The sequence below is a fragment of the Paenibacillus sp. S28 genome (assembly GCF_016624415.1).
GTDB lineage: Bacteria > Bacillota > Bacilli > Paenibacillales > Paenibacillaceae > Paenibacillus_AQ > Paenibacillus_AQ favisporus.
This window is the reverse complement of record NZ_JACVTM010000025.1, coordinates 1-55,485: the sequence shown is the minus strand read 5'-3', so window position 1 is coordinate 55,485 and position 55,485 is coordinate 1. Positions and strand designations below refer to the sequence as shown.

At 42.6% G+C, this 55,485-nt stretch carries 75 protein-coding genes and 3 pseudogenes (1 of these 78 only partly in view); 8 read left to right on the top strand and 70 right to left on the bottom strand.

Going from position 1 to position 55,485, the window contains the following annotated elements:
- The 46 genes and pseudogenes from IAE55_RS31685 to IAE55_RS31465 form a co-directional block, all read right to left on the bottom strand.
- On the bottom strand, positions 1–139 hold the start of the coding sequence (locus IAE55_RS31685) for an HAD family hydrolase (RefSeq protein WP_200634832.1). Its footprint begins 506 nt before the window's first position; only the first 139 of its 645 coding nucleotides appear in the window; the start codon lies at positions 137–139; its stop codon lies beyond the left edge, outside the window.
- Between the two features lie 44 nt (positions 140–183).
- Positions 184–675, bottom strand: a complete 492-nt coding sequence (locus tag IAE55_RS31680; RefSeq protein WP_105445946.1) for an NUDIX domain-containing protein — start codon at positions 673–675, stop codon at positions 184–186.
- Positions 676–762: 87 nt separating this feature from the next.
- A complete protein-coding gene (locus IAE55_RS31675; protein WP_200634831.1) occupies positions 763–1,332 on the bottom strand; it encodes an HAD-IA family hydrolase in 570 nt (189 codons plus the stop codon).
- A gap of 339 nt (positions 1,333–1,671) precedes the next feature.
- A complete protein-coding gene (gene comI / locus IAE55_RS34045) occupies positions 1,672–1,767 on the bottom strand; it encodes a competence inhibitor ComI (RefSeq protein ID WP_019419116.1) in 96 nt (31 codons plus the stop codon).
- A 128-nt stretch (positions 1,768–1,895) separates the two neighbouring features.
- Positions 1,896–2,384: a hypothetical protein gene (locus IAE55_RS31670; protein ID WP_200634830.1), complete on the bottom strand. Its 489-nt coding sequence runs from the start codon at positions 2,382–2,384 to the stop codon at positions 1,896–1,898.
- A gap of 39 nt (positions 2,385–2,423) precedes the next feature.
- Positions 2,424–2,813 carry a hypothetical protein gene (locus tag IAE55_RS31665; RefSeq protein WP_234490014.1) on the bottom strand — a complete coding sequence of 130 codons (390 nt, stop codon included), beginning with the start codon at positions 2,811–2,813 and terminating at the stop codon, positions 2,424–2,426.
- A 99-nt stretch (positions 2,814–2,912) separates the two neighbouring features.
- Positions 2,913–3,431, bottom strand: coding sequence for a GNAT family N-acetyltransferase (locus IAE55_RS31660; RefSeq protein WP_200634847.1), 519 nt, complete (start codon positions 3,429–3,431; stop codon positions 2,913–2,915).
- Between the two features lie 60 nt (positions 3,432–3,491).
- Positions 3,492–4,136 carry an HAD family hydrolase gene (locus IAE55_RS31655; protein WP_200634829.1) on the bottom strand — a complete coding sequence of 215 codons (645 nt, stop codon included), beginning with the start codon at positions 4,134–4,136 and terminating at the stop codon, positions 3,492–3,494.
- A 21-nt stretch (positions 4,137–4,157) separates the two neighbouring features.
- Positions 4,158–4,685 (bottom strand): GNAT family N-acetyltransferase, encoded by a 528-nt coding sequence (locus IAE55_RS31650; RefSeq protein WP_234490013.1) that lies wholly within the window; start codon positions 4,683–4,685, stop codon positions 4,158–4,160.
- A 78-nt stretch (positions 4,686–4,763) separates the two neighbouring features.
- Positions 4,764–5,194: pseudogene (locus IAE55_RS31645) on the bottom strand (GNAT family N-acetyltransferase).
- 44 nt (positions 5,195–5,238) lie between these two features.
- On the bottom strand, positions 5,239–5,673 hold the full coding sequence (locus tag IAE55_RS31640) for a VOC family protein (RefSeq protein WP_200634828.1): 435 nt from the start codon (positions 5,671–5,673) through the stop codon (positions 5,239–5,241).
- A gap of 97 nt (positions 5,674–5,770) precedes the next feature.
- Positions 5,771–6,811: an NAD(P)-dependent alcohol dehydrogenase gene (locus tag IAE55_RS31635; protein WP_234490012.1), complete on the bottom strand. Its 1,041-nt coding sequence runs from the start codon at positions 6,809–6,811 to the stop codon at positions 5,771–5,773.
- Between the two features lie 75 nt (positions 6,812–6,886).
- Positions 6,887–7,411, bottom strand: coding sequence for a DinB family protein (locus IAE55_RS31630; RefSeq protein ID WP_200634827.1), 525 nt, complete (start codon positions 7,409–7,411; stop codon positions 6,887–6,889).
- 35 nt (positions 7,412–7,446) lie between these two features.
- Positions 7,447–8,136, bottom strand: a complete 690-nt coding sequence (locus tag IAE55_RS31625; protein ID WP_200634826.1) for a class I SAM-dependent methyltransferase — start codon at positions 8,134–8,136, stop codon at positions 7,447–7,449.
- Positions 8,137–8,352: 216 nt separating this feature from the next.
- Entirely contained in the window at positions 8,353–8,760 is a 408-nt protein-coding gene (locus IAE55_RS31620) for a DUF2185 domain-containing protein (protein WP_200634825.1), read from the bottom strand.
- A 396-nt stretch (positions 8,761–9,156) separates the two neighbouring features.
- Positions 9,157–9,525, bottom strand: coding sequence for a VOC family protein (locus tag IAE55_RS31615; protein WP_181153220.1), 369 nt, complete (start codon positions 9,523–9,525; stop codon positions 9,157–9,159).
- A gap of 29 nt (positions 9,526–9,554) precedes the next feature.
- Positions 9,555–9,998 carry a VOC family protein gene (locus IAE55_RS31610; RefSeq protein ID WP_192716353.1) on the bottom strand — a complete coding sequence of 148 codons (444 nt, stop codon included), beginning with the start codon at positions 9,996–9,998 and terminating at the stop codon, positions 9,555–9,557.
- Between the two features lie 34 nt (positions 9,999–10,032).
- A complete protein-coding gene (locus IAE55_RS31605; protein WP_200634824.1) occupies positions 10,033–10,347 on the bottom strand; it encodes a hypothetical protein in 315 nt (104 codons plus the stop codon).
- A 53-nt stretch (positions 10,348–10,400) separates the two neighbouring features.
- On the bottom strand, positions 10,401–10,919 hold the full coding sequence (locus IAE55_RS31600; protein WP_200634823.1) for a DinB family protein: 519 nt from the start codon (positions 10,917–10,919) through the stop codon (positions 10,401–10,403).
- Between the two features lie 182 nt (positions 10,920–11,101).
- Positions 11,102–11,608, bottom strand: a complete 507-nt coding sequence (locus IAE55_RS31595; protein ID WP_200634822.1) for a DUF6886 family protein — start codon at positions 11,606–11,608, stop codon at positions 11,102–11,104.
- Between the two features lie 13 nt (positions 11,609–11,621).
- Complete coding sequence (locus IAE55_RS31590; RefSeq protein WP_200634821.1) at positions 11,622–12,467, bottom strand: hypothetical protein; 846 nt, start codon at positions 12,465–12,467, stop codon at positions 11,622–11,624.
- Between the two features lie 64 nt (positions 12,468–12,531).
- Positions 12,532–13,110 carry a 5' nucleotidase, NT5C type gene (locus tag IAE55_RS31585; RefSeq protein ID WP_200634820.1) on the bottom strand — a complete coding sequence of 193 codons (579 nt, stop codon included), beginning with the start codon at positions 13,108–13,110 and terminating at the stop codon, positions 12,532–12,534.
- 23 nt (positions 13,111–13,133) lie between these two features.
- A complete protein-coding gene (locus tag IAE55_RS31580; RefSeq protein ID WP_200634819.1) occupies positions 13,134–13,802 on the bottom strand; it encodes a tetratricopeptide repeat protein in 669 nt (222 codons plus the stop codon).
- Positions 13,803–13,909: 107 nt separating this feature from the next.
- Positions 13,910–14,350: a GNAT family N-acetyltransferase gene (locus IAE55_RS31575; RefSeq protein WP_200634818.1), complete on the bottom strand. Its 441-nt coding sequence runs from the start codon at positions 14,348–14,350 to the stop codon at positions 13,910–13,912.
- A 41-nt stretch (positions 14,351–14,391) separates the two neighbouring features.
- Entirely contained in the window at positions 14,392–14,880 is a 489-nt protein-coding gene (locus IAE55_RS31570; RefSeq protein WP_234490011.1) for a DUF4830 domain-containing protein, read from the bottom strand.
- A gap of 74 nt (positions 14,881–14,954) precedes the next feature.
- Positions 14,955–15,479: a DNA topology modulation protein gene (locus tag IAE55_RS31565; protein WP_200634817.1), complete on the bottom strand. Its 525-nt coding sequence runs from the start codon at positions 15,477–15,479 to the stop codon at positions 14,955–14,957.
- Between the two features lie 47 nt (positions 15,480–15,526).
- Positions 15,527–16,261 (bottom strand): N-formylglutamate amidohydrolase, encoded by a 735-nt coding sequence (locus IAE55_RS31560; RefSeq protein ID WP_325168708.1) that lies wholly within the window; start codon positions 16,259–16,261, stop codon positions 15,527–15,529.
- Between the two features lie 193 nt (positions 16,262–16,454).
- Complete coding sequence (locus tag IAE55_RS31555; RefSeq protein WP_145161020.1) at positions 16,455–16,817, bottom strand: hypothetical protein; 363 nt, start codon at positions 16,815–16,817, stop codon at positions 16,455–16,457.
- 121 nt (positions 16,818–16,938) lie between these two features.
- Positions 16,939–17,193: a hypothetical protein gene (locus IAE55_RS31550; protein WP_145160545.1), complete on the bottom strand. Its 255-nt coding sequence runs from the start codon at positions 17,191–17,193 to the stop codon at positions 16,939–16,941.
- A 232-nt stretch (positions 17,194–17,425) separates the two neighbouring features.
- A complete protein-coding gene (locus IAE55_RS31545) occupies positions 17,426–18,604 on the bottom strand; it encodes an alanyl-tRNA editing protein (RefSeq protein ID WP_200634816.1) in 1,179 nt (392 codons plus the stop codon).
- Between the two features lie 264 nt (positions 18,605–18,868).
- Complete coding sequence (locus IAE55_RS31540) at positions 18,869–19,408, bottom strand: GNAT family N-acetyltransferase (protein WP_200634815.1); 540 nt, start codon at positions 19,406–19,408, stop codon at positions 18,869–18,871.
- A gap of 145 nt (positions 19,409–19,553) precedes the next feature.
- Positions 19,554–20,147 (bottom strand): YdeI/OmpD-associated family protein, encoded by a 594-nt coding sequence (locus IAE55_RS31535; RefSeq protein WP_200634814.1) that lies wholly within the window; start codon positions 20,145–20,147, stop codon positions 19,554–19,556.
- Positions 20,148–20,252: 105 nt separating this feature from the next.
- Positions 20,253–20,741, bottom strand: a complete 489-nt coding sequence (locus IAE55_RS31530) for an NUDIX domain-containing protein (RefSeq protein ID WP_200634813.1) — start codon at positions 20,739–20,741, stop codon at positions 20,253–20,255.
- 407 nt (positions 20,742–21,148) lie between these two features.
- Positions 21,149–22,069, bottom strand: a complete 921-nt coding sequence (locus IAE55_RS31525; RefSeq protein ID WP_200634812.1) for a hypothetical protein — start codon at positions 22,067–22,069, stop codon at positions 21,149–21,151.
- Positions 22,070–22,075: 6 nt separating this feature from the next.
- Positions 22,076–22,690: a hypothetical protein gene (locus IAE55_RS31520; protein WP_200634811.1), complete on the bottom strand. Its 615-nt coding sequence runs from the start codon at positions 22,688–22,690 to the stop codon at positions 22,076–22,078.
- Positions 22,691–22,773: 83 nt separating this feature from the next.
- A complete protein-coding gene (locus IAE55_RS31515) occupies positions 22,774–23,358 on the bottom strand; it encodes an NUDIX hydrolase (RefSeq protein ID WP_200634810.1) in 585 nt (194 codons plus the stop codon).
- Between the two features lie 393 nt (positions 23,359–23,751).
- Positions 23,752–24,300 carry a GNAT family N-acetyltransferase gene (locus IAE55_RS31510; protein ID WP_200634809.1) on the bottom strand — a complete coding sequence of 183 codons (549 nt, stop codon included), beginning with the start codon at positions 24,298–24,300 and terminating at the stop codon, positions 23,752–23,754.
- A gap of 33 nt (positions 24,301–24,333) precedes the next feature.
- Positions 24,334–24,708 carry a VOC family protein gene (locus tag IAE55_RS31505; RefSeq protein WP_076173377.1) on the bottom strand — a complete coding sequence of 125 codons (375 nt, stop codon included), beginning with the start codon at positions 24,706–24,708 and terminating at the stop codon, positions 24,334–24,336.
- A gap of 22 nt (positions 24,709–24,730) precedes the next feature.
- Positions 24,731–25,225 carry a DinB family protein gene (locus IAE55_RS31500; RefSeq protein ID WP_145160561.1) on the bottom strand — a complete coding sequence of 165 codons (495 nt, stop codon included), beginning with the start codon at positions 25,223–25,225 and terminating at the stop codon, positions 24,731–24,733.
- A 49-nt stretch (positions 25,226–25,274) separates the two neighbouring features.
- Positions 25,275–26,036, bottom strand: coding sequence for a hypothetical protein (locus IAE55_RS31495; RefSeq protein WP_145160563.1), 762 nt, complete (start codon positions 26,034–26,036; stop codon positions 25,275–25,277).
- Positions 26,037–26,062: 26 nt separating this feature from the next.
- Positions 26,063–26,758: a DinB family protein gene (locus IAE55_RS31490; protein WP_145160565.1), complete on the bottom strand. Its 696-nt coding sequence runs from the start codon at positions 26,756–26,758 to the stop codon at positions 26,063–26,065.
- Between the two features lie 78 nt (positions 26,759–26,836).
- A complete protein-coding gene (locus tag IAE55_RS31485; RefSeq protein ID WP_200634808.1) occupies positions 26,837–27,037 on the bottom strand; it encodes a hypothetical protein in 201 nt (66 codons plus the stop codon).
- Between the two features lie 239 nt (positions 27,038–27,276).
- On the bottom strand, positions 27,277–27,732 hold the full coding sequence (locus tag IAE55_RS31480; protein ID WP_145160567.1) for a GNAT family N-acetyltransferase: 456 nt from the start codon (positions 27,730–27,732) through the stop codon (positions 27,277–27,279).
- 21 nt (positions 27,733–27,753) lie between these two features.
- Positions 27,754–28,053 (bottom strand): hypothetical protein, encoded by a 300-nt coding sequence (locus IAE55_RS34040; RefSeq protein WP_234490009.1) that lies wholly within the window; start codon positions 28,051–28,053, stop codon positions 27,754–27,756.
- A 358-nt stretch (positions 28,054–28,411) separates the two neighbouring features.
- Entirely contained in the window at positions 28,412–28,702 is a 291-nt protein-coding gene (locus IAE55_RS31470) for an aspartyl-phosphate phosphatase Spo0E family protein (protein ID WP_145160570.1), read from the bottom strand.
- A 459-nt stretch (positions 28,703–29,161) separates the two neighbouring features.
- Positions 29,162–29,401: a hypothetical protein gene (locus IAE55_RS31465; protein WP_145160572.1), complete on the bottom strand. Its 240-nt coding sequence runs from the start codon at positions 29,399–29,401 to the stop codon at positions 29,162–29,164.
- A gap of 836 nt (positions 29,402–30,237) precedes the next feature.
- Between IAE55_RS31465 and IAE55_RS34430 the strand changes: the two are divergent.
- From IAE55_RS34430 to IAE55_RS31450, 4 genes and pseudogenes are all read left to right on the top strand, one after another.
- Positions 30,238–30,400, top strand: a pseudogene (locus tag IAE55_RS34430) (IS256 family transposase); the annotation flags it as partial.
- A gap of 348 nt (positions 30,401–30,748) precedes the next feature.
- Positions 30,749–31,303 (top strand): C39 family peptidase, encoded by a 555-nt coding sequence (locus IAE55_RS31460; RefSeq protein WP_145160574.1) that lies wholly within the window; start codon positions 30,749–30,751, stop codon positions 31,301–31,303.
- Positions 31,304–31,321: 18 nt separating this feature from the next.
- Positions 31,322–32,089, top strand: coding sequence for a hypothetical protein (locus IAE55_RS31455; RefSeq protein ID WP_200634807.1), 768 nt, complete (start codon positions 31,322–31,324; stop codon positions 32,087–32,089).
- Between the two features lie 484 nt (positions 32,090–32,573).
- Positions 32,574–33,041: a hypothetical protein gene (locus tag IAE55_RS31450; RefSeq protein WP_145160578.1), complete on the top strand. Its 468-nt coding sequence runs from the start codon at positions 32,574–32,576 to the stop codon at positions 33,039–33,041.
- Here the strand turns inward: IAE55_RS31450 and IAE55_RS34325 are convergent.
- Entirely contained in the window at positions 33,010–33,537 is a 528-nt protein-coding gene (locus tag IAE55_RS34325) for an AbrB/MazE/SpoVT family DNA-binding domain-containing protein (protein ID WP_145160580.1), read from the bottom strand. The two genes, IAE55_RS31450 and IAE55_RS34325, sit on opposite strands and share 32 nt — an antisense overlap.
- A 467-nt stretch (positions 33,538–34,004) precedes the next feature.
- Here IAE55_RS34325 and IAE55_RS31440 point away from each other — a divergent pair, with 467 nt between their 5' ends.
- From IAE55_RS31440 to IAE55_RS31430, 3 genes are all read left to right on the top strand, one after another.
- Positions 34,005–35,174: a hypothetical protein gene (locus IAE55_RS31440; RefSeq protein WP_200634806.1), complete on the top strand. Its 1,170-nt coding sequence runs from the start codon at positions 34,005–34,007 to the stop codon at positions 35,172–35,174.
- Between the two features lie 98 nt (positions 35,175–35,272).
- A complete protein-coding gene (locus tag IAE55_RS31435) occupies positions 35,273–36,106 on the top strand; it encodes a copper amine oxidase N-terminal domain-containing protein (RefSeq protein WP_145160586.1) in 834 nt (277 codons plus the stop codon).
- A gap of 309 nt (positions 36,107–36,415) precedes the next feature.
- On the top strand, positions 36,416–36,709 hold the full coding sequence (locus tag IAE55_RS31430; protein ID WP_145160588.1) for a stalk domain-containing protein: 294 nt from the start codon (positions 36,416–36,418) through the stop codon (positions 36,707–36,709).
- A gap of 80 nt (positions 36,710–36,789) precedes the next feature.
- Here IAE55_RS31430 and IAE55_RS31425 read toward each other — a convergent pair whose 3' ends face one another.
- From IAE55_RS31425 to IAE55_RS31335, 20 genes and pseudogenes are all read right to left on the bottom strand, one after another.
- Positions 36,790–37,629 carry a stalk domain-containing protein gene (locus tag IAE55_RS31425; RefSeq protein WP_200634805.1) on the bottom strand — a complete coding sequence of 280 codons (840 nt, stop codon included), beginning with the start codon at positions 37,627–37,629 and terminating at the stop codon, positions 36,790–36,792.
- 177 nt (positions 37,630–37,806) lie between these two features.
- Positions 37,807–37,983 carry a hypothetical protein gene (locus IAE55_RS31420; RefSeq protein ID WP_186381985.1) on the bottom strand — a complete coding sequence of 59 codons (177 nt, stop codon included), beginning with the start codon at positions 37,981–37,983 and terminating at the stop codon, positions 37,807–37,809.
- A 109-nt stretch (positions 37,984–38,092) separates the two neighbouring features.
- The gene (locus IAE55_RS31415; RefSeq protein ID WP_145160592.1) at positions 38,093–38,611 is read right to left on the bottom strand and encodes a histidine phosphatase family protein; all 519 of its coding nucleotides are present in this window, start codon (positions 38,609–38,611) and stop codon (positions 38,093–38,095) included.
- A gap of 83 nt (positions 38,612–38,694) precedes the next feature.
- Positions 38,695–39,252, bottom strand: a complete 558-nt coding sequence (locus tag IAE55_RS31410) for a GNAT family N-acetyltransferase (protein WP_200634804.1) — start codon at positions 39,250–39,252, stop codon at positions 38,695–38,697.
- A 55-nt stretch (positions 39,253–39,307) separates the two neighbouring features.
- A complete protein-coding gene (locus IAE55_RS31405; protein ID WP_200634803.1) occupies positions 39,308–39,757 on the bottom strand; it encodes a WapI family immunity protein in 450 nt (149 codons plus the stop codon).
- 20 nt (positions 39,758–39,777) lie between these two features.
- Entirely contained in the window at positions 39,778–40,281 is a 504-nt protein-coding gene (locus tag IAE55_RS31400) for a 2,4'-dihydroxyacetophenone dioxygenase family protein (RefSeq protein ID WP_200634802.1), read from the bottom strand.
- Positions 40,282–40,675: 394 nt separating this feature from the next.
- Positions 40,676–41,095 (bottom strand): GNAT family N-acetyltransferase, encoded by a 420-nt coding sequence (locus tag IAE55_RS31395; RefSeq protein WP_200634842.1) that lies wholly within the window; start codon positions 41,093–41,095, stop codon positions 40,676–40,678.
- 286 nt (positions 41,096–41,381) lie between these two features.
- Positions 41,382–42,059, bottom strand: a complete 678-nt coding sequence (locus IAE55_RS31390; protein ID WP_200634801.1) for a methyltransferase family protein — start codon at positions 42,057–42,059, stop codon at positions 41,382–41,384.
- Positions 42,060–42,096: 37 nt separating this feature from the next.
- Positions 42,097–42,268 (bottom strand): annotated as a pseudogene (locus tag IAE55_RS34030) (IS1595 family transposase); the annotation flags it as partial.
- Between the two features lie 28 nt (positions 42,269–42,296).
- On the bottom strand, positions 42,297–42,860 hold the full coding sequence (locus tag IAE55_RS31385; RefSeq protein WP_200634800.1) for a GNAT family N-acetyltransferase: 564 nt from the start codon (positions 42,858–42,860) through the stop codon (positions 42,297–42,299).
- Between the two features lie 63 nt (positions 42,861–42,923).
- A complete protein-coding gene (locus IAE55_RS31380) occupies positions 42,924–43,985 on the bottom strand; it encodes a CHAP domain-containing protein (protein WP_200634799.1) in 1,062 nt (353 codons plus the stop codon).
- 143 nt (positions 43,986–44,128) lie between these two features.
- Positions 44,129–44,290 carry a hypothetical protein gene (locus tag IAE55_RS31375; protein WP_200634798.1) on the bottom strand — a complete coding sequence of 54 codons (162 nt, stop codon included), beginning with the start codon at positions 44,288–44,290 and terminating at the stop codon, positions 44,129–44,131.
- A 124-nt stretch (positions 44,291–44,414) separates the two neighbouring features.
- Complete coding sequence (locus tag IAE55_RS31370) at positions 44,415–44,777, bottom strand: VOC family protein (protein WP_116231992.1); 363 nt, start codon at positions 44,775–44,777, stop codon at positions 44,415–44,417.
- 64 nt (positions 44,778–44,841) lie between these two features.
- On the bottom strand, positions 44,842–45,225 hold the full coding sequence (locus tag IAE55_RS31365) for a VOC family protein (RefSeq protein WP_145946752.1): 384 nt from the start codon (positions 45,223–45,225) through the stop codon (positions 44,842–44,844).
- A 19-nt stretch (positions 45,226–45,244) separates the two neighbouring features.
- Positions 45,245–45,991, bottom strand: coding sequence for a class I SAM-dependent methyltransferase (locus IAE55_RS31360; RefSeq protein ID WP_200634797.1), 747 nt, complete (start codon positions 45,989–45,991; stop codon positions 45,245–45,247).
- 146 nt (positions 45,992–46,137) lie between these two features.
- Positions 46,138–46,602 (bottom strand): VOC family protein, encoded by a 465-nt coding sequence (locus IAE55_RS31355; RefSeq protein ID WP_200634796.1) that lies wholly within the window; start codon positions 46,600–46,602, stop codon positions 46,138–46,140.
- A 481-nt stretch (positions 46,603–47,083) separates the two neighbouring features.
- Entirely contained in the window at positions 47,084–48,634 is a 1,551-nt protein-coding gene (locus IAE55_RS31350) for a hydantoinase/oxoprolinase family protein (RefSeq protein WP_200634795.1), read from the bottom strand.
- Positions 48,627–49,730 carry a DUF917 domain-containing protein gene (locus IAE55_RS31345; RefSeq protein ID WP_200634794.1) on the bottom strand — a complete coding sequence of 368 codons (1,104 nt, stop codon included), beginning with the start codon at positions 49,728–49,730 and terminating at the stop codon, positions 48,627–48,629. The genes IAE55_RS31350 and IAE55_RS31345 overlap by 8 nt, the downstream gene beginning before the upstream one ends.
- Positions 49,731–50,996, bottom strand: a complete 1,266-nt coding sequence (locus tag IAE55_RS31340) for a cytosine permease (protein ID WP_200634793.1) — start codon at positions 50,994–50,996, stop codon at positions 49,731–49,733.
- Positions 50,997–51,131: 135 nt separating this feature from the next.
- Complete coding sequence (locus IAE55_RS31335; RefSeq protein WP_442793364.1) at positions 51,132–52,661, bottom strand: PucR family transcriptional regulator; 1,530 nt, start codon at positions 52,659–52,661, stop codon at positions 51,132–51,134.
- Between the two features lie 331 nt (positions 52,662–52,992).
- Here IAE55_RS31335 and IAE55_RS31330 point away from each other — a divergent pair, with 331 nt between their 5' ends.
- Entirely contained in the window at positions 52,993–53,253 is a 261-nt protein-coding gene (locus tag IAE55_RS31330; protein WP_105445995.1) for a hypothetical protein, read from the top strand.
- Positions 53,254–53,661: 408 nt separating this feature from the next.
- Here the strand turns inward: IAE55_RS31330 and IAE55_RS31325 are convergent, their stop codons facing one another.
- The 3 genes from IAE55_RS31325 to IAE55_RS31315 form a co-directional block, all read right to left on the bottom strand.
- Complete coding sequence (locus tag IAE55_RS31325) at positions 53,662–54,144, bottom strand: DinB family protein (RefSeq protein WP_105445996.1); 483 nt, start codon at positions 54,142–54,144, stop codon at positions 53,662–53,664.
- A 285-nt stretch (positions 54,145–54,429) separates the two neighbouring features.
- Complete coding sequence (locus IAE55_RS31320; RefSeq protein ID WP_105445997.1) at positions 54,430–55,083, bottom strand: lysozyme inhibitor LprI family protein; 654 nt, start codon at positions 55,081–55,083, stop codon at positions 54,430–54,432.
- Positions 55,084–55,235: 152 nt separating this feature from the next.
- The coding region (locus tag IAE55_RS31315) for a tyrosine-type recombinase/integrase (RefSeq protein ID WP_234490007.1) at positions 55,236–55,485 on the bottom strand (250 nt) is incomplete at its 5' end.

Below are 55,485 nucleotides of genomic sequence, written 5' to 3'. Positions count from 1 at the left end.
TCATCCCGACAAACCGCTCCAGCTCCTGTTCTGTCGTTTTCACACCAAAGTAATCCAATGTCTTAATATCCACGTCAAAATGAATCGGTTCGCTGTCAATAATGACGCCATCCATATCGAAAATAAATGCGCTGTTCATGAAGTTCCTCCCTTTCGCCCAACCTGCAGTTATATTGCTTTACTTTACTGTAACAACCCAAACTTATGCTTCAAATAATACATGATCCCAGCCCGGTCCACATCGGAAAACTGTCTTGGTTCCTCTTTCATCATCCTCTGGATTTCATCGACCGGTCTCCAACCGGCATCTGCCGTTTCGTCGCCATTTCGAAGCAAAGTCCCTTCCGCTCTGCATAAAAAGTACATGCCAATGGAATCAACCGGACCTTTGATGGTCTGGTATACACAATAGGGTTCGACGCACTCCACCTCAAACCCTGGGTTGATCCCGCGCGTATCGATCCTTTTCTCGCTGCCCTCTACTTCGACGATGGTTAATCCTGTCTCTTCTCGCACTTCGCGCCTTAATCCATCCAGGATCGGTTCAAAGAGCTCCAGTCTCCCTCCCGGCAATTCCAACGATTTTTCGCCCGGCTTGTTACGGGTCTGAAGAATGATCTCCGGTTGGTTGCGATGAACACGCTCAATGATGGCCCTCGCGTTAACAAAAAACATAACGCTCTCCTCCTATTCACTCGATTTACCCACTAAAAACAGATCACATGCATACTTTAATAGGAATATTGACCGGTGCCCGAGTCGTTATTTCTTTAAGGGTATAACGTTGAAAAAGTCTCTGTAGTTGGTTAGGTAAAAATCGGCGCCCGGAGTTTCGTTTTGAAACAAGCAGGTTTTAATTCCTAAAGCCTTACCAGGCAATATATCGATCTCCCGATCGCCGATAATGAAATCGATTCGGTTTCTATGGTGCAAATGTAGATATGACGCCGGATCCGGCTTTCTGGGAAAGCCGTCATCCCCGGCCACGATATCCACAAAATAGGACTCCCAGTGATAATATTGCAGTATTTGGATGACTTCTCTCCGAGGTTTGTGAGTCATTATTACATTCTTTTCTGCTGTCCGTAGAATGTTCTCTAAATCGGGGAAGGGTGGCGTTTGTTCCGGTTGCAGGCTCTCTTCTCTTCTAAAAATTTCTTTGATTTGAAGCTCCGTTAGATTGAAGTACTTTACTGCGTGAGTAAACGAGATTTTCAGGTGCTGCAGGATTTCTTCTGTGGGTCTTTGCTGTTCCAACACCTCATAAAAAATGTCCGTATAGGCCGGGTATGTATTAAATAAGGTACCATCGAAGTCCCATAATATGTTCAATACTTCCTCCTCCCTTCACTAGAATTAGAGATCCTCTCCCGACTCATTCACTTCTCTGCTCCCGCCTCCAAAATACCATTGATGCCTCTCTATGAATTCTAAAAATTCGTCTATAAAAATATCGTTATCCTCATCATCTCGAATTTCGACGATTCCCTCAATTTTGATGAAATAAATTGCATCATCTTTGATACATATTTTTTTTGTGTTATTATATATGTAATAAAGACCAAGTGCTGGTAACACTTGGTCCATACAATTGGCTTGGATGGGACTCCCCTTCTTAGTCAGTATAAAGGAAAAAAACCCACCTTTTGCTTCCAACCTTTGGGTGGGTTTTTACTTTTTCTTGTTGTTATTATTGATGTATGTTAAAAGAGCAAGAATGAACGTCCCAAATAGGAACATGATCGTTAATGCGTCTTTTACTTCCATGGCTTCACCTCCTTTCGAAGGGAAACCATGCCCACCCAAGATTCAATTGTAGTTATATTTTACCTTTTATTACATATACGCACAAGCGTTCCCGTCACTTTCTCCAGGATTGTTAATCCTTAAGAATCTTATGAAGATTCCCCAAACAGCTGCTCCTTGAGCCTCTCTCTTACCTCCACATCCGCCTGATCTAACATCTGCTTCAGCCGCACAGCATGCCAAGAAATATACCAAGGATCCATCCTGGAGCCTTTGTCAAAAAAATCTGGAGGATAATCAGATGACTCTAAATCCCTCTCCTCTACCGGCCCAAAATACTCAAATAAATACGGTAAGCCCTCTTTTTCTATCAAATCGTCAACGACTTGTTCAATTCGCTCCCGGTTAATGGTGTCAACGATAATAACCGGTGTGGATGCACACCAATAGGCTCCATCGAGGCATGCTCTGCTCGTTAAATAATCTCTTCTCATGGATTCGATGCATGGGATTGTATAGAAATTCGATATCCAACGTGTTGCATCGGGAAAAGTAACCACTACACCCACATGAGCCTGTTCCGGATCGTGAATCCAGTTCTCTGCGTCAATCCGGATATGTCTTTTCTTCACAATCATCCTGCCCTCCTCCAATTCCTATGACTCGATTGTCTCTCACTACTCCACCGCAACAATCACACTCGTCACGAGCAATAACAGAGAGACGGGCGCCCAGATCCTTCTTTCCCATTTACTTCGAGTAATCAGGTTCAGCACGGTTGAAATCGTTGAAAAAGCAACCACAAACCAGATCGCTTTGTTGGCAAACCAATCCCACGACGGAACGAATAAGCCCGACCTGCTCAGCACGATCGACGCGATGGCGAGAAGAACGATAGCCTGGACAATCGCCCCCACTCGCATACCCGGCGGGTATTTTCCTGGGAACTTTCCACCCATCGCATAACTTCCCCATGGCATTCCTAGTGCCAAAGCCAGTTGAAAAAGCACCACAATTAAAGTCAAAATAGTGAATACCATCGCCGATATGGATACCAACACTGTCATCCCACTCCCTCTCAACTGAAGTCTATTGGGTGAAAATCCGCTTCTTCCTCTGACGGTGCGTGAGCCATCGAAAGTATTCTTTTCCGGTCTGTGCTGCCCTTAGACCTCGAACCAAAAACGGTTCAAGACATTTCCGTCTTCCTCAATAAAGTCTTGGTCTTGAATCCCGCCATTGTTGAGGATCGTTTTCTTAGAGCCTATATTATAGGCATCGCAGACCACCAACACTTTATGTATTCCAAGCTCCTTGGCTTCTTGAAGGGCTAAGGAGAGCAATGCGGTGGCATAGCCTTTTTGCCTTTCCGAAGGACGGATCCCATATCCGATATGTCCGCTGCTTTCCAATAATTTTTCATTAAGCTCATGTCGTATATTTACGGCTCCTACGATCCGATTCGTCTCCGTCACCAGCCACAACGTGGAGTTCCTTACATATCCATCCGGCAGGTCCTTGCCTTGTTCATTGTCCTCTAAAAACCGGATCATCCCTGCAAAATCCGCAGGATCCTTCGAAACTACCCAAGGCACAATCGGTTCGTTGCTTTCCTTCCAGTCCAGATAAAAAGAGAGGTACTCCTCTTGCAGTTCTGCCGTAGGTTTGATTAATCGTACATTCATCTCGGTTGCTCTCCTCATTCACATTTGTTTTATCATCTGACCGTCCGTGCCGCTCCATTCTTAATAGACTATACCCAGAATGTCCTCGATCTTCTTGATGTAATAAGTGCAATTTTCATGGAGCAGCTCTCCGTCGCTTCCATATCCATACTCGGCTCCAATAGAGTCAATCCCGTTGTTTTTGGCCCCGATCATATCGTGCTTTCGGTCGCCGATCATAACCACTTCGCTTTTAACAAGGTTTCTGTTCTGGAGGATGTATGTAATGATTTCGGTTTTGTCGGACAGCGTCCCATCCAGATGACTGCCAACGACCCATTCAAAGTAATGGTCTACTTCAAAATATTTCAGGATCTCATCCGCAAACACTTTCGGTTTAGAGGTGGCGACATACAGCGTAAATCCGTCGTCCTGCAGCTGTTTCAGCACGCTCTGCATCCCGGGATACAACTCATTTTCAAACATTCCGCGTTCCCTAAAATACTCCCTATAATATTCAACGCCTTGCAGCGCTTGGTCCTCGGAAAAAGAATAGATTTCCATAAACGAATTTTTCAACGGGGGACCGATAAACGGCTCCAGCTTATCTAAGTCAACCTCTTGAATCCCGAATTTGTTCAGTGCATATTGTACCGACTTGGTAATCCCTATCTTAGGGTCCGTAATCGTGCCGTCCAGATCAAATAAAAGATGTTTGTATTTCATGAGCTAATGTCGACCTGCTTTCTAATTGCTGGTTTGGGATGATGGGTTCTGTATCCAGTACTTGCAAATCCCTTTATTAATCCCCTCAAGAGTTCCGCTGTTACACTCAATGACCTTCCTGGACTTTATATTTTCTTCGTCACAGGTGAGTAGCAGTTTTTCAATTCCAAAATCCTTTGCCTTCTTTACGAGCTCCGACAAGAAAAGCTTTCCGTAGCCCTTGGCACGTTCACTTGGCCGTACGATATAACCGATATGTCCGCCATATTCCGCTAAGCGTTCATTCAATCGATGTCTCAATTTTCCATAAGCAACGGGACGATCATTGATGTACATCCAATAAATCGTCTGTGGAACATAGCCCTCAGGCAAGTTAATCCCCGTTGAAATTTCAACCAATCTAGGTAAACTGGCTTTAAACTGATCGAAATCATGTTCCGGAAAATTGGTGGTAAACCCGTTCTCGCCTAGTCCAATTTCATGGATCATCTCAAAAATGTCCCTGTCGTCGGTTTCTGATAAAGCTTTCAGTTCAATCTTCAATGACATCACCCACTCACCAATAAATACTTGTATAAAAAACAAGCCCTTACATTGCCTGAGCTTGTTGTCATTCCAATCATGCTCCTAAAATTGATGATCGATTAACTGTTTTATGAAGTAGTAATGCTTATTTCCTAGAGGGGCGTTCTCGATCACAGCCATTTCTTTATATCCATACTTCTTATAGAACTCAAGAGCCTGAAAGCTGAAGGTGTTCAATTTTATGAAAGTACACTGCTTTGAGCGTGCAATTTCTTCCGCTTCCTCCAGTAACCTTTTCCCATGTCCGCTTCCACGATGCTCATCATCTACCCACAAAATATCAATTTCCATCCAGTTCCAGCATATCACACTGTTTAAGCCGGCTATGATGTGTTCCTCATCATCCTTTACGCAAAGGTTCACTTCTTCATAAATCCATTGGGAACTTGCTTTGAGTTAAATTCAATCAATTTATTTCTTACGTAATTCGCTTCATCGGCTGTTCCTCTTCGTATTTTGGAGATTTCGGGCACCGTATCCTCCTATTGGGTTCAATATCGTGTTACTCCTTCTCTTCTTAGGAATAACCCGCCTTCATTCGCTCCATGATCGGATGGCCTTCTTTCAATTGAAGCAAGTCCCACAGGTTCCCATACAGGTCTTTAAAGACGGCGACCATTCCATAGGACTGCTCTTTCGGCTCCCTCACAAATTCGATCCCTTTGGCGATCATATCGTTGTAATCTCTCCAGAAATCATCCGTATTCAGAAATAAAAACACTCTTCCGCCGGACTGATTGCCGATGAATGCTTCCTGTTCGGGTTTCGATGCCCTTGCGAGCAAAATGGTCGTACCTGCCGAGCCTGGAGGCGCAACAACGACCCAGCGCTTATCCTGTTCCGGCTGATACGTATCCTCAACTAACGTAAAATGAAGCTTTTTCGTATAAAAATCGATAGCTTCATCGTAATCCTTAACGACTAGCGCGATATGAACGATGGATTGAATCATATCCTCTTCTCCTCCGATATTTTGTAACGTCCCATGAAACATTGAATTCATTTTATACGGATTCCTAAAATTTACAAGTTTTTTCCTTAAAACATCCTTATTTATCCGGAACGCCTCTGTCTATTCGAACGACCACCTTGCCTATCGCTCGACCTTGGCCGAAATACTCAAAAGCCTTGGCCGCGTCCCCCAACGAATAAACCCGATCAATGACAGGCTTGACTTGACCCGTTTCCACCAAAGACCTCCAGATCAACTGGTCCTCATGGTTCGGCTTATGGATCAGCAATCCCAAGTTCTTTTTTTGAAGCCTAGCTGTCCATGGTGCAGTCAATAATGTCTGAAAAATACGCGGAAAGGGACCACCCACCATGACATAGGTGCCGCCCTGTTGGAGTGCGCGCTGGATCGCAAATACGGATCGGTTTCCGACTACATCGAGGATCAGATCATACCGCTTATCACCTGCAGCAAAATCTTCATTCATATAATCCACAACATGATCCGCCCCTACGGAAAGCAGCGTTTCCAGCTTCTCGGCCCGATCTACACCGGTTACCACTGCCCCATGCAGCTTGGCGTATTGAATCCCAAACGTGCCTACACCGCCGCCGGCTCCATTGATGAGAACGTGACAGCCTTTCGATAGCTTTCCTTTATCGCGCAGTCCTTGCAAGGCCAGAACCGCTGCTTGAGGGATGGCTGCTGCCTGCTCGAAACTCACCCCTTCCGGTTTCGGCGTCAGTGCTTTTTCGTCAGCGCAGACGTACTCTGCAAACCCTCCCCAGCCGCAGCCGGAAATATCCCCGAACACTTCGTCGCCGGGACGAAACCGCTTGGCAGCCGCCCCCACAGCAATAACCCTTCCTGCAATGTCTGCACCTAAAATGCGGTAACGGGGTCTCCGCATCCCACCAATCCGGTTCACAAACGGTTTTCCGCGCAGGAGATCCCAGTCCCAGGAATTTACGGATGCGGCGTGGACCGCGATCAACACTTCATGTTCCTTGGGCTTAGGGATTTCCACCTCTTCGATCCGAAGAACATCCGGCTGTCCGTAAGTTTCATAGACAAGCGCCCTCATCGTACCTGTTCCTAAACTTGCTTGATGCTCTTTCGTCTCGATCCCGGTCTTCATGGCCGACACCATCCTACCTTCAAATTAGGGTTAAACGCTAAGACGAGCTAGGCAGCTCTTCGAAAGCAGAAGAGATCAGCTCCTTTTTAAAATGCCTAAATAGGCACTCCACGGCCCAACATCAGCCCGGTATCTCTCCGCCATCACCCGAACCATTTGCGCCATATGCGTAAAATCATGAACAACCCATGCAGAGAGGAGCTCCCTTAACTTCACAACGCCGAATTCCGGATGCAGACCGGTCTTTTCCAGATCGTGAGGACTGACGACCGCCCTCAGTTTGGATATGTTCGCCATTCTGATGGTATGGAACTCTGATAATGCATCTTCAACGGTTCTCTCAGACGTGTCTTTCAAGTGGGCATAGCGGTCGAATACGGGAAAGGGATTGTTTTCCCCTTCCGCAAGAATGGATTCCATCCGCGGGATCCAGTTATGCTTCTCCGCTTCTACGAGGTGCTCAACGACTTCAAGCGGGTTCCAGGTTCCTTCCCCTTCATTGCTATGCAGCCATCCCTCGGATAGACCGGATAAGAAGCGCTCCAAGGTTTGCGGCGTGCGCCCCAATATTTCGAGGGCTTCATTCAAATGGAAGTTCATATCAACACTCCTTTTGGCTATGTAAAAGCTCATCTTCAAAAATGCTTCCACCAGATCCCCGCACATTCCGGAACCGATGTCCACTGATTCTGAAGGATCCGATCAACGAGTTCTGGTCCGAAGAAAAACTCCGTATGATGAATGGCTTCTTCGATACTCCCAAAGTCATAATCGGTTCTGATCCATTGATGGTCAAATCCGTATTTGTCTTGAAGTAATGCATAATACGGCTGCAAAAATTCAGGGGGATGCGGCGTCTCATATCCCGTTCCCATCGTTTCAAAAATAATGACGGTTCCCTTAGGCCTTAACACCCGCTGCAGCTCGGCCATGATTTGTTCCAGATTCTGTTCCCAGCGATTATCTGACGCATCGGCCAGGTAACAAATACTCCACCCCGAGACAATCAGGTCAACGCTCTGATCGGGTATGGGCAGCTGCCTATGGTCCGACACCACAGTTTTCCAATTCAGCGGACCGTTCATCCCCTGCAGCTTGCTATCCAAGATGTCCAGCATCGGACGGGAGATATCCGTGCAGATTAGAGATTTCGCCTCAGACGCAATCACCGTCGATAATCGCCCCGCCCCTGCGCCTAAATCCAGCACGTCCACATTTTTGAAAACTCTGATTGTATTGATGATGTCATATAAATCAGGCTGACGGCTGACCATGGCGTCATACATGTTGGAGTGATTCGTATAGATAGGATCCTGGGTTGACATTTAATAACTCCTTAAAAGTAATGGGTGATGGGGCAAGTACGTAAAATGTTCCTACGATCGTTCTTGTTTTCGGATTTCTTGATGGTACAGGGCCCACTTAAGGTGGAAATCCGAAAGCCAAATACGACCGCTTCGCTTCTTCGGAATCCTTTTACTCCCTTGCCTGCATCCTATTCTTTAGTTCAATTTATTTAGATTTGTGACCCATGAATGATTTCAACATAAAATCTCGATCAGAACTTGAAAAGTTTCGCTGCACTCATCCGGCTCCTCCCACTCCTTATCCAGCACCAAAGCGCCACGTTCATTCCGTATGAATGCCGTCCCTGGCGGCGAGTGAAGAAAAGGGATGATGTCTGGATCGTAATTACATATGGTGTTCACCAGATAGATGGCATGGTTATCGGCATTGTCCATATACTCTTCGTCTTCGTCACCGGCCATGAACCGCCATCCGCTGTCCGGATATGGGCTACCCGAAACTTCTTCCCGATACATAAATCCGACCTTGCAGCCATCCACCGTGATTCGGTCGCTTGCAATACACCCTTCATTCGAGTCGATTAACTGTACGATCTGATCCGCTGACAAAAAATACTTCTTTTTATTCTGATAGTTCAACATCGTCACTCCTGTTGCTAAATCATCATTTCTAATCTCTAAAATACGCTAGTATTTGAAAAGATTGATGCATCGCTTTCGAATTGATCTTTTCAAAATAAAAGGGCATTAATATAGGGTCGAAGTACATCAAAACCATGGTTAATCCAATAATGAAAACGGAACTTCCCCAAGCAAGCTGAGCCCTTCGTATCCAAAAAATATTACCGAAAATCCACACTAGAGCGAGGAATAAGCAGCTTCCAATGATGAGATAGGCAGGCACATACCCTTCCATACACCAATAAAAAAGGCTGTACCAGTACATCCACACGAGCAGCATCAGCATATTATATGGAACTAGCGCTAACCTTTTTATCATTTTTGCAATCATCCTTTTGCAAATCTTTCAGGCAAAGGTTATGCCTTCGGATAGTCACTCCATAATTCGATGATGTTCCCATCCGGATCATAAAATCCAAAAGACTTCCCCTGGTAATTCGATATCCGCCTGACTTCAATCCCATGATCCATCAGCCACTGCCTAGCTTGATCAATATCGGGAACGACAAAACCATACGCAGCTTGCGGACCATTGGAATACGTCATCTGTGAGTTTACCGCTTCTTCACTTACGATCAGCATGATCCGAATTCCCGTTGTTGACCTCATTTCCACGTACAAAGGATCTTCAAACGCAGTTTCAAAATGAAGATATTTGGCATACCATTCTACGGAGCGTTCCAGATTCGTTACAGGGATATAAATGTATCCACTCAACAATTCCATTAAACAACGCCCTCCTCTCTGGAAATGGGTTAACTCCTTACAAAATCCTCTTTCAATTCGTCCTGTGGATCCCATATGGACCAAGCGGCCTCCAGCAGATTCCCCTCATGATCTCTAAAGTAAAAATATTTAGCTTCTCCAGCTCCCAGAGTCTGCAAATCTTCGACCATCAGCCCCTTGTCCTTCATGAATTGATGGGTGTACTCAATGTCCGGACAGTTTATCGCCATGATCGGAAATGGCTTGCCGTTCCTCATAATTTCAAGCGGCTGCTTGTCTTCTGTTTCAATGAGCAGCAAAGCAATCGAATGTTGATGAGGATGGTGCAGCACGGCAATATAAGACCCCCGGTCCTGAAACTTATTCATTAACTTGAAATCCAAGTTTTCCGTGTACCACGCAATAGATTCATCAATACGGGTTGTCGGAACATATACGTAGCCAATACGGGAGAAAGCAAATGTTGGACTCATTGGGCACACTCCTTCATTTGAATGGTTTTTAGTCTTATTTTGGGTTTGAAGAATAATCAAAAAAGTGATTAAAAATTCCGAAGGCTTTTATTACAAAATCCATATTTCCTTCAGAATACTTATCCCTCACCTGTATAAAAATCCCCGCGTGCATAACATATCTCGAATTCCACTTAACCTCGGCATCTTGTCTCTTGCACCCAATGTCAAATCCAGTATTCACGCATACTATGCCGTGTTCCGAGGAAAGCCATTTCGTGTAATCTTCCTCATTTGGACAGGTCACCACTAAAACTATCAATACAGCGCCAACCAGGCCAAGGGCCAACTTCATAACATTATTCATCATACCTCCCTTAGACTCTTAGAACATTTCTCTCCACCAGCTGCTTTGCCTTGAATTCACTTTTCTTTATACCACTTTCGAAGCAGATTGATATGCGCCTGATGATAGCGGTTATGGTCGGCCATATGCCATATCCCCCAGCGTATCGTTGCCTGCTTCTCATTTTCATGTCCAAAAGTGACGGTTCTCTCCAGATCTGCATCGGTTAGCTGCGTACACGCCTCTTTCAGCATGCCTAATACACCGTCATATTGAGTCATAAGTGTATTCAAAGACACTCCCTGAACCATCGGTAACCTGCCAAGCTCATCGATCATGGGGCCGTACTGCTTTTGAAGCAACTGTGGAAGTGGGAGCTCCTTTATTCTGTAAACCCAGTTCAGATCCACGTACATGAGGTGTCTGATTAACTGGGCTGTGCTGTTAAACTTGTTATCTGGCCCCTTGTAATCCACCTCTTCTTGCGGCATACCGTTTGTGATGGATTGTAGTCGTTGGATGTTCTCTTTTACCGCGGAATATAAGATTCCCACCATTGGAGCCATGTTGGCCCCACCTTTTAAATCGTAGAGCATCCCGGCTCCTCCTTGTCGATTTTCGAAATTCTTCCTCTTCCGCTCTTCTTTATGAAATAACCCAGCCATAGAACACTCTTATTCTAGGCTGGGTCGTTTGTTGCCTGGAGCTTTTTCCATGATTATACATGTAGATGACCAATAGGAGAAAGCCCCCTGGCGACTGAAATCCCTTCAATCTATTATTCTTGTCTTGCATTTCTCATACGGATCATGGAAAAGTTGACGGTGGACTTCAATATTTGTTCTCGCAGGGGCTGTAATGATGGAGTGATCCTTAGCTCTATACCCTCATTCAGAATCGCAGTTATCAAATCGTCGATTCTCTCTACTTCCATTGGTATAACCGGACGTCTTGATACATAGTATCCCGCATTCTCTTCTTCCAACTCGAAAGCAGCCGCATCAAAAGTGTAACGATAGATAGAACCCTTTTTTACCCGTTCATACCACCCGGTCTCAATGGCTATCATCCGGCTAGTTTTCGACATCCCAAAAAAACGTTCATTATCCATATCACTTGTATCATCCTTTGGCCAAATGCAGACTCTGGGGCATGCTCGTGGAAAATAATAATGCGGCGCATGGTACTCATCGATCGTCCAGACTTTCGCATCGGTTTGATCGTATATGGTCCGAGGTTCAAAAACTTGGATGTCGGGTTCTTCGCTAAAATGAAACAGCTTCATATGTACTCCCCCTTCATTGCGCTACTTCCAAGAACCCCCTTACCTCCTGTAACACAGGTTCCCAATCAAATTCCGTATTATTTATTGTTAATTTATCGATTTTCAAATGATCCATGATGTCTAATTCATATTCCTTGCGTACCTTCAGCACCTCACAAAGGCCATCCACACCGTGATATCCCTTTGCCTTACCGAATCCCTGCTCTGTGAAATACCACGTAATATGGCGCAGCCAATCATCCGATCGTTCCTGAGTGACTCTGTTGATGGTTGACTTTATATCGTCTTGATAAAAGTAAATGATTTTAGGATGTAAAGGTTGAATAATCGTTTCTAATCTCTTTATAAAGTCAGTAATCACTTGTTGTGACTGGTTGAATCGCCCAAGCATCATGGTCAGCGGATTCTGCAAAAAGCAGCATTCTAATATGACTATTCTTTCAGTTAGCTGAGTGTGACTAACGAATTCTGTCCATCTTTCAATGACGAGCTCTTGATATCGATCCAACGATCCATTGTATACATCTAATCCGGCTAACTCATCGACGAGGTTTTTATATTGGTCGATAGGTATTTGTTGCTGTAATTTGCCGTAGTAAATTAACCGGTATTGCCTTACCGTCTGAGTGAATTGATTTATTATATCGCCCAATTCAGGGTACTTATTTTTCAACACTTCATACTCTTTAAAGTCCAAACAAGCCACGGACTCATAATCCGCCGGATGATTTAGATCCCCCTCCAGGTACAAGTGATTGTCCTTATCGTGAGCATCCAGCAGCCCCTTAATATATCGAGCCGTAGAGGTTTTACCCGATCCGGGTATACCTTCCACTAGAATTAATTTTGTTTGGGTCAAGATGATGTCTCCTTTTTAACTCGTGTCTTTTTTGCGAATTTAGGAGCAGACTGGAGCAGGGCGATTACGATGGTTTCGATTTTGCGTGGGAATTCTTTTGTAAATAATCAATATGCGCCTTGACCTCACTCCAGTTCATAGCACGATAAACAAGCTCATGTCTTACGAATCGGTTATATGGCTGCTCGTATAGAATGACAGGCATATTCATTTGTGCAAATTCTTCTGCATAATGAGGGCCGTCATCAATCATTACTTCGACTTGGAGCTTCATGCATTCCTTTAGTTTATCCTCAATAAATACGATATTGTTGTATGGAACGCTATGGTGTTCGAGCCATTTAACGGTAACATCCCGAAACTGTGTTGGTCTTGCGGTAATGATAGAAATGGTATGATGTTTAAAAAGCGAGGCCAGCGTTTGTATAGCTTGAGGATACGGGGATGAATTCCAGTGAATATCATTTCCATGTTTATTATAAATCACATCGCTCTCCGTCTTGTCCCAGCCGTACATTTTATATAGATAAAAATCATTAACATCTTCATGGGTTAAGGTTAATCCAGATGCTTTATTGTAATATTGCAAATGGGCAGTAGTTGCATCAAGCAGGGTATTATCCAAGTCGACACCGATATGCATAACGTTCTCCCTTCATTTTTTAGTTAATTCCTCGAATCTGTCATTTCCCGCTCCAATGTTACTCTTAATTCTTGAGCTTCCTCATCATCCTTATTTAAAATCATATATTTGTCCAAATACAATAATGCCTGGTTATAGTCCTTTGTCGATACATAGATCTGAGTAATATTCCAGTAAGCATCACTTTCATTCGGATCAAGCGCAATGACCTTCTGAAAATACCCGATTGCCTCAACATATTTGCCTTGGCGAGAGATTACAATTCCTTGATTTAGTAAGGTTTCTGGTTGATTCGCATCGATATCTAAGGATTTGTTATATGCTTCCTCTGCTTTGAATAGGTCGTCGCATTTTTCATAGTAAATCCCAAGATAGTAATAAACATCTTCATGTTCAGGATTTATTTGTAGTGCATCATCTAAGCACTTCTTTGCTTCAATTAGGTTTCCCTGCTTTATGAAAACCCTGCTCTTATTCATGTAAGGTCTTTCCCATTGTGGGGCTCTGCCAATCACTTCATCAAACCAACCTAATGCTTGCTCAAAGTTCCCCAATTGCAATTCACAGCAGCCCAGGTAGTTGATGCTTGAGTTCAATTCAAGCTGTTTATCGATACACTCTCTAAAAATGTCAGCTGCCTCTTGATATTTACCTTCAAAATATAATTGATCACCAATATCGTATAGTGACATTTAAGGATTGATCCCTCCAAATTTTATATCAAGTGCTGATTTAGCTCCTCGTATTCTCTTTTCAAAATACTCATATAAATGGTATCCGAGTAACGTCCATCCCCTCTTCAAGACAAATGCTTCCGATACCCCTCGACCTTCTCATCTTTAAATCCTAATTTCTCATAAAAGGCATGGGCTTCCTTTCTCTGTCCACCAGACACCAAAATAACATAATTACAGTCTCTCTCCCGCGCTATGGCTTCAATGTTCATCATTAACTGCTTCCCTATGCCAAGCCTGCGAAAACGATCTGAAACGACAACGTTCTCAATCACCATGAAAGGTCTGCACTCTCCGACAAGATCTTGGCAGACAATTCCCATAACGGACCCTGCCAGTACTCCATCCTTAAAAGCCCCCAGGACATGGTAGTTACCGCTGGCTTGCATGACTTCATATACCTCTACTATTTTTTCGTAATTGGTAGGCTGATGATCCATGAGCTCCTCGTACAGACGGCATAGGTCATTCAAATCGGCTTTGGTTATTTCTCTTATAGTAATCATTGAACAGTATCTCCTTGCTTTCAAAAGTAAAAGGCCACTACTCATTTACTCTCTGGTTTTATAATACGTCCTATCACAAATTGCTTGTTGGAATCATTGGGATTGAACATCGGTGTGGTTTGGCCAGGGTGAACTTCGATCACTCCGTCCGGTTGCAACACCTCATGATTAAATTCTAAATAGCCTCCGATGACCTTTCCTTCGGATTCTAAAATATAGGCTACAATCTGATTGTATAGTTCTGTTTTTTCCTTAAGGATATAACCCGTCTCTACAACCTCCTTGTTATAAAACGGTGCCAAATCAATGTTCCCTTCCGTTCGGATGGTATCGACATGATTCTTATAACTCTGCAAAGTTTTTGCTTCATATTTTGTTTCCGATGCAAAGCGTTCCGCCTGCCAGCCAAATTTTTGCAAATAGTCTGTGTGCGTTGGATTATAAAACGGCATATATTCTTTCTTTTCTTCTTTGCACCCTGTAAGTACGAGGACAATCAGTATCAGTAAAATAACGATTTTGGATCGCAAGGAATGACCTGCCCCCTTACATTTCGTTTCCCACATATATATTGATGATACCGCATATATAACACAAAATTCGCCTAAATTTTCCCATCATTCTTCACCTGATCCAAAAACTCCTGTACCTCTTTCCTCGACTTTAATATGACGACTTGTTTTCGACCCTTTACCTGTTCGAGCGCTTCCATAACCTTGGATCGGCTTCTTTTTTTATAATTCCAGACCCAAATAAAAAAAGCCCAATCCAGTTTTTCGGGGCATTCCTCATTCAGATCGGGTCGTGTTTTTCCATGATATCGGATTCGTCTTTTAATGATCCTATACATGCATAAGAGTCTGGGCATATCTAAAAATATGACGGCATCCGCTTCACTCAAACGAATACCTAAGGTTCTGGTGTAATTTCCATCGATAATCCATTGATCTTCGCTTACAGCATCCTTCACAAATTCATTCCATTCGTCATTTACGGTTGGAGTCCAGTTCGGTTTCCAATAATATCGGTCCAGATGAACAACAGGCAATGATAGAATCTCGCCTAACCTTCGAGATAAGGTAGATTTACCGGAGCCGGCTGAGCCGATGATCGCGATTCGATTCGTCAAGGGAAATCCTCCTTTCTATTGAAGAACATCCTAGGATGTCAGCATCTTCATAGAGATTCCAACTCAGCTTTTATCCTTATAAATGCCCTATGTAACCTCCCTTTTGTTGCCATAAACAAATCATTGTTTTTATCGATGACTTCTTCCTTACCAAAGACACGATCATCAATATACGCAGTATACCGGATTTCAATTTGTACAGCTTCTGTATGTGAAAGCGATCCATAATGAGATACAATATAACCGCCTGTAAGTCCCTCGGCATCTACTTCAACCTTGAAACCTTCTTCTCGAAATGCTTTAACTAGTACATTTAGGAATTCCTCTGAACACGCCTGACCTCCTCGGGTTCCAAGAACAATATCCGCTGAAGACTGAATATAAAAGCTATGCAGGTCAAACAAATATACCTTTCGATGATTTGATGCAACCTGCCCTATCTCTTGCGCAAGACAGTGATGATATGGCAGGTATATCGTTTCAATTCGATTTTCGATTATTGCCTCATCTGGTGATGTATCATAAATTTGTTCTCCAAAAGTAGTTTTATGATAAATTAACGAGTTTCTGTAATTGTCTTTATTCTCCTTGAATGACATATCCCGGTTTACGTCGATAACATACCGACTATAGTTCGCAGATATAACTGTGAAATCAATATTGTCTAAGAAATCGTATAATTCGCGAACATACCAATCATTGTTAGACAAAATAACTCCAGGAACTAATCTAGACTTCATTTCATCGGTTAATAATGAGGAGCCGTGTGGAATACTTGCAATAAACGGGGATTTTGATGTACTTCTTTGGATATGGAAAGGGTCTATTTTCTTTCACCTCCAATTATCAAAGTACTTTGCTGACTTCCCATAAGTTCCTGTATTTACGAACCCAATAGATGACGTACAAACATTTTTGCAATCACAATAATAGGTGATCCTTTCATATACAAGCAGCTTGCGCTCTGCGTTTTTCTCACGTTTTTAACCGAAGAGCCCCCCTCTGGATCAGATCCATCCATTCTTCTAACGTATCCCTAATCACGAATCTGTTCCTTGATTCCTTGCTCCGTATCACTTCCCAATCTTCATTGACCAAAACTAAATGATAAGAACCGTCGGCGTCTGAATCAGGGTACCAGCCAAGGTCAAGGATGAATTTATTCTTCTCCGGTATGATCCAGCTTCCTTTTCGAAGCTCCATTTTATGTATTTGCAATATATCCTCAGTGAAATATCCCCAATTCTCTAAATACTGATCTTCTTTAGATTTCACAAGTTCAATGTCTTCAAATTTGTTATAGCAAACGGCAAAACCTGCCGGTACCTTAATTCTCATTAACGACAAATTAGTTTATCCTCCATTAAAAAGATTGGTATCTATAAACCTGCTCCTTGAATCTGGAGACCAATAGAAAATAAAGTTGTTCTTCATTTCATGAAATATGTCTATTAAGAAGCTATCCATTACTATTACGTCTCACCCCCATTAATGGATCCCGGCGTATATGAATCACAAAATCTTGTTTTGAAGTATGATACACGACATTCCCAGGCCTCGCTTGAAAAAACTCTTTATTAGCATCTTCTTCTGGTATCGAGCGAATCGGTGCAACTTCGTCTACTATCTTTTTGTTGCCTTCCTCATGATAATCAAGTATGGAAACCAGAACAAATTGGTCAGGGAATAGTTCCCTTACTTCTTGCCATTTCATTCGTTCTACCTCCTATAAAATCGTCCTTATTAGCCTTGCTACCCTGATTTTATCACACACAAAGCCAAGTATTCCCAAGTCATTATGACTTGACATACATTTTTTAATTGTGTTATCATTCTTTACAAAAAATCCGTGTCGGGTACACCCCGCTGGACATCTTCTAAGCGATCAGAATAAAGACCCACCTTTGGCGCTAACCTTGGGGTGGGTCTTTGCTTTATCTTATTGTTTAAATTGAAGTAGTTAATAACTCCCCCGCAAAATGGTAAAACGCCATGGCATCCTCCCCGTTGGCAAAACCGGCCTGCGCCATTTTGTCGCTGCCTCCGCCTTTACCGCGATAATCGGCCAGATGCTGCTTGAATAGCGCACCGCAGGCAAGTTCGCTATCCCCTCCCCGGGCGAGAAGCACCTTATGGTCCGCACCCGATACGAAAAGCACGATCACCTCCGCTTGCTCGGTTAGTTTGGCCGCCAGGTTCTGCATATCTTTCAGCGGCTTGTCTGCAAATGCATGCTTGATCAGGCCGCCCTGACGGTCAGCTAGCAGCTTCTCAGCCAGGTAAGCGTCATTCTCAGCTTTTACCGCGGTTAATTCTGCTTGGAGCTGCTTCTGCTCCTGATCCCATTTTGTAATCCGGTCCATAATTTCTTCCTTGGCGGTATTGAACCGGGCCGACAAGCTGCCGAGAATCTCCATGCCGGCATTAAATTCTCTGAGCGCCCGATAGCCGCATTTAAAATAAACACGCGTATGTCCCTTCTGCTTCTCCGCTCTCAGCAGTTTGATCATCCCGATCTCACCCGTTGCAGAGACATGCGTACCGCCGCAGGCGTTATACTCGATGCCTTCAATCTCGACGATCCGAATATTATCGGTTACCTTCGGCTGCTTCACCAGAGGCAGGGCCGCTGCCTGCTCCTGACTCACAAAATAACTCGTTACTTTTCGATTCAAGTAAACCTGATCATTCACTTCCAGCTCCAGCATCATCAGCTCGTGCGGAGGCAGATCGGACCGTGCGATATCAATGGTGGCGTAATCCTCACCTAAGTGGAAGCTGAGCGTCTCCGCTTTACACACCTCCAGACACATCGCCGACAGCAAGTGCTGGCCGCTGTGATGCTGCATATGGTCGAACCTTCTGCCCCAATCCAACCGGCAGCGAACGTCTTCTTTTTCAGGTAAACGCTCGACCTTATGCAGGATTTCTCCTTCCTCCAGAACGACATCCAGCACAGGAATCGTATCGATCCACCCCAGGTCACAGGGCTGCCCACCGCCGTGAGGATAAAAGGCTGTCTCCTCCAGGACCACATAGGTTCCGTCTTCCCGCTCCACTTTGCGCGTCATGCGCGTCTCCCACTCCCGGGTATATGCAGATTCGTAATATAGCTTTTTCGTCATGTTCTTGTCCTCACTGTCATGGTTAAATTTGCTTTAAATCCAGCTTACTATAAGAAAAACATCTATCGACATACCTTCAAAGAAGACAGACCGCATTTAGCGGAAGTTTTTCTTGCGAGATCAGGAAGCGGAGGCTCCGAAACTTATACTTTCTATCTCCTAAAATAGTCCCCACGTGCCAAAACCTCCTGAAAAAGAAAAATCGCCTGCAGTCATCTTACAGAGCGGTCTTCATGATATGTTATAACATTTTCGCACGATCGGTTAAGTAGCAACCCCATGCTGTATACCTCCACTGCTTTCCAAAAAATCAGACCGCTCCACACCATACAAATCATAGCGCTGATGCGAGCGATTAATCGATTGATAGACCTGCTCGTACCGCTCATTGGCTAATTTGACGTATGGCAGCTTTTCCACTGCTCTCTTTGACCGGATGTTCTGGGTGCGGATCTTCAAAAAGATCGTTTCAATATCCTGTCCAAGAAACAATTCAGTCAAAAACGCTTCCTTTGCGCGTTGGTTATACCCTTTTCCAAAATAAGGGGCCCCAATCCAAGTTGCAAGGAAGCCTGTTCGATGATGGATTTGATATAGATCAATGGTGCCGATGGGATGGCCGATGTCGTCAAGAATCGTTCTGGAGATGCACGTCCCCTGCTCTTCCTCAACGATCAACTGCTTGGTGATGAATAAGTATTCCTCATACGATTGGCATGGATAACGGACATAGGGAAAAACGGCCGGATCCGTCATCAGTTTGTACAGTGCATGGCATTCGTGTAAGTCACGTTGTTTTAACATGTCATCGCCACCCTAGTCCTTGTGATTAGCTATACTCAACGCTCTAAGTATATAAAAGGACTTGGTGAATTGGATGAATGCTGCATTTTCCAGATGTAAAATCCGTCTTAAAAACTGAATTTCGCTATGCCCTGCGCACCGGATTTTACCGATCGTTCAATCCCTTGCCATCGAGGATTTGCTGTGTACATTTTTCGACCCGGGACTCTCGGGTTTTGGATTGCTTGGGCGCTGAGAAATAATACACATAAGCTCTTTGCCGACCCGGCGTCAATGCCTCAAAAGCAGCTTTCAAGGCAGGGTTTTCATCTAGTTTATTTTGAAACTCATTGGGAATATCGAGGTGTGTCTCTTTGATGATATCCTCTTTCACACCGGATTGTTCGACTTCAATGGCTTCCGCAATATAAGCTCTCAAGATGGGTTCCAACTCGACGATTTCTTGGGTATCATTAAACCGGAGCTGGCGCCCTACTTTCGTATTCTCACCGGTTTTAACCAGAATGCCATGGGGATCTTGTAACATGTAACCTTTGAAAAACAGAAGCGCCAAGTAGGCTTTAAATCCTTGGATGATCACGATGTTTCGTCCCTGTGACGTGTAACAAGGTTTGCCCCACTTCAATTCCTCGATAAGCCCGCAGTCAAGCAGGATCTCTCTCAATTTCTCCGTTTCTTCAAGCCACATCGTGGCTCTGCCTACATATGCATCTACTTTGGGATTCATTTTATTTTCCATGGTTATGCTCGTTCCTTTTCTCGCAGCGGAATTGGTATATATCTATATTTGTTAACAGAAAGCTGGTGTCTGATACGGGAGGAGAAAGTCTACCATAAATGAATCTTACAATGGGTTGGGTAGATAGTAATGATAAGTTCCATAATTGTTGTTTGTCCTGATTTTATTCCCAGCATATAAACCATTCTTGGTTTCCCACGCTGTCGTAATGATACTCTTACTCAACTCAATAATCTCATTTGAGCTTTTCACATCTTCAATGTGCCAATATTTCATATCAGCTATTTCTGCTTCATCTTTTATCATGGATCCTGAGACAAGTTTCATTTCAAAAACAATGTACAAACTCACTTGTATTTCACCATTTCGTTCTTGTGTTCCGGAGCGGAGACATATGACTCGACCTGATTTGGTTACTAAACCCGTTTCTTCTTTAAACTCTCTTTCAGCAGCTTCTTCAATAGATTCGCCTGGTTCTGCAAAACCACCTGGGAGCATCCACATTCCTCGATTAGCACCGTAATCAACCTTTACCAGCAGAACGGAATGATTGTTAAATAAAATACCACCCGCTGAAATAGAGAAATGATTCATATACACCCTCCTGAAGGATCATTTGACTGTGAATTTACCATATAGAGGAAGATGTATACCAATACATAAAACAAATGAAGATGATCGTTCTGTCCTATAAGTATATTCAATTTGCTTGGTTTCTCATATAGCGTTCCCAAGAGATTGACGCGACGCGTTTTTCAGGGTTTTCTTTTATGAGATCCTCTCAAATACTGTCCCCTCATCGTTTCGATTAGCATACCAATCCTTTTCGGTTATCAGTAAACTAGTGACATTCGTTTGATCTGTAATAAATCTTACAGTTACGCTGATATCATCCAGATAAAATTGATCGGCACCTTTCGGTCTCAACCTTTTATTCCAAAGATCCACAGTTCATCGTTGATGAATTTTACTGAAATCTTGAGATCCTGAATGGTCTTCGACTATCTCAGATAGCCTTTTCGCTCCCAATACTCAATGGCGAACGTTTCCGCCTCGTAGGGAGCTCTCCCTTCAAGCAAGCTCCGATTGAGCGAAAGCAGTGTTCTCTCGGCCATACGAAAGAGCCAGCAGGCGGTCTTCAGCTTGTCCGGATCCCAGAGGGGAAAAGCCTTATGTTCATACCCAATTTCAGCCTGGTAAAGGATATGGACGTATTCCGTTCCATCCGCATCTTTTTCAAGTACAAAATGGTAGATATCCATCTCCTCTCCTTTTTCTCTTGCGACAAGAAAGCAGGGCGACTTTTCCTCTCCATCGCGCACCACGCCAGGCTGCCGAAATGCAGTGTATATGCTGCCGCTCCAGAATCCGCTTTTATCATCGTCATAAAAGTCATCATACGGTTCAGCAAGAGGCAAAGAAAGGAGCGCTCTGACTCGTTCCGGACGGATGGATCGGCGATAGTATTCGAACCCGGACACTTGCGTCAGCAATGTGCGCCAACCGTTTTGCAGAAGGAGATGGATATCGTTCGGAGAATAAGCGTCCAGCGCGTGCCATTCCGTGTCTTCCCCTTCAATGTAGCGCCACCTGATGTTCAGGCTCAAATCCTGGTTTTTCGAACGCCGGACCCATCTGCTTAGTCGTCGATCCCCCTGCTCGTTCTCTTTTATATCAATGATGACGGCCAAAAGATCTTGCTGCAAGTAAACCGCCCGATATGGCGATGGCGCCTGCGAACGAATAACACGATAAAAATCGTCCTGCAACCAAAACTCATATTTCCGGTTTCCGTTTGCGTTAGCTTCGGACGGCATCAAGATCGAGTCTGTCAGCCGACACAGGTTCACGATGCTGATTTCAGCATTTTCAAACAGGAAAGGGATGTCGATTTCGCTTGCGGCAGTGACTTTATCTGGCACAATGACCTAACGTCCGCTTTCGAAATGTTCCAGCATTCTCTCCCTGTACAGCATGACTTCTTCATTGGTCTGGATCAGGCAGTCCTGCATAAACACCTCTTGAAGCAGGTCTTCGTCGAGGTCATACCCGTTCCCGAATTCATCCCACTCGTTGATTCGAAGCGTAAAATTCTTCTCCCCATGAATCGATACATGATACTCTTCGGTATCCATGAAAAGAAGGGCAGCAGCATTTCCTGCTACCGTCAAATCGCCGTGATTATAATCCCCCCAGAACAACTCCGACACCTGCAAATTGCCTGTCACATAAATCTCCTGTCCACCAACCACCACATTTCGCGCTTGGAGATCGCCCAATACGGTCAGTCCCGTCGCACCATCGGTGTCTTCATTATAAATATAGGAATCAACGACGAGATTGCCGTCCACCAGTACGATAAAGACAGATTCCTCACCGAAGGGCTTATCCAGATTCAAGCTATCGAGTCGAGTATCTCCCTCGAGTAATATGACGGATTCGTTTTCGAATTCGCCGTCGTTTCGTTCATTGCGAACATAAGCCCAACTGTCCACTGGCAGCAAATGTTTGATTTGTGAAAAAGGCAGGATTTTATAATTCATGATTCTACTCCCTAACGGAATAAGTTTTTAATTTCAACAGCATAGGAAGATCATATGTTCCATAGCCCAAGCAAGGATCGGCATCAGTCGGGCTGCAGCGCGAATACCATGTTATCTGATGTATGACCCTTTCTGAACTGCTCATGAAAATACCAGTCATGTATCTTTTCTTTATCGGTCATTTGATCGATGTCCTTGTTCAATTCAATCAAGATATCGTGTGTCCATTTGTCATTTTCATAAAAACAACGGTGTTCATAGCAGTTTGCGTCGTCTATGAAACGATGTATGCTTTTCGGAATGAAATCCGCGATCCCGTTATTTTCCGGGTGCATAATCCACTCCAAGCTCTTCCAGTCCAGGATTCCTTCTGGTGTCTTTATGGGAGTCTCATAGATGAAATCGGACGGTAACACAGCGAAATAAGCATACATCCCGCCGGTTAACTTACCATCTGCAATCCAAGTTACAATACCCTTGAAATCAATGGAATCTAGGACAATCCCTGTCTCTTCCTTGATCTCTCTCAGCGCAGACTCTCTTGGCGATTCGTTCTCTTCGATTTTTCCGCCCACGCCATTCCACCTTCCCATCCAACTCGGCTTTTCTCGGTTAAGGAGCAGGATTTGATCGTTTTGTTTAAGGAAGCAAATGTTGTATTTAAACATGGATAACCGCCTTTCAGATAACGTATAAAGAGAATTCGCAAACCAAGGCTTAAGCACGCAAATTGAAACGCCATTATGTGATGAAATCGCCATTTTTGTTTATTTTCCAATCCAACTTTCTGTTCCTAAAATTAATCCACACTTTGATACATTTTTTCATTATGTTATTATATAAGTAATAAAGACCAAGTGCAGCAACACTTGGTCAGTACAATTGGCTTGGATGGTTTATTCCCTTCTGAGTCGAATATGAACAAAACCCACCTTCAGCCTCAACCATTGGGTGGGTTTTTACTTTCTCTCAAACGATCAAACCCTCGGTAGACCAATACGATTAGGTGTTAGCCACAGTGCTTGGCAAAGTGACTTCTTTTTAGTAAACCTACCTACTACTTAACTTACTTGATAATCTTTCTTAAGCAATGCAAATATGGCAGTATCAACAAACTGATTTCGCCAATAAAAATGTTCCTTCAATATCCCTTCTTCGCTAAATCCGGCTTTCTCAAGCACCTTCCTTGAATTCACATTCCCCGGTTCAACGAATGCCTCGATTCGGTTTAATCCAAATTCGCGGAACCCGAATTCAATCACCCTCTGAATGGCCTCGGTCATAAAACCCTTACCCCAGTAATCTGGTGTCAGTTCATATCCAATTTCAGCTTTAAAATGATGTTTCATCCAACCATGATATCCACATGTGCCTATGACACGGTTTTCAGATTTTAAAGTAATCCCCCAGCGAATGCCTAGATTTTTCTCAAATCTTTGCTGCCACCGATCAATTAATTCCTCAGCTTGTTGTACATTCGTAAAGCTCTCCACATCATAAAATTTTGTTACTTCATCCAAGGAGAAATAATGAAACAGGTCGCCTGAATCCTCTGGTGTAATCTGTCTTAGAACCAATCTTTCCGTTTCTAATATGGGAAATGGGGTCATCCCGTCTTCTCCCTTCAGTTTGAGTAACGTAACTTATCCCCCGAACGCAATTCTATACCCATCGATGTCTTGAATCGTAAATTCACTAAAAAAATCATTCAAATCCGGACCTTGTACAATGGGGATTTCTTTATCCTTGATCTCTTCTAGCAATTGTCGAACATTTGTATAACAAAAAGCATCAAAATAGAGTCCACCTTTAACAGATGAAAATGGCTTAACATCTTCCGGATCGGCTGCTTGATGAAGAATAAAGGTTACTTTATCTCTTGTCATATGTACATGTTGGACAACCGGACCACCAACGAGTTCATAACTGAAACCGAGTTTCTTGTAAAAATCGATCGATTTTTCAATATCCCTCACAAGTAAGACCATAGATGGTCCGGAAAATGCAGCCTGATTCATCTTCGAATACCTCCACTTATAATTATAAATTTGGATTGTTAATATCGAATAATCCTCTGCCAATCAAGTTTGCTGTAACAGGCTTCTTTCCGATCTCTCTTGCCCATACAGACAACTGACCGATGTGGTGGATTTCGTGGGCGATCAGGTGCCGCATGACTTCGCCGTATGTATGGGCTTCTCGTTCCCCTTCATCCGTAATATCGATCATAATACGGTCTTCCAGGCTGTCGTTCCAATCATAGACAAATGGAGCAAGTTCTTCGTGGCAGCGTGCAGAAAAATCCTTAATCTGCTGCACACTGGCCACTTTCTCAAACGGAGGGATTTCAACTGCTTTTTCCTGGATTCCGCCGCATATCCAGCCATACTCGACCGCCACAACGTGATACAGCGTGGGAAGGAAGTAGCCTAACCCGCCGGTGCGTTTTTTCAGCAGCTCTTCTTCACTCACCGTATCGCACCAGTCTAACCAATCTTTACGAACCTGCCAGTTATACTCGAATAGTTTCAGCATGCTGTGGCCTCCTTATTTGGTTGGTATCTCCACAATATCAAATTCAACTTTATTTATTAAGATTATGTTGAACATCTTTCAGTACTTCGTAAAACCATTGATATGCCTGCTGTGTATGCGTACTAATATCTTCTATAGAATTCACTTTATATAATTCTTCTAATTGTTGAACAATTTCTCTAGGTAGATGCTTAGAGATACAGACAATGTAATAATCGTGGTTAATTGGCTTGTATTTTATTCTTAATACTTCTACTAAAGGCGAGATCATAAATTTATGATAATATCCTATAGCTTCGATAAATTTATTTCTCTCTATATATTTTTCTATTCTTGCTTTCTGCTTGATGGTGTTTTCTAGATGATACAATCGATTTCGCAAAGTTTGTTTTAATTCCGATTCGTTATATTCTCTGATTTGAATGACTTGCTTTTTGTCAAATAAAACAATAGGAACCTCACTATCATTGAACCTGTCAAATTCGATATAGGGCCTATGACTATAAACATTCACATCAATAAATAAGTAGGATGGTGTGTTTTCTAAGTGAAAAACTTTGTATCTCATATTTGGATGTTGTCGTGGTTCTTCGTAGGATAAATCAAGTGCTGCAATCTCTTCCAATAAGTTTTCACATATTGAAAGTGCCTTTGTTTCAAATCCACTATTAACATGTATGACTAAATCAATGTCAGATAAATGATCAGATGTGCTTGTTCCATCTGACCCCTCCAGCCATAATGCATTAATTTCAGGATAATTGATCATTCCCTCGCTTAAGTGTGAAATAATACGAGATCGTATCCCCATTTTTAGCTTCCTCGCTTTTTTGGGCGCTAGTCTCCCTTTTTTTGAATCCTTTGTTTAATTCGAATTGATTTATTTAAATGCAAAAAGATATGTCTTGTCGCCGGCATCAATATTAATCCTGCAATCGTCTTTTTCCCCCAATATTCAAGCAACCAGGAAGCTTCTTTCTTGACAGCTTTTTGCTCTTCAAGTACTTTAATTCTCTCGGCTTCCACCTTTTGATTAAAAGCGTTGGGCAATAGACGAGATACAACTTCACGAGTTTTTCGCCCTACCTCAACTCGATAGGCCATTAGTGCTTGAATATCAATATTTTCACTAAGATCGGTAATTTCAGCTTCTGTCATTTCGTTTCCAGAATGGGGATAATTCACATTAAGCTTCTTGTTCCATTGACCTGAATGCAGCACTTGTTCATCGTTATTTGCAAGTACGTTCATGGTCATATCTTCAATGCGAGTAATGTGCCAAATATGCCATACTATGGAGTTCTTGGTATCCGGAGCTGTAACAGGATATTTGCGGAGTGTTCCTTCACACAGATTTATAAATAATTCGTCTTCAAGAGTAGGAACAGGTGAATTGCTCATTCTTGTTGAATGTAACAACCTATGCTGATCCCAAAATAGTTCAATGGAGGTTTGATGTTCATTGGGTTTAAGAATGATATGGGTTAGTCTTTTATGATTTTCATTCCATTGTTTTCTTTGCTTCAAGTCCACAATGAACCGTCCTTTGCTTAATTGATTTTGGGGTTGTGTTTTACAATGAATATAGTAAGGCTCTCATCCATCTTTTATTTACGATACCTCAATAATTCCTTCAGCAGTGTATGGATAGTCCATTTGTTTCTTTATATTTTCTATTTGTTCTTTCCCTATAAATTGTTCGATGACAAATAGCCCCAAGTCTACTGATGTAGAAACTCCTCCCCCGGTTATTACATCTCCATCGCGGACGATTCTTGTTTTAATGACTTCCTTACAGTAAGGTTCCAACAATTCATATATTCCTGATTATACCATTCCATTATGCCTCCCAACACGCTGAAGGATTTGTAACAGGAATGCGCTTGTATTTTAATGATGTCATGTCTCAAGAAGTGCTCTCGGGTCGCTGCGGACCTAGAGAAAGGGGATCGGTGCTAAGCAGCCGGGAAAATGAAAAAAAGGGGAACCGAGTTCTCCCTGTGGATGTGGGACTATCCCCTCGAATTACAACTCGCAAGGTCTTTTAATCGTTATGATCTAACAGTAAATGTAAACTGATAAACACTGGATATCTCTCCACCAAGTTTTTTATAAAATTCAACCGCGTGTTGATCAATTGCATCTGCTTGAACAAAAATTTCATGGATTTGCTTTGATTTACAATACTCGACTAATTCCTTGACCAGACGGCTTCCTATTCCCTTACGTTGGTCATTTCCTCCTACCGCTATGTCATATAAATACAAACTGGACCCTATTCGATCATACATGGGCAGCTCATATCCGGTTAATCCGCCAATAACCTCATTACCTTTTATTCCAACGATACAAATAAATAAAGGATTTGATAAAAGCTCTGCAATATTAGCATTATTGACGAAGTCCGTATTTGGTGATTCAAACTCCTCATTGAACAGCAATACTAAATCAAAAAATATCGATTCATCGCCTACTTGCAGCTTCTTATATGTAACATTTTTATCCATGTTTACCTCCAACTCATTGAGTTATCTTAATGGATATTTCAGTTCGATGTCTTGCCCTGTTATTTCATCAATAAATATATAGTTATGATCAGCACCTATAATGCTAAGAATTTTCTTACCTTGACTAGAATTGACGGTATTTCTTACGCGCTCTATCATGATTTGATTCCGGATCTTCCATCGAAAATTAAACGATCTTGGGTTCAATTGTTCCAGCCACTCATATTTTGCTCTTGTGATGGTATCGAACTCTATTGAATTAAAGGGGATCCTTCCAAACGAATGCGTGGCCATTTGTTTGTCAAACCACCCATCATCCATTCGCATGATGTTCTCCCTTACTCCCTCAGGAAGCTCGGCAAAGGGATCGAAGTTATTCCATACATCGAGTTCAAACCAATCGATTGGAACAAACTTGATCTTGTTATTTTCGCATAAAGGAAAGATCAGCTCCCAGTACTCACTTGCCGGCTCCCCCCAATATCCCCTCTCGCTCTTATTTTTACAATATTTATCCCAAGCACTAGGATGAACTTCGCCACAAATGATGTCTGGATTAAATTCTTCAATAATTTCTTTATACAGATCGAGTGAACAGTTATATTTCTGTCTTAACTCTTAATTATGTATTGTTCCTAGAACACCAACGATAGTCAATGTAATCACCTCATTTCATTGTTTATTGAAAGTGCTGAAATTCAAAAAGAGGATATTTCGCCTTCACCGTCGTATGCAATGCGCCTATAAGACCTGCCGCCTTGCCGGAGCTCGCCCCGATCCCGTAAAATACATGGCTCACTTTGGTTTCACTCTCCTTTTTGCGTGAGTCGCGGTTGTACTGATTCAGTACCTCGTCCAGCTCCATCGACTTTTTCAATACCGCCTGTGCCGTCGTGCCCATCTCCAGCACCAGCGTGTTCAGTTCGCGACGCAAACGCTCGATTTTTTTAATCAGCTCGTTTTCACTCATGATCTGTTCCTCCCTTCTGTGCCAACATCCCCAAACGATCAATCAGCTCCCGGTATTCCCGCCCGGTTAAACCGTGGTATTCTCTCCGCTGCCCCCGTTCCAAAGGATCGTAACCTTTTGATAGATCCCCTTGGCCATTACCCCTGAGACCATGAATTGCTTTCGACTTGTTTCCATCTGCCGCCCTCTACTTTTCACTTTCGAATTTGTTAAGGATTCCGGCGGCTCAGCCGCCGGACGATTGTTGTGCTAATCCCGTCCATGCTGTTTTTTAATGGCCAATTGAAGCCAAAACCGGATGCCCTGCATTACAAGGTCCAGCAAAATCAAAATGAAAATCGCCATCTCCATGGGCTTGTCCCCTCCTTTAATAATTCCTACAATTATGCTAAGATGGAAGAGTAAGGAGTGAAGAAGCACTTCCCCTTACCCTTGCCCTTCCTATGGGGCTATGGATGGCTATCTAGGTTTTTTCTTTTGAGGCTTCGACCGCCGCGAACGGTCGGAGCCTTTTGCCTTTTCTTTTACCGAAAGCCATTCAATAAAGGCCTTTGCGACCCCTAAAAACTGAATGACCACCTGCAAAATCGCCGCAATCAGCGTCAGCAGTACCAGCGTTTCAGGCTTCATCGGCATTTCCTCCCTTCCTTTGGGTTTTGGTTTGTCAAAAGAGCGTTTTTTTGTTTTTGCCTGCCGCATGGCTGGCTTCCCCAAAGGGGAGTTTTTTTCCCTTTTGACGCATGCTTGGGAACGCGAGCAATGACGGGCGGTCAAGGAATCAAGCGTAAAAGTTTTTTCCTCTTCTCTGCCCGATCTTCCTGATGGAAAAAAGTTTTGCGCCCTTGACCGTTCGGCCGCCTACTTAGCTTTGAACAGGTGGAGGGCGAAGCCGAGGAGGCTCGGCCTGTTCAAAGGTTAGTAGGCCTGGCTCGCGTTACCATGCGGAAGGCAAAAGGGAATAAAACGTCATTAAAATCAAAAGAACCAGCCCACCGGCCGGTTCTATCCATTCATCCCTGAGTCACCCCATGGATTTTCCTTTTGTTGTTTTGATTTTAAAGACTTCCCTGCGAGTCCCGTGAAGAATTCCAATGGAACCCGGTGCTTTTCCGGGGTCGCTTGGAATTTAGGGATGGTGAACCGGGGGAACCAAAAAAGTTTTTTATTTATTTTCAAAAATACTGTTACCTTCGCGGGGGATCAAACGTCTAATAAGAAAATAAATAAAACCCGCCAAGCGATTTCGGCAAAATCGGTGACGGGGATATGCTAAAGGTTAAAAAATTGAAATGCTTGGTTGTACTCATGACCCGTTTGGCGCCAACGTAGCGGTTGGCGCTTTTGCTTTGCCTTACTCCACATCCTGTACATCATAGCCCTGCTACCCAACTGAAGGCATTGGAGGACATAAAGCCCAATTCGTAAAGGAGTTGGTGCTTATCATTCTTTCTTCGGAATCTTTAGAACCAAGGCAGCTAAATCCACCCAAAAAAATTTTAATCACAATCCAACCTCCCTATCATCTTAAGCGTCCTAGTTTGACGAACATGAACGCGGCCAAGAAGATTGTTTATTTAGAGGTTGTGGCCTATAACGAACGGGTTCGAAAATCGCATCATTCGGGGTTTTGGCGATCATGAAGTTAAACAAAAACTGGCTGAGCTCTTTGAAAAACGCTATCCAACCCACGAAGAATAAGGGTGCGAGCTGGCTGTGGAGGCCCTCAGCCAGCTAACCCCAAGGAATATTTCTACTTACACAAACTTCTTGACACTACCCATGATTAGCATGTAATGCTTAAAAAAGACTCCAATTTAGGCTTAAGCACTAAGAAAATACTTTATTTTTCCCGTCCATCCGCTTCCGTCAAAGTGAACGGCGACACGACAAGGAAACGAGCGGCTACTTATTGCCAGGAAGTAACCTTTTGGAAATAACTTTGTCTGTATGTTTGATGTAAGTTGTCTACGGAAAGAAGGAAGAAGTTGATTTATGTAGAATTACCAATATAAGTTTTAAATTCCTATTTAGGGGAGGATTGGGTCGATGGATCGTACCAGTGTGAAAAAAGTAAGTATATTATCATTCGTTTTTTCTGTTGTTTTCACTGTGGTGTTTGTTTCCCAAGTATTTGCAGGGAATATTGCCAACTATCCAGTGGCAAAGCAAGAGCAAACAAATTGGTGTTGGGCTGCATCGAGTGTAAGTATACTGAGTTATTACGGGAAATCTGTTTCACAATGCTCCTTTGTGAAGGCAACTCAATTAAAGACAACATGCGACAACGTAGGTGAAACTGTACGAGACGTACAAAATGGTTTAGCCTGGTACTCTATCCATAATGAATATTATAGTGGCAGTTTATCGTGGACCAGTCTCAAAGCACAAATTGATACCGGATACCCTATTTATGTTTCTTGGGCCTGGACATCCGGTGGCGGTCATGCAGTTGTTATATATGGTTACAGTGAATCTGGACAATATGTTAACTATATGGATCCGTTAGACGGAACAAAAATAGCAAGGACATATACTTCTTTTGTCGGTGGGAGTTCCTATGATCGTACCTGGAGATGGGGAATAAATAACATCCATAACTAATTCGAAGGAGGAAACCACATGAAAAAATTTGTGGCACTGTTGCTGATGTTTATATTAACAATTTCTTTCAGCAGTATAGCATTGGGAAAAGCACCGGACGACATTGATGCTTTTGCTGCTTCAGAAGGAATACAAACATTTAAGGAAATCGTTTCTAATGACCCTGCGGGTTATGGATACAATGGGAAAGAGGATATCGAAAACGTTCAATTAGGAGAAGGCTTTCAAGTGAACTACATTGACCCTGCAAAATTAAAGTCAACAGAAAGCAAGGCTTCTATTAAATCCATTATTAAAGCAGTGGATCAATGGGATTATGTTGTACTTTCCAATGGAAAGCCAAAATCATTTTTAACTATTGGCAAGGAAAATAATGAACTAAAAGTTATTTCCGCTGGTGGTTCTGCCGTTGATTTCGGGGTTGCCTATGATAAATTACTCTCATACTCACTAGATAAAAATAATCTAACCTTGGTAGTCGATAAAGGAATCCGCATACTATTAGGCAATAAAGATAATGATGAAATAGTCGTCCCAGGAATTTCATCAAAAAAATCCGCATACTTGGATGGAATTGATAATGCGAGAGTTTCTACTTCGGCAGAGCTAATCTCTGTCTTAAAGAAAGCACAAGAGGATCCTGACCAAGCCAAGGATTCTGGTGGACTTGTAAGTAAACCATCTACTGCAACACATTTTCCTTGGAATGCGACACTTATCAGTCTGGTGGTTGCCTTTGTGGCAGTATTAATTTTTGTTAAAAAAACAAAGTATCAGAAAAGGTGAGATAACAACCCAAAAGCGCTCAAGAAGTCTCCCGTGAAGCAAGTCAAATATGCCCTCTGTGATTATGATAGGCTGGCCGGTGGTCCTTCCTACTTCGGTGCTTCATTCGGTCTAATACTAATTTTTCCCCTACAATAGCTGCGTTAAACGGCCGATCCCGCCAAAAGAAAAGGCGAAGAAGCACGCGAAAATGCAGGAGTTTATCAGCCGATACAATGACGGGGGATTGAATCTGCCGCCTAAAGAGTGGTAAACTGGAAATAAATCCGAAAGCATCGGTCAAGCAGCTCCGCACGGGAAAGCATCCCTGCGGGGCTGTTTTGTGTTTATCCCCAAGTGGCGAAATCTTCCCCCCTTCCCTGACAATAAAAGTAACCCCGAGCATTCCAGATAATTCAACTTGCGTAGCATTGGAATCGCTTGCATGACAACGGCTGTCCTCCTTTACCCGGAGGGCAGCCTTTTCCTATGCAGAGGTGATGTAATGGAAAAGCGTGGACCCATCACGGCAGAGGATACCGCTCTGGTTAAACGTTATCTAATCGTCCCTATGATCCTGGACGCGTTTGAACGCGATAAACAAATCATCGAATCGGGATTGTTCAAGTCCCCCACACTGTACACGGATTTAATCGACAAGGCTATGGACCAGGCCACAAAGGAATTAACTTACGTACGACGGGCCTTTAAAGAACATGGCATCAAAGTGTATGACGAGAGAAAAACACGAAAAGGCGTAGAAGCGAAATACCTGTGCCGGGGATACCATAAGGAAATGTCCATGCTTTGGACATTCATCTCAGCAGAGGCGACCGTGCTGAGGCGGCTGTTACTGGCTGAACACGGATGCAAATGGCGATCGGAATATTCCGGAAGCGATGCGGCAGGTCCCCAAACTGTTTTACCAAGAAAAGACCAACTCATGATCCGAGTTGGTCGTCTTCATAAATGATTCGAACTAACTGGCTTACATAACCCGGGGTAACCCTGATCATCCTTGCCCATTCACTTTGAGAAGCCTGAGGGTAGGTCCGCATGACATCGGCCAATTGCCTCAAGACTTCCTCCTTTTTTCTTCTTGTCCTTTTCCCTGTTTCCTCTGATGGCGTCTCTGATGGCTTTTCAGACGACTTCTCTGTGCTTTCTAAAGTGACAGCACTTTCAAGCCGGCCCAGGGTTTCTAACTCCATTTCCCGTTTACAGGACTGGCAGACATACCGGCCCCGGAAATAGCTTAACGACTCCATCGACTCGCAAAACAAACAGCCCGTGTTATACTGACGCAACATCAATTGGTTTTTCTCATCATCTACAAAAATCTCGAGCGGATCTCCTTCATGGATCCCCATTACGCGCCGCAATTCCATGGGAATCACGATCCGGCCGAGTTCATCTACCAGCCGGACAATACCTTCAGGCGCAGCGAAAAGATGGCCGAAGCTAAACATTCAAACGTTTTACTTCCCTGCGAGTCCCGTGAAGAATTCCAATGGAATCACGGCCGGCGCTTTTCCGGACGGGAGTCCATTGGAATTTAGGGACGGTGAACCGGGGGATCCACATTGACCTTATGTTGATCCCCCCCGAAGACACCGTTCTGGTTAAACGCTATCTGATCATCCACTACATTTCGCCACAAAAAAGGTGATTTTACATAATATTCGAAAAGATGTTCATCTGCGTTCGCATATGACCACTTTTCACCCCCGAACCATCAACACTAGACGGATTGCACCGCTCAAGGTCCCTCGTCTTATCGACAAAACCAAAGCATTAAGCAATTGTTTTGATAATTAAGTAGTCCTTCAAACCTATTCCATACACATTCTATTAAATGTATTATATGGAATGTCTAGGAAAAATGATTCGCTGGCCAGCTTTCATATATTTGTAAAATAAAGGAGAGCACATTCATTTGAAAAAGAGCATCCTTAACTTACTAGTTGCTGCAGTTGTACTGACCGTCCCAATGTCCAGTGTTAATGCTGAAAATGATGCTATGACCGGTAACAGCATTGTTCAAGAGCAAGCTGTTACCGATGTAGGATATATTGATCCTAAACTTCCGGAAAAAGACAAACAGATCTTGAAAGAGGTAATGAAGAATCTGGATAAAGAAGATCGTGAAAATGTCTTTTTTATCGATGAGACTGATGGCTTTTTCACTTCAAACCGACAAGATCGGTTAAATGAGTATAAACTCAAATACAAGGACTTAGTTAGTGAAGACGGGAAGTTGAAAAAAAAACCGAACTATAAGGACATTGTTCAAGACAAGTCGGAGCTCACTTGTGAGACGTCTGATGAGTCAGCTTTTACAACATTTGGGCTTGGATATTCTCATCCCTCTACCGCGTGTGCAAGCGCCAATTCCGGACCGTATCGGAAAGTACTCTCAGTCCCAGGTAAATCCAGAATTACGGCGAATGTCTACCTTCCTGTTAAAGGTACAGAAATCTACATGAATCCAAAGGATAAAACAGTTGGAGGAGTGACAAAAAAGACCGGGGATGCCGCTGACATGTATCTCGGAGCATTAAACACAATTGGGACAAAGGTTTACCAGGTCGATGCTGGACTGCAGTTTAATTGGGGAGATGGAAAAGCCCCTGAAACACCTACAGAAGAAACTTGGGGCATGATATCCCTCGGGATGGGAAGTGTAATATCCGGATCGCCCGCTAATTTTAAAATGGGTACAACAGCGTTTATGAAATTTTATATCCCGCAAAGTAATCAAGCAGCCCTATCCGTAAGTGGCACTGCAAAAGATGGTACCCCACTTTCTCAAACGATTGTATGGAATGTGGACTCTGAAAAAGGATTCACGACTTATGGCACTGCGATGCAAGTAAAACGCATTACTTCTATTGCACAAACGACGGGTTACGAAGACTTAACGACTGGAAGCTATGTGTACAATGCACAGTGGAACGATGTTAAAGTCGGTACTGCTTCCGGAACGGAACAGTTGATGAACGCTTCCTTAACGTCAACAAACTGTGGATACCAACCCTCAAACATTCTTGTGGATTGGACATCCTGGGCACAGGAAACAGTAAAAGTAAAAACCGGACCACTATAATGAATAAGGCTGAAATGTTGCATCCAGCTTTGGGGTGCAACATTTCAGTTTATTTTTAGTCTATATGAGTAAAAGCAGATATCCCGAGGAGGAGTTTGATGAAAAAGACATTCTGCATGTTAATTGCCGGCGTAATTGCAAGTTCATTGTTTATGGGTTCTGTAATGGCTGAATCCCTGGGGAAAAACGATCTTCGATTTAATGCAAACGGTGCATATTTAATTTATTCTAAAGGTAAAATGCCTTACGTGGATCAGAACCATAGAACATTAATTCCGCTAAGGCTAGTCTCGGATCTGATCAACGGCACAATTACATGGGACCAAAAGACAAAGACAGTTGATATGAAGGCCCAGAATTTCGGATTAATTGCGAAATTAGGAGAGAAGGCCGTCACGATAAATGGCAAGAAAATGGTGACGGATACCTCCTTAACAAATAACAACGGCACCGTATTAGTGCCCGCTAAATGGATTGCTGATGGTCTAGGTGCTTCTTTAAAATGGGATGCCGTTAACAACATTGTATCGCTAAACGATAAAAGGTTTTTCCAATCAGGCCATTTGGCACGTATGAATAACGAATCCAATAAGGATACTTCCTTTGATCCTGGGATCGTGCCTGACGCAATTAGTTATGGAAAAAAAGAGGGTGAAGAACAATTAAAGATCCACATTAAAAATATGACAAAAAACACCTATACCAATGGGCAAATCCAAGATCATCTTCTCGTCTATATCAGTCCAAACCATTATATTGAAGAAGGCACAAATGGAGATACGAATAGTGATCGTTCAGGAATCCGGCTCATTGATAAATTTGAACCCCAAAAATCATATGAGTATTTCTTACCGGTTGGAAGACTTGATCGTAAACAACTTATGATCGATACACCACAATACGCTTTTATTCGATACTTTAAATATAAATAAAGGATTACAGTCGGTAACCAACCGAAGAATCCAAAAAAAATAAACAGGCTCACATTAAAAATGAGCCTGTTTATTTTTTTTAGACTGGCAGTTGCCAAGGTCCCCCCGTCGTCTTAAGATTTCGGTGAATCCGAACAGCGTTTTGCGGACAGCCGTTCCCAGCAGTTCATTTTCAGCCCCCTGAACAGGATCATGCTTTGATAACACGTACCAATCATAATGTTACAATTGATGTGGACTCTAACAAGTATCCCCTATAACCATCGAGGGATTTAGTTAGAAAATGACTTGCAGATTGGAGTGAAGAAGTTGAAATTTAAATGGAAGCAATCGTGTTGTTTGTCTGTTATGTTAGCTGTATTTCTTCTAGCTGTTTTCTCACCAAGCACGGTGCAAGCAGCCCAGGTAGCTGTTCACGGCTCGGTTATAATTGATGGCAAAGAACTAAAAATGGACCCCAAGCCGATTGTGATTAATGGCAACGTTATGGTTCCGTTTAGGCAGCTCTTCACATCACTGGGACTTTCGGTCGATTGGGTTAAGACGGACGAAAAGACCCAAACGAGGGTAACTTTTATCAACTGGTTGTTGAAAAGCAGGTAATCGGAAATCACACATTTTTCCGTGTTAATGGTTACTAAAATTGTAACAAGCGATAGTCTACCTTCATAGGTAGGCTATCGCTAATTTGGTACAAACTTAAGATTCTTGGCCTGGTACATCTTATCTTTGTATTCGTAATTGATGATTATTCTTCCCACACTTTCGCCTCCTGGTGTAATAAGAGTGGGAAGGATTGCCGTTAGCTCCCCATTTTGTATTTCGTATTCGATAATGCTACCGTATGCAATATCTTTAAATAGATGGGATGGGTCAATTCCCAACTTCTCAATATTAACAACTGTTCTTTTTTTACCGATAATGATCTCAGCTTTTTTTGCTGTTAATTTAGTCTTTACATTCTTCATAGCCACGATTATCGGGTTATCAACAAAGCTTTCGTTCAAAAATTCACCTGGTGTAGATCGATCTAGATTAAATACATGAACCTCTTTTTCCGATACGCCTGATCCAGCGCCGGTAGTCAGGACAATGATTAGTTCGTTAACTCCATCCTGATTAATATCCGAGTAATAAAGCCCAATATCTCTATTGCTTGAACTTCTCCAGTAGGGGAAATGTCTTACTCCATCTTTAACTTTTAGTTCAAAGTTTGTAAAGTATCCATTTTTTTTTACAGCATAAAGAGTGGCACCAGCAGCTGGTAATGCTGCCACTGGGATTGGCTCTTTATCCAAAATATATACTGTATTTTTACTGCGGTCTAATTGTACATCGTATCCCATTGCTTCCCCCAGAGCCTCAACAGGTACCATGATTTTACCTTTAATTAATTGCGGTGAAAGATCCGATTGAATTTCTTTCTTGTCAAAGATAATTTTAATTGGAGTTTCTGCGAATACAACGTTTGAAACGATTAATGAAGCTAGGACTGACATTGTAACTAGCTGTATTTTCCTCATAATCCGATTTCCGCCTCGTTTTCTTTTATAAATAAGTTAAATTAAGGTTGTTTTTTCCGTTTCCTCCGCTACCACCTATAGTACTCCTAGAACATTTTTTAAAGTGTCCATTCCGAGATTAAATAAGCTGGTGATACTGAACTAATAGTAAGATCTGCATAGGCATAAGCAAGATTCTTACTCGCTGTTAATACCCCGTAAGCAACTAGGATTCCTTGTCCCTTGCTTTCCAAAAAAACCCTCGCCTTGAGCTTCTGCAAAAATAATGCGTGCAAGCAGATCCGCACTATCCCGCCCTGCAAATTCAGACAAGCCTGAACCATCACTTAAACATGCACCGTAATCATATGCCATAGTGTATTACCCCACCTCAAATTACAAGCCAAAGCGTCGTTGAAATAAGGTTGGATCAAGAAACAAACACGTTATTTGCAAGATCAGCGAATTCTGATGGTGTCTCAACTCAAGATTTCCGAGGCTTTGAAGTTCCTAATAAAAATTCCAAGTTGTATTGTGGATCAAAATACCCCATCATTAACGTCATGACCAACCCATGGGTTCCGATTACTACGTTGTGCCCCTTGTATCGGTTCAATATGTCTTTAAAAGTCGCGATCACCCGCTTTTGGCAATTCTCAAGAGATTCTCCTCCCGGCAGCGAAAAACCCGGATCCGAAAACATCCTCCTTACCGTTGGCATCAAATCCTGCTCAGGTACAATTTGGTCTTCGTCTAAAAAGACCAGTTCTTTCAGATCTTCATAAACGTTGATCTCTTTGCCTTGAGCACGTGCTAAATCTTCAATCGTTAACTTCGCTCTGCTATACGGGCTTGAAACAAACGTATCGATTCCCTCGTTCATCAATACTTCAGTAATCCGAATCGCATCCAACTTTCCCTTGTCAGTCAGCCCACGTGTCCTTTCGCTTCCTTCGAGCTTAGGTGATTCGCCATGCCTCACCATATAGATATAGGTTTTCATAAGCACTCCCCTGGAACAGTTCCAAAATTGGTTCTGCTCTTTACTCTAGAAATCCCATACCGCCCAGCTGCATAAATAAGGTGTTATTTAATTTCTTCGCTTTTTCGAAATTCGTTCTCTAAAATACTCATTGTAATGGAGTCATGATACTCATGGTTATAAAAGAGAACCTCTCGCTGGATTCCCTCTTGTATAAATCCTAACTTTTCATATGCTTTTATGGCTCTTGCATTATATGAGAACACGTTCAGTTCAATTCTATGTAGATTCAGCACTCCGAAGCCATAATTCATTAATAATTTTAGAGCCTCAGTTCCAAATCCCTTGCTAAAATCCGCTTGATTAAATAAGGCTATCCGTATATTGGAATTGCGATTTACATAATCTATATCCTGTAGTGCAACCTCTCCAATAATACGATCTTCCTCTTTAAGAACGATCAATAAATGAATACGATCCGTTTCATTCTGTATTTCTTCAATATAATTGTCGATCATCTGTTTTGAAAATACTCTTTGGGTTCCCGTCAATCTCCTCACTTCTTCGTTCAACATGTTCGGGTAATACATATCGGAATCTTCACTTACAAGCGGCCGAAGGTAAAGCCTGTCACTTTCCAATGATCTGTTTAATTGCCGCATAGTCATTTCCCTCCTGTTATTTATATAAAAAATATCCCCAGCTTCTTCATGTTACTTACAAGCCTATAATCCCATTCATTCCTCCATACATCGTAGTAATTTCATTTAATTCCTCAAGTGTTTTACCAAAATAGCTTTGGTCCGCTTCAAAAAAGAATATTAATTCATTATCAATGGATGGATATTCTTTATATCTCCCTTCAATTATGGCTCGTCCTCGATTTTCAATCGTAACGGTCACTTCTAGATCAACTTCGTCATTTGTTAATTTTGCAGTTCCACTGCACTTCTCATATATTTTTTGTAATTGATTCTTAAATATATATATTTCTCCAGTTGAGATCCAAACGGATCCTGAGGCACAGTAACTTCCACTTTTAATGTTTATTGAGCTCTCTGTATCATAACCACCTGAATGAGAGGTGGTATGCGGAAATCCGTGTACTTTCCCAAATTGAATCATCATGTACTGGTTATTCTCACCGTATATTTGAAATTGGTTCATTGTCTTGAGCACCTCAACTCCTAATAAACAAGATCTTCACGCACTTCGACTCCATTCTCATCACAATAATCTCTATATTTTTTGAGTACTGTAAAAATATCGTCTTGACCAATAACTACATTATCATGATCGAAATATTGCAAAGATCCACCCAGAATGAATAAAGTAATGACCTCTTCATCTTCAGTAATAAGTGTATGAATATCCCCAGGCGGTTCAAAAATGAAGGTTCCTGGTTTCGCCATCCAATGACGACCTTCATATCTCCATCGTCCTTGAATGTTGTATCCTATGACAGATCCTCCAGTATGCCGGTGGCGTGTCAGCACTTGATTACTCTTTATCTTAAAGAGATATATCCAGGTGCCGGTGGCAAGATCAAATCGAAGAGGTTTAAAATAACAATTTGCTTCTTTCCCTTCATCGAAAGGAACCCACGGTAAATCTTCAATATCAAAGACCCTTTCAGGTAATTGGAGATCCTCAGCTAATTTTACTACAGCATCTTTAATCAATGGATTCATGGTATAGGTCTCCTTTTATGCTAAAGGTCAGATTCACCGCAAGAATATTATGTGCTGTTGCTTTCTTGATCGAGATGACCCGCCAATATACCTGCTCTTCTGATGATTTCAATTCGTTCTCCTCTTCCTTCGATGTTCAGTATCATGTCTATCGCCGTTTCAAAATTAGTTATGCAGGTTTCAAATAACATCTCTCGTATGAACGAAGCGACCCGGCCTTAGATAACTCCTATCTTAGGCCGGGTCGTGTGTTGTCTGAACCATCTTCCATGATTATACATCTGACAACCAAGGGGCGTCAGCCCCAAAGTGTGATGTAATGGGCCCGCTTCTTCGAATAAAGACAAGACGTCGGCCCGCTAAACGATCTTCTTACTAAAGACCTCTATTTTTATTATTCATATACTAAAACCCAATACTTCTCTCCGGGTTTTCCTTCTTCAACAACCTTTTTCCATCCACTTTTTTCATAGAAACCCAATGCTTTATGATTTTCTGATACACACTTTAATCTTACGGGCTTGCCCATTTTTTCTATAGCATGGTTAACTAATTGAGTACCAACCCCTTTACCGCTAAAATCGGGGTGTACAAATAAATTATGAATAAAGTTCTCAGGTAAATATAAAGATGCGAAACCAAGGATTCGGGAATTTTCTTCAGCTAATAGTATATATTCCTCAGTTGTATCTCTATCAAAATCATCTAAATTCATTTCTTCTGCATTTGCCCAGTGAAAGCTCTTGCGGCGTGATTCAAGATATATTTGTCTTAACTGAGGGTAGTCTATTTTACTTGCTTCTCTGATAATTATAAGATCCATCTCCTATCTACAAAAATTTATGAGTTATATAAACATAATAAAGGATATGGTGAAACCCCTTCAAGCAACAGAATGTCGCGAATGAAATACACATGGAAGATCTATGGGGTAAATAAGTGCGAGTTGGCCGGCAGCAGAGCGGGTAGTCGGTGCAGGGTTGTCTGTTGAGCTGCTTCCCTTGAAGTTGAGGATCCTTAAAATACGGATATATTTTTAAACAAAAGGCTCTTGTTGAAATATAATCATTTAAAAAAGCCACTAACTATGTGGCTTTCAGTCACCAAATAAATGGAATCAAATGATAACGGGTTTTCTGACAATAAACGTCATATCCTTGCAATTCTTTTAATAGAACTTTTTCTTCATCTAAAAGCCTGAGTATTACAAAGATAGTAATAAATATTGCTGGAATCAACCCCCACCACGAACCTAACGCAAGAGGAGTAAATAGTATAACCAACACAGCTCCAGAGTACATAGGATGGCGGACTAACTTATACGGACCAGTCGTTATTACTTTTTGATTCTCTGCTACTTCAATTATGGCAGACGTGTAGGTATTCTCTTTGAAAACAAAGAAAACAATGAGAAATCCTAATAACACTATAAAATTTGAAAGTAATACAATATAAGTTGGAACATTAGACCAATTAAAACGGTAATCTAAGCTCGGAATCATTAATAAACCGACAAAAAATAAAGAACCAGAAATTGTTTGAAATATTTTTTGATTTTTTTCTTTTTCCTCAGCCTTGCTTCTTCGTTCCATTAGCTCTGGGTCCCTTTTCATAAAATATGCGGTAATAATTAACGTTGGGGCAAAAAAGACAATAAAATAAATCCATGCTTCCCAAAAACCAAACCACGACCCAGATGGCAAAAATAGAAACAAAAATATTATGATGAAAAATACTATCAATTTGAGATAAATTGTTTTACTTATCAAAATACTCATACTCACCTCCTTAAGCTATTGTTTAAATAGGTCAAAACTATATTGGGAATTTAGATGTGCGAATAGTTTTAAAGGTTTCGGTCATCTGCGAAAATGAATGAAGTTAGAATCATATCTTTAATATTCGGTTTAGTGGATTCATGTCCTTGTTTATCTACAAACAAGAACCAAGCTAAATAGTTGTCAAGGTATTTACTTGCTACACCTTTTTAACAGAGCCAAACAAAAGACCCGCAGCTACGCGGCTGTAATAAAATCTTTCTTCAGCATGGAGAATATCAATGTATCCGTGATGAACTCACCAAATATATAGTTCCGAAGCAAACCCTCCTGCACAAAACCCAACTTTGTTAAAAGATTTACAGACGAATGGTTTTCCGGCATGACTTTAGCTTGTATTCGATTCATATTCAGCTCATTAAATGCAAAAAGAATAATCGCTTTGAGCACTTCGGTCATGATCCCTTTTCCCCAATAATCTCTTGATAAGTTGTAGGATAAGTTAACCATGGCTCCTCTCACAAAATCGTTCAAAATGCATGTCCCAATAATTTGATCCTCTTCTTTCGTAGCTATTCCCCAAGTGATCATTTCTTTTCTAGTAAATGCATTTTGAAATCGCGTAAATGTCTTGGAGGCTGTCTCGATATTTTTGGGCCCTGGATATCCCCAATATTTTGTTACTTCATGATCTGAGAAATAACTGTAGTATGCCTCGGCATCATCAGAACACAATTCTCTTAATACAAATCTTTCAGTTTCAAGCTTAGGGAAAGAAGTAAATGCATCTTTAAAAGGCATATTGGATCCTCCGGTTTATGGGTTTTTAAAGCTTCATCACTTTCAGCTAACGTTAATGCAAGCTCATATCATCGGGTTGTAAGTATCATTAAATTGATATTCATAGTTGTTATCTATCCGGATATACCCTAATATACAATGCCACCTATCTCTGTAAAAAACACTGGAGTAGTTCTGATTATCCCTATTCCCTTCGGCCACTAAAATTTCATTATCATTGCAAGCCAGTACAATCCCCGTGTGGTCATGTGAATCATTAGATAGTAATTTTTCATAGATCACGATATCGCCACGTTGGGGAGTAAAGCCGTTATGCTTATCAATATGAAAAAAACCAGTTTCAGGTAACTGTGCCCATTCGAGCAACGCTCCTACACCGGCAAGTCGATATTTACCATTAGGGTATCGGATCGGCATTAAAAATCCAGCTTCAAAACAACAATGATACACAAAAGCAGCGCACCAACTGTTCTGTAAAACTTGATAGATGGCTCGGTCCGGCCAATATTTACAAATTTCCCGATATCGCTGATCTCCTGGCAATCCGATGATGTTTGCTCTCCCCAGGTCTTCAGCAATTTCAGCCATTCTCATTCGTTTATCTACGTTACTAAAAACAATTTCTTCTTGGTTGCTCTTCTCAACTATGCAATCTCCCGGGATTCCCAGTTCACGAAAAACCTTCTGCAGTCTGTCGGCATCTTGTTGCTGCACGATACAACCCGGATTTTGAAAATACAAATGCAGAACATATGCATCCTTAATGATTTCATCAAGAGGGCCATGGGTCCGATCTCTGTAATCTCTATAAAAGATCGCCCGTAAAATTGTGACCTGCTCTTCTGTAGTAAAGGCCTTCATTTCTCTTAAAATCGGTCTTACGGTTTCTGCACTATTGATGCCAGGGAATTCTATGATTCCAGTATTAAAGCGGTAATAATCATGAAGAAGGCCACTAATGGCTGCAATTTCTTGATTTTGATCCCTTCTCTTTGCAAGCAGCGAGGCAGTGCTGGACACTCCATATAACTGAGCACAAGCTTCCTGTCGCTGTATTTCACTATCCAATGAACCGATCATCTCTTGAACAAGAATACGAATGCTATCCAACCGTTTATTATTCAAAGCATCGCCTCCATGTTTTAATGCGCCGTTAGGATGTACGCTGATTCTCTATAACGTTCCGTTAATCTACGAACCCTAGAAGATCATCTGTTGTCATATATCCTCCTGTTATTCTAACTTTCTCGATATTCCCTACAAAGCCATTAATCTTTCCTATCCCTTACCACGATGAATAGCGTTGCTAATGGTCCAATTAATAATGATATTAGAAACCAATGAAGTCCGCTTCTGTTCTTTCCTTGTGCTAATCCTGCATTAATTAATGCAAGTGTTCCCCAGCCAACAGTGAATTCACTATTATTCATAAATTAACTCCTTATTTTTGTTAAATCGACGCTGCAGCACTTTGTTAAACGAAGAAACTTTGTAACACCTCAGATCATGTACTTCTTAATTTCACCTTTAAAATGCCTTTGAGATTACATATTTTTAAATTGGTTTAATAAATTCAACCCGATTGCCAAATGGATCCCTGAATTCAAATCTTTCATATCCTGGTATTGCTACAGATTCCAGTATCTCAATACCATTATTGTTAAGCAGCTTTTCCATTTCTTTTAAATTTTCCACTTCATACGCTAGATGGGCTTTCGTTTGTAAACGATCCACTCCATCTTCAGTTCCAATATGTAGTTGTTGATCTCCTACCTGGACCCAAAAACCGCCTCGACCAACTAATGATTCCGGTTTTGAGATTTCTTCCAGTTTGAGAATTCCACAATAGAAGTTCCTGGCCTCTTCTTCTTTTCCCTTCGGAATTGTGATTTGGGCATGATGAAATCGCTTTATCATATCAATGCTCCTTTTGAAGAATTGTTAATATATCGCTTCGTTCATACATGTAACGTTCTCATATTCACGAATCGTAATTAGAGATTTCTATTAAGTTTCCATCTGGATCTCTAAGATATACCGACGTGATCGATCCTAATGCTCCTGTTCTTAATACAGGACCTTCCTCAATGATTACGTTGCAATTTTTTAAATGATGTATGACATCGGGTATTTGATCGTCTGTTATAAAACATAAATCAGCAGAGCCTGGCATAGGCGTTTTCGCTTTTGGTTCAAACTCTTTGCCTGCTTCATGTAGGTTTATTTTCTGCTGCCCAAAATGCAATGCCTTTCGTCCTTCTCCAAATGTTACCGTTCGCATTCCTAAGACCCGGGAATAAAATTCACATGTTTGATCAATATTCGAAACAGTCAACACTAAATGATCTAAACGATTGATGTTTATCTTAATCAGCCCCCATTTTTTAAAGTTTTCTTGCTTTGATCACGAAGGTTACCGGAAACATCTTCGCTCTTTTTACCAAATCATCATTTGCATCGTGCAATTGTATGATTTCTTTGTCAGTTTCTTCAATCATTTGTTCAATAACAAACCCTGCTTTCGCCAACGCATTGATGTAGGTTGATAGTTTACGGTCAGATAAGGTTAGTTCGCCTTGACAAAAATCTGGAGATACCGAATACCAAGATTCATCAAAATAAGGCTTGTTAATAGCAAATCTATTATTTTCTTGAACAACACATCGGTGTATAGGATGAGACCAGCTGAAAATAAATATGCCGTCTTTTTTTAAATAAGAAGCGATCCGGCAAAAAGTGCCTTCAAGGTCGATTGTCCAACCTATGGCGTAAATTGAATAAACAACGTCAAAATATTTTGCGGGTATGCCACACTCTTCTTCCATGGGAGAACAGATCAATTTTGCTGACAGGCCGCACGCCGTCAAATACTGCTTTGCCTTTTCAATTTGTTTTTCTGATATATCGATTCCCCATAGTTCAGATGCTTTGCGATCCCCGTGATATTGCAAGGATTGACCGTTTCCACAACCAATCTCTAACATCTTTTTTCCGGAAACATCACCAAAAAGTTGGCACTTTTCTTCTGAAACAAAGGCCCCATAATAAGGAAGCACGATGGCTTTTAAAAAGTTATTTCCTTTCGTATCCCAATAGAAGCTGTTTGTTTCATGAACATGATGCTTATTCAATCTATTGTCCTCCTCTTCTTTCGATACCCCTCGGCCAAACCGAAGGGCGAATGCCCCACAGCGCGAATATGCTGTTATACGAAATCCCCTTCTTCAACGAAAAACTTGCTGTCATTCGTGAAGCAGCTCTTGTACTTGTTTTTCAATTAGGGTTGCCACACTTCCCATATGTTGCCGTCAGGATCAGCGAACGTTATGTTCGGTCCGCTTGTTACTCGTTCACTTAAAATGTTCACTCCGTTTTCCTTGAATCGATTGGACAGTTCTTGAATTCTCGGAGTAATAAAACATGCCATTGCATGGGGTTTGCCGTTGTCCAATGACCATGAAAAACGTAATCGACCGCCTTCTTCGTCCGATTGGTGAAGGAACAATGCAGGTACGACTTGCCTTAAACCAGGGGAAGGCAGGTTTCCATTACGATCGGGAAGATTCAATACAGCCATCTTCATTCCAGGCTCAACAAGGTCGTTGTTTGCGGGTTGGTACCCTAAATTCTTTTGGTACCATTGAATAGACTCGTAAACATCGTTTACTGGTACGTAAATACAAGTGATACCCGTAATGTCTTCCAGGCTTTCTTCCACTTCGTTTCCCTTATTTTCGTTCATATCAGTTCCTCCCTCTCATCATTGGTAATCAACTTTGATATATATGTAACAAAGACCAAGTGCTGCGAACACTTGGTCAGTACAAATGGCTTGGATGGTTTATTCCCCTCTAAGTAAGTACAGGATAAAACCCACCTTCGGCCTCAACCTTTGGGTGGGTTTTTACTTTCTCTAGTTGTTATTATGATGTATGGTGAAAGAACAAGAATGAAATCCATGCCCACCTAAGATTCGATTAGTTATATTTTACCTTTTATCATATTTACGCTCAAGGTTCTTATAGAATGCCTGAGATCTCTTTTTTGCTCATCTCGTTGCACCTTATGGATAACAAAAACGTCTATCGACGTACCTTCAAAGAAGACAGACCGCGTTTAGCGGAAGTCTTTCTTGCGAGATCAGGAAGCAGAAGCTCTGAAACTTATACTTTCTGATCTCTTAACAAAAAAGAGCCTCACACAACTCGTGTGAAGCCTCTCATCTACTTCATGTTTCCTACTACTTTCACTCGCAGTCTCGTCGCATTTCCTGGATGATAAGCCAGCGGGGTTTCTTCCACTTCCACAAGCTCAACCGTTGCCGGATCAGCGCCAGCCAGCACCGCCTGCTTCACGGCTTTTTCTTGCGCATCTCTTAATGAATCCTCACGGGGCTCTGTAGAATAAATATAAATTTGTTCATATTGTCCGCTGATTTGAGCTATACATGCGCCAATGGCGTTGGCTACGCCCCCGTTCTCAGGCTTAATCATATGGGACACCCCGCGAATCGTGTCCGGTATAACGACACTGCCGCCGCCTACCAAAACAAGCTCAACGTCTCCCGAGGCTGTCTTCATTTTATCAATGGCCTGCTCAATGATGGCTGCAATTTCAGACTGCACATTTTTAGCGAAGTCTTCATCCAGATGCGCTACCAAGCTCTTATCCCCGACATCCGCGAGACCCAGCCGAACGGCAATGTCGGTTGTCGTCAGCGTATGCCCGCCAAAAACCAGCGCTTCCTGTCCAATCTTGTATCCTACGCTGTCAGGGCCAACCGTAATTTTGCCGTTCTCCGAGCGCACAATGCTTCCGCCGCCCAACCCGACGGAGATAATATCCGGCATGCGGAAATTCGTGCGGATATCGCCAACCTCGACCGCAACCGTGGATTCTCTCGGGAAGCCGTCCTGCAACACCCCGATGTCCGATGTCGTCCCTCCCACGTCGAGAACCATCGTATCTTTGATCTTCGCCAAATAAGAGGCACCGCGTATGCTGTTCGTCGGCCCGCATGCAATGGTTAGGATCGGAAATTGCTTAGCGTAATCGATCGACATCAGGGTACCGTCATTCTGGCATAGGAACACCGCTGCGTCTGTGATGTCCTCTTCTTCTAACGCCTGCACAAATCCTTGGGTCGTCGTTTCAATCACCTTGCATAAGGCTGCGTTCAGTATGGTCGCATTTTCCCGTTCAATTAAGCCGACAGAACCAATCAATGAAGAACAGGAAACAGGGAATTCAGGTCCGTATACTTGATGGATGAGATCGCGAATCTGGAGCTCCTGATCATTTTTAATGGATGAGAACACACCAATAACTGCGATGGACTCGACGCTGCTCCCCCATTCCTCTAAAAGAGCTGTAATTTCAGCTTCATCGACTTCTCCAAGTACTTGGCCGTCATATTCATATCCACCATGAACGAGAGCATATTTACCCGACAGCTTCTGAACCATATCCTCAGGCCAGGACGTGTACGGAGCAACGGAGGCCGTTGCCGGATAACCCAGACGAATGACGCCGACTTGCGCCAGCTTTTTACGCTCCACAATGGCATTGGTGCACTGTGTTGTGCCTAACATGGCATGCGTGATTTGGGTTTTATCAATATTCGATTCCTTCAGCAAATTCCGGAGCGAGGTTTCAATCCCTGTTTTAATATCTAAACTTGTTGGGGATTTAACCGCATGAATCAAATGATGATTCTCATCCAATATGATGGCATCTGTGTTGGTGCCGCCTACATCGATCCCGATTCTATACATTCTCAGCCACCGCCTTTTTCACCAGTTCCTCAATAGCAACATAATCGTAATCATATCCGAAGTATCTTGGTCCTACCGTCTGGACTCCCTTTTCCGTTCTCCACTTTTCATGAGCGGGCAGTCCAACCACCCGTACGCGTTTACCGTATTTCAGGCTCTCCGTGGTTACAGGCGACAAGGTTTCGTAATCAACCAGACAGATCAAATCGGGGGTCATCGCTACCACTTGACCGTTCTTTTCAGCAATCAGGTTTTCATTTTGAAAATGAACCTTCATCTCGCCGCCTTTAAACGCCTCGATTCCTTCAAGATGCATTTGGCCGAGGTTAAATCCTCCCTTGGTTTCCCGGATGACATCCACAATTTTGCCTTGGAAAAGTTCATAGCCGGACACAAGTCTCAGCAGTTCTTGAAGCTTATCGCCTGCGTCCCGATTCTTCGATGTAATGATGGCTCCGATCTGTTCGGACAGGGTCACGATATGATGAACGCCGCTCTGCTTGATTTGAGCACCCGTTGCCGGGTACAGGCTCACTAAAGCACTGGCGCCCATTTCGACCGTGGCCACTCTGGCGAGCCGTTCTGTCCATTTATTATCAATGGTCTCAAAGATGCCGATGTTCCCTTTTTCATCCGTAATCGCCATCGGTGTCGCCGGAATGCCGTCCAGGTTAAACGTGACCATTTGCAGCTCCGGGAATGCCCGTCCCATACCGTCACAGTCGATCAGAGGCAATCCCAGCTGCGCCGCAACGACGATGGGAATCATAGAATTGACGCCTCCCGCCTCCATCGGAAACGTGCCGGCGATCTGTTCTTTTCCCAAGTAATTCGCTAATTTTTGAAAAACCTTAACAAACTCGTCCCCTTTAGGGAATTTCTCCACTAATACGGAAGGCGCCCCCATCATCGCGGCCGGGATAAAAAAGTCCTCATCCTGAATCTCATCGACGGAGAACAGTTTTACAGGTCCAAACTTCTCAATGGCCGAGAGAGCCATCAATTTGCCGATGTAAGGGTCTCCCCCTCCGCCGGTTCCTAAGAATGCTGCGCCGACGGCGATGTTTTCAACAGCTGCTTGATCTAAATATCTCATTTACGTTTCCTCCAATATGACTGTTTTCCGAGCCGATAAACGATAGCCTGCATAATAGATGACAAAAGAAATGACAATCCCGATCAACGGCTGATTCGGTAACTGCGGCAGGCTTGGGAACAGGGATAACACAACAGGGGTACAAGCGATGACCGCGCCCACAAGCCAGGAAATGACGCCCAGTATATTCACGCCTTCGACCTCATGCCACCGGCTCTTATCCCCTTTGCCAAGCACCCAGTAAGATGCGATCATCACGCCTGCCACCGGCGGAATCATGGCCGACAGGATGGACATAATCGGCGTAAAATAGTTGAGTATGCCAACGACAGCCAGTACCGTCCCAATCGTTCCGGCGATGCCGACGGCCCATTTTTCTTTTTCCTTTGATACGTTGAACACGTTTATTAAGGCAAAACCGCCTGAAATGGCATTCACGAGGTTCGTCTTCCATGTAGCGAGGATCAAAACCACACCGCCAATAAACGGAGTCGTGATGCTCAAAAAGGTTGCTGTAATATCGCTGGCCTGGTAAGCAATCGTCAGGACGGCTCCTGCACCGATCATCAGCAAGCCTGCTGGGATAATTCCGAAAAGGGCGGCTTTCAGGACATCGGACCGTTTTCTCGAAAATTGGGAGTAATCTCCCGCGATAACCGCTCCCAAGGCAAACGAACCCAGGGTTACCGCCAGTCCGTCCGTAAAGCTCATAGCTCCATGTGGCTTAAAATTCTGAATGATCTGCAGGGATTCACCGGTCAATGCTTTGATAAGACCAAATACGCTGATCCCAATCAATAAAGGAACGGCAATATAGCTGATAACGCGCAGCACTTTAACGCCATAGATCGCCGAGACGACCATCACAAGACCACAGATGAGAGAAGCCAACGGAACCGGGACACTCATTCCACCTACGGCTAACAAATTAGCCAAGGCCGCACCGCACACATTCGCCTGAATTCCGAACCATCCGAGGCACGCAATGGCGAGGATGATCGAAAGAATCGTCCGCGATCCTTGTTTGCCGAACACCTGACCCGCAACCTGAACCGTCGGTCTTCCCAGCTCCGTGCTTTGAATCCCCTGCAAAATCATGAGCAATACAATGATGGAGTAACCCACCAACGTGACGAGCAGCGCTTTCGACAATCCCATGCCTGCCACCAGCGTGTTTCCCACCAATAAACTGGGGATGCTGATGACCGCGCCGGCCCAGATGATCCCGAGACTGAACCAGGATTGATGCTCTTTAACGGCTTTCATATGATCTCCCCTCCTCAACCTTGTTCGTCCGAATTGTTTTTTCTTATTGTAAAAGATGAAGCCGGGCAGCGTCTTTTTCAGAAAACAAAAAAAAATCCGATGTTTTTGTCTGATTCGACAAAACATCGGAACTTTTTAGTTATGGATGAGACGGTAGACCATGCAGGCGGTATAAACATCGTACGATTCCGAATTGATGGTCACATCATATCCGATGAGCTCGCAAATTTTTTTAATGCGATATTTCACCGTATTTTTGTGGACGAACAACAGCTTGCTGCAGTCATCCATATTCCCCTTCGCATCCAGAAGAAACGTCATCAGGGTTGTCAATGCGTCAGGGTCATCCAACAACGGCTCAAGGACAGACAAGTATTCTTCCGTGATCTCTTCCCCTTGTTTGCTAAGGTCAATGGCCCGATTCATCGAACGGACTTCAGCCGCGGTGTATAATTTGCGGTGATGGTAGATGCGGTGTACCTCTTTAGAGGCTTCGTTGACGAGCTGGTACATTCGGCGTACGTCCTGCGTGTTCCGCATCCTCGGAGAATATACGATGCTCGATATTTCAGCGATGAGACTCGTGGTTTCGATATATTCCGCTGCGATTTCAAACTCATTGTATTTATAGGAACAATTCCCCAGCAAAACGACAATGCAGTGATCGATCGTTTGAATGACCGCGGTTTTATAATATTGCGAGAGATGCGCTTTTAAGTCTTCCCTTATCCTTCTTTCCTCCGACAAATCCTGAATGTACACGAGCCACATCATTTGGATGGCGGAAACGTCGATATACAGCAAACTGGCCAATCTGCGCATTTTTTCGCTTTCATCATTTACGATGGCTTTAACCAGAGCGTATTCGCTGACCTCGTTATGCTTATCTCCCCACAAATTGATGGCCACCTGCACCACCTCGCTGATTTGATCCATTGTCTTCGGCGGCAGCTTCGTATTTTCTTTAATGATAAACAGGTAAAGGGCTTCCCCGTTTTTTTGCTGAACACGTTTGTATTCAACAAAGCAGGACGAATCCAGCTCCCCTTCTCCCGTTCTGCCGTTCAAAATGGAAGGCGCCATAGACCGGATCAGATCCCCAACAGGGAGCGATGAATTGCGCGGCCACATGACACGATTGATGATATCCAGGTTGCTGTTTGTCAGAATGATATTCGCTTTCATCCGGTCCGACAGCAGTTTAAGGGTAATTTCCACGCTCCGCAAATGTTCCGGCAGCAGCGATACCTTTTCCAGTGATTCATTCACGAAATGCTCATTCACATTCTGATTGCTGACGATCGCCTCCATGACTTCATAAATGACTTCATTATACCGGAGGGAGTAATCGTTTCTCGGCATGCAAATGATAATAAAATTCAAAGATTCGGCCAGTTCGAGCACTTCATCGGCGATATCTGGCATCACAATGCCGACATAGTAGAGAATCAGCCCCACTTCACCCAGGTCATGCAGGTACTGAACGGTTTTGCACTGCTGCTCTACGCTGTCCTTTATGGAATAAAAAGAGCTGATGACCAGCTCTTCGGCATACCACTCTTCTTGAACGGTCTGAATAATTTGCGAAAAGAAATTAACATCCGCCACCTCTAAAACAGATAAAGAGGATACGGTCTGATGAAGCCTGCTTGTTCCAGTGACCACCTGTGCTCCTCTAAATGAAGGCAGCTGCAGTATATCTTTAACGGTTACCCCAATTCAACCACCACTTTTTTGTCGATTCAAGCTGCTCCTATACTTCAATCTGTACGATAGCTTGATCATATACTTCTCTACATCTGTAACAGATAATATTAGTATAACCCTCGTTATGATAAGCAACCAAGTATGTTCCTTTGCCAACTATGAAATTTTTTGTATACCCGGTTTGGCTCACTAAGATGCTGCGTCTAAAATCGGCTCGTACAAATATCATCCCCTGTTGAGGACTTCTTACTGTACAATTAATTTATAAGTCTTTCGGGGGTGTTCCTGCATGAAGTGGAGTAATGTTCGTAATATCTACCCTAATCGGTGGGTACTAGTTGAAGCTCTTGCCACTCATTCTAACAATCACCAAAGAACTATTGAAGAAATGTCGGTTGTTTCTGAATATGATGACCCTAAGGATGCATGGGCTTCATATAAAAAACTTCATTTGTCAGAGCCTACTAGGGAACTCTATATATTCTACACTGGAAATGAGTATATTGAAGTCATTGAGCAGCCCTTTACCGGAATCAGAGGTCTGCGATGAAAATCCATCTTGTGAATGGTCTGCCTATTGTTTCTCTCCCTCTATCTTACAAGAATAAATCAACTCTTCTCGATAATGTCCTGCTCGATACCTCTGTTGCCGGCCGCAACGCGGTAAGGTTCTCAGGGTTGTCAGCTGCTGAGTCTGCATCAAACAAAATGTATCATGAGTAAATAGTGGTTCCATGGTTTATTTCCCCTTCTTTCTACTGGGATTCCTCATTAACATTTGGCATTCCTGACGTTCAAGCAGCTTAAGTGACTGCAGGTAACGGGTCGTCAGAAGACTCTTAGCGGGTTGAATGTATCGCCCGATTCCACTACTTAGAGATTCTTCTTGGTGATTAAGGGTGATGCCCGAAGTATGAATTCTGTGTTATCCGAAGTAACCGACTCCTCCGAAATATACCTAACCTACACTTATCAATTGTTTTTTGAGCAGCATGATCTGGCCAATATGATATGCATTATGAATACATAAATTTGATACTACTCCCCACCAAGGAGCATTGAAATATGAGGGGATTTCTTTTATAAGTTTATGATCTTCGCTTTCCTCAAGTGCCCTATTCCAACTTTCAAAGACTGTTTCAAGTCTCTGTAAGGTCTTCTTCCACTCAAAATCATTTATTGTATGTGGATTCACATAAAAAGTATCATCATTGTTTATTGAACTTTCCAATTCAAATTGTTCAACGTTATATCTCTCAAGCCACTTCTCATTCCAAAATATGAGATGATTCACGATCGACCAAATTGATTGTTTACTTTCATTTTCCCATGTAGCTTGTGTAGCATTTAAATCTTTTAAAATTTCATGGAGTGGAATGAACCAACTCTTATCGTTGTAACAGGCGTTTAACTGGTCTATGAGAATAGATCTATAACTCATCCTTCTACCTCACTTTTCTATTAATCTTTCGTTTTTTTCGGGTAACGTTTGGGTATTCACGAAGCCAAGAGACTTTAACGACTGGAAGGAGTAGGTGTGTCAGCACTTAGTCACGCCTAACGTTTTTGTATTCACTAAACGACCCAACCTTAGATGGCTCTTATCCTAGTATGGGTCATTTGTTGTCTGAGCTAATTCTATGATCATACATCTGACAACCGAGGGCGATAGCCCGAAGAGTGAATACAGTGTTATGCTCCGTTACTGTCTTCGAAGATTCCAACTCTATTTTTTACTTTGGTATATAAACTCAACTTCACGATCTAGCAAATATCGATATTCAAATAATTGCATTGTTCTTTCCCTAATTCTCTCTCGTTCATCCTTGGCTAGGCTTACCGATCCTTGTGTTCCAAGGTAACCATTACTAATAAATGTCTTCTCTACAAATGTTGTTTCCTTTAAATGATACTGTAACCATTCTTTCTGCGATTCAATTAGTGCTTCTCTTGGTTCTCTATCCAACTTGGGAAGAAGCTTATTATATATTTGATTCAACTCTTTATCCCAAATCTCTGTATATTTGCCTTCCAACGCACCCCATCGCAATGTTGTGATATCCTCTTTGGAATTTACTAATTCATTTAATTCCACTTCATAATCATGATCTATAGGATTTCGAAGCATTTCATCATAAAATTCTCCTTTCAAATCATAGTTCCCAATGCTCATGGATAACACTTCATTGTTAGAAGGATCTGATCGACCTTCAGTTATTCCTTCCGATTCTGCTCCATTACCTGTACTCACTACATCAGGAGGCAGTTCAGAGTTACTTATTGATCTAGTTTCGCTGTTCAAGGTAGCTGATTGACTAGTATTTTGACAAGATGAAAACACTATTGTAATAAAAAATAATAAGAGTATCTTACCTTTCATAAATGATCTCCTTAAATATTATCTTTAATATTTACCGGTAATGGTGCATAACTCCCATTCTAAGAATGTCGCATACTCCTTCCTTTCCCACCGAGTGTGCGATATTCGTATTACATTTGTATCTCCCATGGTATTCGAAATTACCAAATTATTCAATTCGATAATCGATCCAGCTGACTCAGTATACGGCGGACATCTTTGATACTGACATGGGTGTAGATTTCGGTGGTATGGGAGCTTTCATGCCCTAATAATTTTTGAATGTATCGGAGATCAGTACCTACTTCCAGAAAATGTGTGGCGAAAGAATATCTCAGGGTATGCACCGTAACGGGCTTACCATTTCTCTTGCCTCTTTGGTTTTTTTTGTTAGTCGTCGATGGGGGGGCGGGGGGGGGGGGG

What these genes read in the sequence shown, in the direction of transcription:
- IAE55_RS31680 (WP_105445946.1), bottom strand. Translation starts at nt 675, where the DNA reads ATGTTTTTTGTTAACGCGAGGGCCATCATTGAGCGTGTTCATCGCAAC.
- comI (WP_019419116.1), bottom strand. Translation starts at nt 1,767, where the DNA reads ATGGAAGTAAAAGACGCATTAACGATCATGTTCCTATTTGGGACGTTC.
- IAE55_RS31670 (WP_200634830.1), bottom strand. Translation starts at nt 2,384, where the DNA reads ATGATTGTGAAGAAAAGACATATCCGGATTGACGCAGAGAACTGGATT.
- IAE55_RS31665 (WP_234490014.1), bottom strand. Translation starts at nt 2,813, where the DNA reads ATGACAGTGTTGGTATCCATATCGGCGATGGTATTCACTATTTTGACT.
- IAE55_RS31660 (WP_200634847.1), bottom strand. Translation starts at nt 3,431, where the DNA reads ATGAATGTACGATTAATCAAACCTACGGCAGAACTGCAAGAGGAGTAC.
- IAE55_RS31655 (WP_200634829.1), bottom strand. Translation starts at nt 4,136, where the DNA reads ATGAAATACAAACATCTTTTATTTGATCTGGACGGCACGATTACGGAC.
- IAE55_RS31650 (WP_234490013.1), bottom strand. Translation starts at nt 4,685, where the DNA reads ATGTCATTGAAGATTGAACTGAAAGCTTTATCAGAAACCGACGACAGG.
- IAE55_RS31640 (WP_200634828.1), bottom strand. Translation starts at nt 5,673, where the DNA reads ATGATTCAATCCATCGTTCATATCGCGCTAGTCGTTAAGGATTACGAT.
- IAE55_RS31635 (WP_234490012.1), bottom strand. Translation starts at nt 6,811, where the DNA reads ATGAAGACCGGGATCGAGACGAAAGAGCATCAAGCAAGTTTAGGAACA.
- IAE55_RS31630 (WP_200634827.1), bottom strand. Translation starts at nt 7,411, where the DNA reads ATGAACTTCCATTTGAATGAAGCCCTCGAAATATTGGGGCGCACGCCG.
- IAE55_RS31625 (WP_200634826.1), bottom strand. Translation starts at nt 8,136, where the DNA reads ATGTCAACCCAGGATCCTATCTATACGAATCACTCCAACATGTATGAC.
- IAE55_RS31620 (WP_200634825.1), bottom strand. Translation starts at nt 8,760, where the DNA reads ATGTTGAACTATCAGAATAAAAAGAAGTATTTTTTGTCAGCGGATCAG.
- IAE55_RS31615 (WP_181153220.1), bottom strand. Translation starts at nt 9,525, where the DNA reads ATGGAATTGTTGAGTGGATACATTTATATCCCTGTAACGAATCTGGAA.
- IAE55_RS31610 (WP_192716353.1), bottom strand. Translation starts at nt 9,998, where the DNA reads ATGAGTCCAACATTTGCTTTCTCCCGTATTGGCTACGTATATGTTCCG.
- IAE55_RS31605 (WP_200634824.1), bottom strand. Translation starts at nt 10,347, where the DNA reads ATGATGAATAATGTTATGAAGTTGGCCCTTGGCCTGGTTGGCGCTGTA.
- IAE55_RS31600 (WP_200634823.1), bottom strand. Translation starts at nt 10,919, where the DNA reads ATGCTCTACGATTTAAAAGGTGGGGCCAACATGGCTCCAATGGTGGGA.
- IAE55_RS31595 (WP_200634822.1), bottom strand. Translation starts at nt 11,608, where the DNA reads ATGAAGCTGTTTCATTTTAGCGAAGAACCCGACATCCAAGTTTTTGAA.
- IAE55_RS31585 (WP_200634820.1), bottom strand. Translation starts at nt 13,110, where the DNA reads ATGCATATCGGTGTCGACTTGGATAATACCCTGCTTGATGCAACTACT.
- IAE55_RS31580 (WP_200634819.1), bottom strand. Translation starts at nt 13,802, where the DNA reads ATGTCACTATACGATATTGGTGATCAATTATATTTTGAAGGTAAATAT.
- IAE55_RS31575 (WP_200634818.1), bottom strand. Translation starts at nt 14,350, where the DNA reads ATGATTACTATAAGAGAAATAACCAAAGCCGATTTGAATGACCTATGC.
- IAE55_RS31555 (WP_145161020.1), bottom strand. Translation starts at nt 16,817, where the DNA reads ATGAGAATTAAGGTACCGGCAGGTTTTGCCGTTTGCTATAACAAATTT.
- IAE55_RS31550 (WP_145160545.1), bottom strand. Translation starts at nt 17,193, where the DNA reads ATGAAATGGCAAGAAGTAAGGGAACTATTCCCTGACCAATTTGTTCTG.
- IAE55_RS31545 (WP_200634816.1), bottom strand. Translation starts at nt 18,604, where the DNA reads ATGACGAAAAAGCTATATTACGAATCTGCATATACCCGGGAGTGGGAG.
- IAE55_RS31540 (WP_200634815.1), bottom strand. Translation starts at nt 19,408, where the DNA reads ATGTTAAAACAACGTGACTTACACGAATGCCATGCACTGTACAAACTG.
- IAE55_RS31535 (WP_200634814.1), bottom strand. Translation starts at nt 20,147, where the DNA reads ATGGAAAATAAAATGAATCCCAAAGTAGATGCATATGTAGGCAGAGCC.
- IAE55_RS31530 (WP_200634813.1), bottom strand. Translation starts at nt 20,741, where the DNA reads ATGAATCATTTCTCTATTTCAGCGGGTGGTATTTTATTTAACAATCAT.
- IAE55_RS31520 (WP_200634811.1), bottom strand. Translation starts at nt 22,690, where the DNA reads ATGAATTATAAAATCCTGCCTTTTTCACAAATCAAACATTTGCTGCCA.
- IAE55_RS31515 (WP_200634810.1), bottom strand. Translation starts at nt 23,358, where the DNA reads ATGTTTAAATACAACATTTGCTTCCTTAAACAAAACGATCAAATCCTG.
- IAE55_RS31510 (WP_200634809.1), bottom strand. Translation starts at nt 24,300, where the DNA reads ATGACCCCATTTCCCATATTAGAAACGGAAAGATTGGTTCTAAGACAG.
- IAE55_RS31505 (WP_076173377.1), bottom strand. Translation starts at nt 24,708, where the DNA reads ATGAATCAGGCTGCATTTTCCGGACCATCTATGGTCTTACTTGTGAGG.
- IAE55_RS31500 (WP_145160561.1), bottom strand. Translation starts at nt 25,225, where the DNA reads ATGCTGAAACTATTCGAGTATAACTGGCAGGTTCGTAAAGATTGGTTA.
- IAE55_RS31495 (WP_145160563.1), bottom strand. Translation starts at nt 26,036, where the DNA reads ATGGGGATACGATCTCGTATTATTTCACACTTAAGCGAGGGAATGATC.
- IAE55_RS31480 (WP_145160567.1), bottom strand. Translation starts at nt 27,732, where the DNA reads ATGGATAAAAATGTTACATATAAGAAGCTGCAAGTAGGCGATGAATCG.
- IAE55_RS34040 (WP_234490009.1), bottom strand. Translation starts at nt 28,053, where the DNA reads ATGGATGATGGGTGGTTTGACAAACAAATGGCCACGCATTCGTTTGGA.
- IAE55_RS31470 (WP_145160570.1), bottom strand. Translation starts at nt 28,702, where the DNA reads ATGAGTGAAAACGAGCTGATTAAAAAAATCGAGCGTTTGCGTCGCGAA.
- IAE55_RS31465 (WP_145160572.1), bottom strand. Translation starts at nt 29,401, where the DNA reads ATGCGGCAGGCAAAAACAAAAAAACGCTCTTTTGACAAACCAAAACCC.
- IAE55_RS31460 (WP_145160574.1), top strand. Translation starts at nt 30,749, where the DNA reads ATGGATCGTACCAGTGTGAAAAAAGTAAGTATATTATCATTCGTTTTT.
- IAE55_RS31455 (WP_200634807.1), top strand. Translation starts at nt 31,322, where the DNA reads ATGAAAAAATTTGTGGCACTGTTGCTGATGTTTATATTAACAATTTCT.
- IAE55_RS31450 (WP_145160578.1), top strand. Translation starts at nt 32,574, where the DNA reads ATGGAAAAGCGTGGACCCATCACGGCAGAGGATACCGCTCTGGTTAAA.
- IAE55_RS34325 (WP_145160580.1), bottom strand. Translation starts at nt 33,537, where the DNA reads ATGTTTAGCTTCGGCCATCTTTTCGCTGCGCCTGAAGGTATTGTCCGG.
- IAE55_RS31435 (WP_145160586.1), top strand. Translation starts at nt 35,273, where the DNA reads ATGAAAAAGACATTCTGCATGTTAATTGCCGGCGTAATTGCAAGTTCA.
- IAE55_RS31425 (WP_200634805.1), bottom strand. Translation starts at nt 37,629, where the DNA reads ATGAGGAAAATACAGCTAGTTACAATGTCAGTCCTAGCTTCATTAATC.
- IAE55_RS31420 (WP_186381985.1), bottom strand. Translation starts at nt 37,983, where the DNA reads ATGGCATATGATTACGGTGCATGTTTAAGTGATGGTTCAGGCTTGTCT.
- IAE55_RS31415 (WP_145160592.1), bottom strand. Translation starts at nt 38,611, where the DNA reads ATGAAAACCTATATCTATATGGTGAGGCATGGCGAATCACCTAAGCTC.
- IAE55_RS31410 (WP_200634804.1), bottom strand. Translation starts at nt 39,252, where the DNA reads ATGCGGCAATTAAACAGATCATTGGAAAGTGACAGGCTTTACCTTCGG.
- IAE55_RS31405 (WP_200634803.1), bottom strand. Translation starts at nt 39,757, where the DNA reads ATGAACCAATTTCAAATATACGGTGAGAATAACCAGTACATGATGATT.
- IAE55_RS31400 (WP_200634802.1), bottom strand. Translation starts at nt 40,281, where the DNA reads ATGAATCCATTGATTAAAGATGCTGTAGTAAAATTAGCTGAGGATCTC.
- IAE55_RS31390 (WP_200634801.1), bottom strand. Translation starts at nt 42,059, where the DNA reads ATGAGTATTTTGATAAGTAAAACAATTTATCTCAAATTGATAGTATTT.
- IAE55_RS31385 (WP_200634800.1), bottom strand. Translation starts at nt 42,860, where the DNA reads ATGCCTTTTAAAGATGCATTTACTTCTTTCCCTAAGCTTGAAACTGAA.
- IAE55_RS31375 (WP_200634798.1), bottom strand. Translation starts at nt 44,290, where the DNA reads ATGAATAATAGTGAATTCACTGTTGGCTGGGGAACACTTGCATTAATT.
- IAE55_RS31370 (WP_116231992.1), bottom strand. Translation starts at nt 44,777, where the DNA reads ATGATAAAGCGATTTCATCATGCCCAAATCACAATTCCGAAGGGAAAA.
- IAE55_RS31355 (WP_200634796.1), bottom strand. Translation starts at nt 46,602, where the DNA reads ATGAACGAAAATAAGGGAAACGAAGTGGAAGAAAGCCTGGAAGACATT.
- IAE55_RS31350 (WP_200634795.1), bottom strand. Translation starts at nt 48,634, where the DNA reads ATGTATAGAATCGGGATCGATGTAGGCGGCACCAACACAGATGCCATC.
- IAE55_RS31345 (WP_200634794.1), bottom strand. Translation starts at nt 49,730, where the DNA reads ATGAGATATTTAGATCAAGCAGCTGTTGAAAACATCGCCGTCGGCGCA.
- IAE55_RS31340 (WP_200634793.1), bottom strand. Translation starts at nt 50,996, where the DNA reads ATGAAAGCCGTTAAAGAGCATCAATCCTGGTTCAGTCTCGGGATCATC.
- IAE55_RS31330 (WP_105445995.1), top strand. Translation starts at nt 52,993, where the DNA reads ATGAAGTGGAGTAATGTTCGTAATATCTACCCTAATCGGTGGGTACTA.
- IAE55_RS31325 (WP_105445996.1), bottom strand. Translation starts at nt 54,144, where the DNA reads ATGAGTTATAGATCTATTCTCATAGACCAGTTAAACGCCTGTTACAAC.
- IAE55_RS31320 (WP_105445997.1), bottom strand. Translation starts at nt 55,083, where the DNA reads ATGAAAGGTAAGATACTCTTATTATTTTTTATTACAATAGTGTTTTCA.